Source organism: Rathayibacter sp. AY1D2 (genome assembly GCF_002932695.1).
Taxonomy (GTDB): Bacteria; Actinomycetota; Actinomycetes; order Actinomycetales; family Microbacteriaceae; genus Rathayibacter.
In genome coordinates, this window is sequence record NZ_PSVX01000037.1 from 1 (window position 1) to 41419 (window position 41419).

The window sequence follows — 41419 nt, forward strand, 5'->3', positions numbered from 1 at the left end:
CGCGCTCGGCGATCCCGACGGCGCCTCGGTGCGCGCACCGCCACCCCCGTCCGCCCCACCCGAGAGGAGGCGACCGCATGTACGAAGGCATCGTCCAGGAGCTGATCGACGAGCTCGGCCGGCTCCCCGGCATCGGCCCGAAGTCCGCCCAGCGCATCGCGTTCCACATCCTGCAGACCGAGACGTTCGACGTCACCCGGCTCGCCGAGATCCTGCTCGAGCTGCGCGGCCGTGTGCACTTCTGCGACATCTGCGGGAACGTGGCGGAGGAGGCGACCTGCGGGATCTGCCGCGATCCGCGCCGCAGCCGCGCCGTCATCTGCGTCGTGGAGGAGGCGAAGGACGTCCCGGCGATCGAGCGCACCCGCGAGTTCCGCGGGCTCTACCACGTGCTCGGCGGCGCGATCAGCCCGATCGACGGCATCGGCCCGGATCAGCTCCGCATCCGCCAGCTGCTGCAGCGGCTCGCGGACGGCGAGGTGCAGGAGGTCATCATCGCGACCGACCCGAACCTCGAGGGCGAGGCGACGGCGACCTATCTCTCGCGCATGCTCAGCACCCTCGGCATCCGCATCACCCGTCTGGCCTCCGGGCTGCCCGTCGGCGGAGACCTCGAGTACGCCGACGAGATCACCCTCGGCCGCGCCTTCGAGGGCCGCCGGCTCGTCGAGAACTGACGCGGCCGCCGGAGTCGCATGACCGCTCCGGCATGCGGTCGACCGGTAGACTCGCCCGTCGGGTCGCGACGGCGGTCCAGCCACCGACACGGGAGCAGCACGTGAGCCTGATCGTCCAGAAGTTCGGCGGGTCCTCCGTCGCAGACGCGGAGAGCATCAAGCGGGTCGCGAAGCGGATCGTCGCCACCAAGCAGGCGGGCAACGACGTGGTCGTCGCCGTCTCGGCCATGGGCGACACCACCGACGACCTGCTCGAGCTCGCCCACCAGGTCACGCCCATCCCCGCCCCCCGCGAGCTCGACATGCTGCTCTCCTCGGGCGAGCGCATCTCGATGGCGCTGCTGGCGATGGCGATCAAGAGCATGGGCTTCGAGGCCCGCTCCTTCACCGGCAGCCAGGCCGGCATGATCACGGACGCGCAGCACGGCGCCGCCCGCATCGTCGACATCACCCCGGTCCGCCTCCGCGAGGCGCTCGACGAGAACGCCGTCGTCATCGTCGCGGGCTTCCAGGGCTTCAACCGCGACACGAAGGACATCACCACCCTCGGCCGCGGCGGCTCGGACACCACCGCCGTCGCGCTCGCCGCGGGACTCGGCGCCGACACCTGCGAGATCTACACCGACGTCGACGGCGTCTTCACCGCCGACCCGCGGGTCGTCAAGAAGGCCCGCAAGCTCGATCGCATCACCAGCGAGGAGATGCTCGAGCTGGCCGCCGCGGGAGCGAAGGTGCTGCACATCCGCGCCGTCGAGTTCGCCCGCCGCCACGGAGTCACGCTCCACGTGCGCTCCTCCTTCAGCCCCAATGAGGGCACCATCGTCTACAACGCCGAGACCGCCGGCGCCGAGCAGAACGGACAAGCCGTGGAAGAGCCCATCATCGCCGGAGTCGCCGCCGACCTGAACGAGGCGAAGATCACCGTCGTCGGAGTCCCCGACATCCCGGGCAAGGCCGCGCAGATCTTCACGATCGTGGCCAAGACCGGCTCCAACATCGACATGATCGTGCAGAACGTGTCGGCTGCGGCCACCGCCCGCACCGACATCTCGTTCACCCTGCCCAAGGCCGACGGCCAGACGGTCCTCATGGCTCTCAACGCCGAGAAGGACGAGGTCGGCTTCGAGTCCCTGCAGTACGACGACCAGATCGCCAAGCTCGCGCTCGTGGGCGCCGGGATGCGCACCAACGCCGGCGTCTCCGCGAAGCTGTTCCGCTCCCTCTACGAGGCCGGGATCAACATCGAGATGATCTCCACGAGCGAGATCCGCATCTCGGTCGTCACCCGCGCCGACACCGTGAACGAGGCTCTGCGCGTCGTGCACACCGCCTTCGGGCTCGACGCCGAGGACGAGGCCGTCGTCTACGCCGGCACCGGCCGCTGACGGCCGGACACCCTCGCGATCCGGCCGTTCCTCCCGAGCGGCCGGAGCGACCGGTACCCTCTCCCTCGATCCCCCCGCCACGAGCGGCCCGCGCGCCGCACGGACGAAAGAGCACAGCATGAGCAGCACCCCCCTCCACGTGGGCGTCGTCGGCGCGACCGGCCAGGTCGGGAAGGTGATGCGCCGCCTCCTCGAGGAGCGCGACTTCCCGATCGCGTCCATCCGCTTCTTCGCCACCGCCCGCTCGGCGGGCACGACGCTGCCGTTCCGTGGCGGGGACGTCGTGGTCGAGGACGTGGAGACCGCCGATCCGTCGGGGCTCGACATCGCCCTGTTCTCGGCCGGAGCCACGGGATCGCGCGCGCAGGCGCCCCGCTTCGCCGCGGCCGGCGTCACCGTGATCGACAACTCCAGCGCCTGGCGGATGGACCCCGAGGTCCCGCTGGTCGTCAGCGAGGTGAACCCCCACGCCATCGACCAGGCGGTCAAGGGCATCATCGCCAACCCCAACTGCACCACGATGGCCGCGATGCCGATCCTCAAGGTCCTCGACCGCGAGGCGGGGCTCACGCGCCTGATCGTCAGCACCTACCAGGCCGTGTCCGGCAGCGGACTGGCCGGAGCGAACGAGCTGGCCGGCCAGGTCCGCGCCGCCGTCGCCGACGAGCACCTGCTCGACCTGGTGCACGACGGCTCGGCGGTCGACTTCCCCGCGCCGGACAAGTACGTCGCCCCGATCGCCTTCGACGTCATCCCCTTCGCGGGGAGCCTGGTCGAGGACGGCTCGAACGAGACAGACGAGGAGAAGAAGCTCCGCAACGAGAGCCGCCGCATCCTCGAGCTCCCGGAGCTGCTGGTCTCGGGCACCTGCGTGCGCGTCCCCGTGTTCACCGGCCACTCGCTCTCCGTCAACGCAGAGTTCGCCTCCGCCCTCAGCCCCGAGCGTGCTCGCGAGCTGCTGGCCGACGCGCCCGGCGTCGTGCTGCGCGAGGTGCCGACTCCGCTGGAGGCCGCGGGCAAGGACCCGAGCTTCGTCGGCCGCATCCGCGCCGACGAGGGTGCTCCGGAGGGACGCGGCCTCGCGCTCTTCATCAGCAACGACAACCTCCGCAAGGGCGCGGCCCTGAACGCCGTGCAGATCGCCGAGCTCATCGCGGCGAAGCAGCCCGTGTCCTGACCGGCGTGGACGGGGCCGGCGCCGAGCGCTCCGGCCCCTTCCGGGTGGAAAAGCCGCGAATTTGATGGGGGAGCGGGGCCCCTCCCCGCCGCGGCGTGCTCGGGCGAGCGTAAACTCGACTCTCGTGAACTCCTCGGAACCGGTCGACGTCGCCCTCATCGGTGGGGGCATCATGAGCGCCACGCTCGGCGCCCTCATCACCCAGCTGCAGCCCGACTGGACGATCGCCGCCTACGAGCGCCTCGGCGACGTGGCGCAGGAGTCGTCGAACCCGTGGAACAACGCGGGCACCGGTCACGCGGCCCTCTGCGAGCTGAACTACATGCCCGAGGCGGCCGACGGCTCCGTCGACCCGGCCAAGGCGATCCAGATCAACGAGCAGTTCCAGATCTCGCGCCAGTTCTGGTCGAGCCTGGTGGAGTCCGGCGACATCCGCGAGCCCTCCAGCTTCATCAACCCGGCGCCGCACATGACCTTCGTGCACGGCGAGGCCAACGTCGAGTACCTCCGGAAGCGCTACGAGGCCCTCAAGGACCAGCCGCTGTTCGCCGGCATCGAGTTCACCGAGAGCGTCAAGACCATCCACGAGTGGGCGCCCCTGCTGATGGAGCAGCGTCCCGCCGGCGGCGGCCCCTACGCGGCGACGCGCATGCCGGCCGGCACCGACGTCGACTTCGGCTCGCTGACCCACCAGCTGTTCGACCACGTCGTCGCCCACGGCGGCACGCTCGACACCGGCCGCGAGGTCACCGACATCACCCGGCAGAAGGACGGCACCTGGCGCCTCGACCTCAAGCAGGTCGTCGGAGGCACGCCCCAGTCGGTGACCGCCCGCTTCGTCTTCGTCGGCGCCGGCGGCGGTGCGCTGCACCTCCTGCAGAAGTCGGGCATCCCCGAGATCAAGGGCTTCGGAGGCTTCCCGATCTCGGGCCAGTTCCTCCGCACCGACAACCCCGAGCTGGTCGCCCGGCACAAGGCGAAGGTCTACGGCAAGGCCGCGGTCGGCGCGCCCCCGATGTCGGTGCCGCACCTCGATGCGCGCGTCGTCGACGGCGAGTCGTCCCTCCTCTTCGGCCCCTACGCGGGCTTCACGCCCAAGTTCCTGAAGCGGGGCTCGTGGCTCGACCTGCCCCTGTCGATCCGGCCGCACAACATCGGCCCGATGCTCGCGGTCGCCCGCGACAACCTCGACCTGATGAAATACCTGATCGGCGAGGTGCTCGCCGGCCGTGGCAAGAAGATGAAGGCCCTGCGCGAGTTCCTGCCCACCGCCCGCGACGAGGACTGGTACCTGATCACCGCCGGCCAGCGCGTCCAGGTGATGAAGAAGGACGAGAAGAAGGGCGGCGTGCTGCAGTTCGGCACCGAGGTCATCACCGGAGGGGACGGCACGATCGCCGGCCTGCTCGGCGCCTCGCCCGGAGCCTCGACCGCCGTGCCGATCATGCTCGACATCGTGCAGAAGTGCTTCCCCGACCGGATGAAGGCCTGGGAGCCGCGGATCCGCGCACTGGTGCCGAGCTACGGCTCGACGCTCAACGACGCGCCCGAGAAGGCCGAGCAGACGGTCACCGCGACCGCCGAGACGCTGGAGCTGTCCGCCTCGGTCTGACCGGGTGCGACCCGTTCGAACGTATGTTCTAATGGCTTCATGAGGTGGAGCGGGCAGTCGATCGGCACGGCCGACGAGGCCGCGCTGCCCGGGCTCGTCAAGCTCACCGACCTGGTGCGGACTGTGCGCACACCGGAGTTCGAGGGCATCACCTTCTACGAGGTGCTCGCGAAGTCGGCGCTCAACCGCGTGCACACCTCCTCGAAGATGCCGTTCGGCTGGAGCATCAACCCGATGCGCGGCTGCACCCACGCCTGCACCTACTGCTTCGCCCGGCCCACGCACGAGTACCTCGAGTTCGACGGCGGCAGCGACTTCGACTCGCAGATCGTCGTGAAGGTGAACGTCGCCGAGGTCCTCACCCGGGAGCTCGCGAAGCCGAGCTGGGAGCGGCACCCCGTGGCACTCGGCACCAACACCGATCCGTACCAGCGCGCCGAGGGCCGCTACCGGCTGATGCCGGGCATCATCGCCGCGCTCGCCGCCTCGGGCACCCCGATCTCGATCCTCACGAAGGGCTCGCTGCTGCGGCGAGACCTGCCGCTGCTCCGCGAGGCCGCCGAGCACGTCCCGGTCGACCTCGGAGTCTCGATCGCCGTCTACGACGAGGGCCTCCAGCGCTCCGTCGAGCCGGGTGCGCCGACCGCGGCGGCCAGGCTGGCGACGGTGACCGCGGCACGGGAGGCCGGCTTCGACTGCTCGGTGTTCCTCATGCCGATCCTGCCGTTCCTCACCGACACACGGGCGCACCTCGACGAGTCGCTCCGGGCCTGCCGCGAGGCGGGCGCCAGCACGATCATGTACTCGACCCTCTACCTCAAGCCCGGGGTGAAGGAGTGGTTCCTGCAGTGGCTCGGGCAGGAGCACCCCGAGCTGGTCGACAAGTACCGAGCGCTCTACCCGGGCCGCGACGCCTACGCGCCTCTCGAGTACCGGCGCTGGCTCTCCGCGCGCGTCCGCCCGCTGATGCGCGCGCACGGGCTCGAGCGCGGCGAGGAGGACCCGGCCACCGGCTCCGTCAAGTCCTCCGCCCTGAATTCGCTGGGGACGCTGCGGACCCTCGGCGGCGAGCGGCGCTCCCTCCAGCACGACGGGCTGCTGGTCGGGGAGCTCGGGCCGGAGCGCGCCGCGATCCTGCCCGGCGTCGGGCAGCCGACGCTGTTCTGAGCCGGGGGCGGGCCCGGCCGCGGCTAGGATCGTCCGCATGGTCACCCGCTCCGGTGAGCCCTCGGGCTCCTCCGCCCGGAGTGCCCGCGACGCGGCACCCCGTGCGGTCCGGCTCGGCCTGCTCGACCCGCGCGAGGACCTGCTCGCGGCGACGAGCGCGTGGATCCGCACCCACGCCCTGGACTTCGAGGTCGTCGTGGCCGCCTCCACCTGGCACGACCTGGTGACGAGCGATGTCTTCCCCACCCAGGTGGTCGTGATGGACGTCGAGCTGCGCGAGCCGATCTCGATCGAGGCGCGGATCCGGACCTGCCGGGCGGCGGGAGCCGCGGTCGTGGCGCTCTCCGCGAGCGAGGACGACGAGGTCCGCGAGCGCGCCCTGAAGGCCGGAGCCGTGCGGCACCTGGCGAAGTCGCGCTCGCTCGCCGAGGTGATGGAGCAGACCCGCGCCGCTCTCGAGATGCGCTCGGCCGACATCTCGTCCGCGCAGTGGCGGCCCCTGCCGTCCGGAGTCGCGGCGCAGCAGCGCCCGCGGCTCAGCACCGGCGAGCTGGAGGCGCTGCGCCTCTACGCATCCGGATCGAGCACCCCCGAGGTCGCCGCCAAGATGAACGTGCAGTTCGAGACAGCGAAGACCTACCTGCAGCGCGTGCGCCGCAAGTACGTCGCCGTCGGCAGGCCCGCGAGCCGCCGGGCCGACCTGATCCGCCGCGCCGGCGAGGACGGGTTCCTCCCGTGACCGGCCCCTGCTCACCCCGGGGGCCCCGCCTCCGGACCCGCCCCGAGGAGACCTGATGGCCAAGCTGTACTTCCGCTACGGAGCGATGAACAGCGGGAAGAGCACGTCGCTCCTGCAGGCCGCGCACAACTACGAGGAGCGCGGGCACCGGGTGCTGCTGGCCAAGCCGGCCGTCGACACGAAGGGCGAGGAGCTGATCGTGTCGCGGCTCGGCGTGACCCGTCCGGTGGACATCCTGTTCGAGCCCGACGGGGACCCGGTGGCCGTCTTCACCGCCGCCCGGGCCCGCGTGCTGGCCGAGTCGAAGCGCGACGTGAGTGCTCTGCTCGTCGACGAGGCGCAGTTCCTGCCGGAGTCGCACGTCGACGATCTGCTCCGGATCGCCATCCTCGAGAACGTGCCCGTCCTGGCGTACGGCATCCGCACGGACTTCCGCACCGCCGCGTTCCCGGGCAGCAGGCGACTCCTGGAGATCGCCCACAGCCTCGAGGAGCTGAAGACGATCTGCCGGTGCGGGCGCAAAGCGATCTTCAACGGGCGCGTCGTGGACGGCCGCTTCGTCTTCGACGGCGATCAGGTCGCGATCGACGGAACGGCGGTCACCTACGAGTCGCTGTGCGGCGCGTGCTACCTCCAGGAGAGCCGCGGCCGGCTCCGCGGCTGACCGGTCGAGCGTTCCTCACCGGTGCGACACCCCTCCGAAACGAGGAAGTGGGTAGCCTGACGACGTGACAACACCGGAAACGGAATTACGCCTTTCGAAGCAGCAGGAAAGGTCGGGGGAAACGATGACGGCGCAAGGGGCACCGCTGAGGCGTCGGCCGTCGTGGGAGCAGGACTACCGGCGACGGCTGCTCATCACGGACGTCGTCGCGATCGTCCTCTCCGTCTTCGGCACGCAGCTCTTCTGGTTCGACCTGAACCTGAACTCGGATCTGGGGTTCAAGAACCCCGCCGACATCGCGGTCAGCTACACCTGGGTGTCCGTCGCCCTGTCGGTCGGCTGGCTCCTCGCCCTCCAGGTCTTCGACACGCGCGACCGCCGGATCGTCGGCACCGGCTACGTCGAGTACCGCCGCGTCGTCGACGCCTCCATCTGGCTCTTCGGCATCGTCGCGATCATCGCCTACCTGCTCCAGATCCTGCTCGCGCGCGGCTACATCATCACGGCGTTCCCCGCCGGGATCGTGCTGATCTGCGTCGGCCGCCTGGTCTGGCGCTCCTGGCTCACCCGGCAGCGCCGGGCGGGCCGCTTCTCGAGCCAGGTCGTGCTCCTCGGCTCCCGCGCGAGCGTCCTGCACACCGCGCGCGAGCTGCGCCGCGGCACCGAGGCCGGCTACAAGCTCGTCGGCGCCGTCTCGACCTCGGTCGGCGGTGCGGACGCGCTGCGGAGCGAGCAGGAGCTCTCGGGCCTCGCGGTCCACGGGTTCACCGGGATCGACGGCGTCCGCGCCGTGATGGACGCCACCGGTGCCGACACGGTGGTCGTCACGAGCTCCGACGAGCTGGCGCCGCAGCGGATCCGCGAGCTGAGCTGGACGCTCGAGCCCGGGCGCGAGCACCTCGTCGTGGCGCCGAGCCTCACCGACATCGGCGGTCCGCGCATCCACACCCGCCCCGTCGCGGGCCTTCCGCTGATCCACGTCGAGACCCCGCGCTTCGACGGCCGCCAGCGGTTCGCCAAGCGCCTCTTCGACATCCTGGCGTCGACCATGCTGATCATCCTCAGCGCGCCGGTGCTCGTCGTCGTCGCCGTGCTGGTCAAGGTCACCAGCCCCGGGCCCGTGCTCTTCCGGCAGGAGCGCATCGGCCTGAACGGCGCGACCTTCGAGATGCTGAAGTTCCGCTCTATGGTCGTCGACGCGGAGGCGCGACTGGCGGCTCTCGCGTCGCAGCAGCGTGCAGAGGGGAACTCGATCCTCTTCAAGATGGCGAAGGACCCGCGCGTCACCCGGGTGGGTGCGATCCTCCGGCGCTTCAGCCTCGACGAGCTGCCCCAGTTCCTGAACGTCTTCCGCGGCGACATGTCCCTGATCGGCCCCCGCCCGCCGCTGGCCCGCGAGGTCGAGCAGTACGAGGAGCACGTGCACCGCCGCTTCCTGATGAAGCCGGGCATCACCGGGCTCTGGCAGGTCAGCGGACGCTCGAACCTCTCGTGGGAGGACACCGTCCGCCTCGACCTGTACTACGTCGAGAACTGGTCGATGACCGGCGACATCGTCATCCTCTTCAAGACCGCGCGCGCCGTCCTCGCCCGCGACGGGGCGTACTGATCGCCGGGGGGAGGGGCGCCGAGCCCCGCACCCTGTCCGTCTCGGTCCTCGAGACCCCGTTCCGCGTGGTCTTCGGACGCGGCGTCGGCGACGAGGACGCGGCGCGGATCGCCGACAGCTGGGCCGCGTGCGCGTCCGAGCCCGACGCGGGAGCACGCGACGTCCTCGCCGAGGTGGGGCACGATCCCTCCGTCCCGGTCGACGGCTCGCCCCGGGTCTCGAGCGCCACGCTCGCGCAGCTCGAGGAGTCCCTGACCTCGACCCTGACCCTCGAGGCGATCGGCGCCCGGCGCGCCGACCTGCTGATGCTCCACGCCTGCGGGATCTCCGACGAGTCCGGCCGCGTGCTGGCCTTCGTCGCCGCCTCCGGGACCGGCAAGACCACCATCGCGCGGACGCTCGGGTCCCGCTTCGGCTACGTCACCGACGAGACGGTCGGCGTGACCCCGGAGGGGCGCGTCCTGCCTTATCCCAAGCCGCTGTCGGTGAAGCCGCTGACCGGATCGGCGCCGAAGGCGCAGCTGGCCCCCGGGTCGCTCGCCCTCCGACCGGTCCCGGAGGCGCCCCTGCGGCTGGCGGGAGTCCTCCTGCTCGAGCGCCGCGACGGCGTCGGGACGCCCTTCCTCGAGCACGTCGACCCGGTCGACGCGATCGAGGACCTGGTGCCGCAGACCTCCTACCTCTCGGCCCGCCCGCGGCCGATCGCCGATCTCGTCCGCACCCTCTCGGCGCTGGGCGGCGTCCGGCGACTGGTCTACTCCGAGGCCGCGAGCGTGGTGCACCTGGTCGAGGAGGTCTTCGCGTCCCTCGGCGCCGAGGCCCCGTCCGCCTGGTCCGAGGTGGTCTCCGTGCAGCTCGACCCTGTGGGCGAGGCCCTGCCCGGCACCGTCCTGCGCACCCCTGCGGACGACGCTGTGGAGCTCGCCGACGGCCAGCTGCTCGTGTTCTGCGGCGGCACCCTCGTGCGCCTGTCCGGCATCGGCCCGACGATCTGGCGCCACGCCGGCCGGGGCTCCGATCTGCCCGGTCTCGTCGCCGCGGTGCTCGAGGAGGCGGGCCCGCCGCCCGCCGGCGTCGATGCGGAGGCGGTCGTCGAGTCGGCGGTCGTCGAGCTCGAGGGCCTCGGAGTGATCACGAGAGGGACTCCGCCGGAGCCCACCCCCGACGGGTGGCACGGTTGACGCGCCTGGCGCCGAGGGCGCGGAAGCGCTGTGTCAGAATTCGGAAGAACCCGTCTCCGGCGCCCGCCGCGTGATCCGTACCAGCGAAGGAAATCTGACTCTGTGGAACTTCGAGACGTCCTCCGGCTCCTGCGCGACCACTGGATCCCGATCGTCGCGGCGATCCTCCTCGGCACTCTCGTCGCCTTCGGCTGGTCGCTGACGCAGAAGCCGCGGTACGTCGCCGACTCGCAGGGCCTCGTCTCCGTCGCCACCACCGGTGCCGACGACAGCCAGGCGATCTACACGCAGCAGATCGCGCAGTCCGTCGCCAAGTCGAGCCTCGCCACGTACGTCCCGATCGCCACCTCGCGCGACGTGGCGCAGATCGCGATCGACAGCCTCGGCCTCGACGTCTCGCCCGCCACGCTGATCTCGGCGATCGCGGTGCAGGCCGACACGGTCGCCCCGGTGATGAAGGTCAGCGCTACCGCCTCCACCCCCGAGGGCGCGCAGAAGCTCGCCGATGCCTGGGTCGCGGCCATCGCCACCAAGGTGCAGCAGGTCAACCAGGAGACGGGCGTCGGCGACACGGTCTCCCTCACCGTCCTGCAGACCGCGGCGCTCCCGTCCTCGCCGGCGTTCCCGAACCTGCGCCTCGTCCTCGCGGTCGGCGCGCTCGCGGGCCTCGTCCTCGGTCTCGTCTACGCGTTCGTCCGCAACACGCTGGACCGGCGCATCCGCACCGCCGAGATGGTCGAGCGCCTGTTCGACCTCCCCGTGGTCGGCACCCTCCCCGTCGACAAGCGCCTCAGCGAGACCAACCGCATCGTCCCCGAGGCCGACACGACCGACTACATCAAGGCCGACGGCAAGCACGCACTCGCCGAGGCGCTGCGCGAGCTCCGCACGAACCTGCAGTTCATGAACATCGACAGCCCGCCGCGCATCATCGTCGTGACGAGCCCGCTGCCCTCGGACGGCAAGTCGACGGTGACCGCGAACCTCGCGGTGACGCTCGCCGCCTCCGGCCAGCGCACCGTCGTCGTCGACGGCGACCTCCGCAAGCCGACGGTCGCCAAGTCGTTCGGCCTCGTGCCCGGCGTCGGCCTGACCGACCTGCTGATCGGCAAGGCGGAGCTGCAGGACGTCCTGCAGCCGTGGGGCCCGTCCGGCAACCTCTGGGTGCTCGGAGCCGGGTCGATCCCGCCGAACCCGTCCGAGCTGCTCGGCTCCAACGGCATGGACATCCTCCTGCACGAGATCGCCCGCGAGGCCATCGTGATCGTCGATGCGCCGCCGCTCCTGCCCGTCACGGACGGCGCCATCCTCACCGCCCGCACCGACGGCGCGCTCGTGGTCATCTCCGCGGGCAGGACGACGACCGACGAGCTGGGCAAGGCGATCCAGAACCTCGAGCGGGTCAGCGGCCACACCCTCGGCGTGATCCTCAACCGCGTGCCCGCGCGCGGCCAGGTCGGCCGGGGCTACGGCTACTACTACACGAGCTACTACGGCTCCGAGCGATCGGGTGCCCGCCCGGACACGGCCGTCGAGCCCGAGCCCGCGTCGACCTCGGCCTGAGCGCCCCGCGATGATCTTCCCGGGAGACGACTCCGCCCGCCCCGCCCGCCGGAGCTGGCGACCGGACGAACCGGTCGCCGCCTCCGCCGCCCCCGTCTTCACCGTGCTCTCGGTCTGCACCGGCAACATCTGCCGGTCGCCGATGGCGGAGCAGCTGCTGCGCGCCGCACTCGCCGACGCGACATCACCCGCGGGAGGTCCGCTCTTCGCGTTCACGAGCGCCGGAGTGAGGACGCGCGACGGACTGCCGATGGACCCGGTCTCGGCCCGCTTCTCGGCTCAGCACGGGGGAGACCCGGCCGCGCACACGAGCGCGGTGCTCGGCGACGCGATCGTCGGCGACGCCGACCTCCTGCTCACGATGACGCGCGACCACCTGGTCGACGCCTCCCGGCGCTTTCCGTCGCTCCTCCTCCGCGGCTTCACGCTGCTCGAGTTCGCCCGCGTGCTGCCGTTCGTGCTGCGGGAGGTGCCGCTGCCGACGGTCGAGGACCCCGCCGCGCGGCTCCGCGCCGTCGTGCGGCTCGCCGCCGCCCACCGCGGGCGCGCCCCGCGGGGCGAGGGCGGCGACGACATCGAGGACCCGATCGGCCGCAGCGAGGCCGTGCACGAGCGCGTGGCGGCGCAGATCGCGGCGGCTGTCGCCGACGTCTCCCGTGATCTGAGAGCATTGGCGCGGCGGTAGTCGCGCGTCCGCGGGCGCGCTGACGCGTCGCCGCATCGCATCGCTCCTCCTCACCGTCGCGACCGCGACACGAACCCGCCACGATTCGGAGAACCCCTGTGAAGCTTTCTGTCATCGGCTGCGGCTACCTCGGTGCCGTCCACGCTGCCGCCATGGCCGAGCTCGGCCACGACGTCATCGGCATCGACGTCGACCAGAAGAAGATCGACGCCCTGGCCGCCGGCACCGCGCCGTTCTTCGAGCCCGGCCTCCCGGAGCTGCTGTCCTCCGGCGTTGCCTCCGGGCGCCTGCGCTTCTCGACCGACATGGCCGACGCCGCCGGTGCGGCCGTGCACTTCGTCGCCGTCGGCACCCCGCAGAAGCCGGGCGAGAACGCCGCGGACATGACCTACGTCGACTCGGCGATCGACGGTCTCCTGCCCTACCTCGAGGCGGACTCCCTCGTCGTCGGCAAGTCGACCGTCCCCGTCGGCACCGCCGCCCGCCTGGCCGACCGCATCGCCTCCTCCGGTGCGACCCTCGCCTGGAACCCAGAGTTCCTCCGCGAGGGCTTCGCCGTGAAGGACACGATCAGCCCCGACCGCCTCGTCTACGGCGTGCCCGCAGGTGAGGCCGGAGCAGCGGCGAAGGCGACCCTCGACGAGGTCTACGCGACGGCGCTCGCGGCCGAGACCCCGCTCGTGGTCACCGACTACGCCACCGCCGAGCTGGTGAAGGTCTCGGCCAACGCCTTCCTCGCGACCAAGATCTCGTTCATCAACGCGATCGCCGAGATCGCGGAGGTCACCGGCGCGGACGTCACGCAGCTCGCCGACGCGATCGGCTACGACGTGCGGATCGGCCGCCGCTTCCTGAACGCGGGCATCGGCTTCGGAGGCGGCTGCCTCCCGAAGGACATCCGCGCCTTCTCGGCCCGCGCCGACGAGCTCGGCGTCGGCGAGTCCGTCGCCTTCCTCAAGGAGGTCGACGCGATCAATCTGCGTCGCCGTCAGCGCGTCGTCGACCTCGTCACCGAGGGCCTGGGCGGCTCCGTCGAGGGCCGCCGCATCGCGGTGCTCGGTCTGGCGTTCAAGCCGGAGTCGGACGACATCCGCGACTCGCCGTCGCTCGACGTCGCCGCTCGCCTGCACGACCTCGGTGCGACCGTGGTCGCGACCGACCCCGAGGCGATCGAGAACTCGCGCCGCCGCTACCCCGAGATCACCTACACGACCGACGTCGACGAGGCGCTGGCCGGTGCCGACGCCGTGGTCGTCGTGACGGAGTGGAAGCAGTTCCGCGCCCTCGACCCCGCGGCCACGGCGGCGAAGGTGGCCAACACCTTCCTCGTCGACGGTCGCAACTGCCTCGACCCCGCCGCCTGGCGTGCGGCCGGCTGGGAGTACCGCGGCCTCGGCCGCTGACGCGGCGGAGCCGTCGTCTCAGCGGACGCGGCTCGGCTGGTCCGCCACGACGCCGGAGGTGCCGCGGAGGGGGATGTGCGCGAAGGCGTCGTCCCACTCCGCCGCCCTCCGGCGTCGTCGTGCGCGGACGACCATCCGGAGCAGGACGCCGGCGACCGCGCCGAGGAGGGCGCCGGAGGTGTTCATCACGACGTCGTCGACGGTGGCGAAGCGCGCCGAGAGGAAGAGCAGCTGGCCCGCCTCGATGAGCGAGCTCACGACGGCGCCGACGGCGACGGCGACCCACGCCCTCCGGAGCCGCAGGTTGAGGGCCAGGAGCAGCCCCAGGGGCACGAACAGGGCGATGTTGGCGGTCGACTCGATGAACGCGTAGTCGACCATCGGGAGGCCGTGCCGGGCGAACCAGGAGGTCACCCGGCCGAGATCCCCCCGCACTCCCGCATCGACGGGCGTCGGCCAGAAGGCGATCGCTGCGAGCGCGACCACGTAGGGCACGCCGATGGCGAGGGTGAGGCGGGTGAGCGACCGGGTCACGGTGCTCCTCTCGTCGGTCGTCGGGCGGGGGCGGCGACGACGGCGGAAGAACAGTCTCGCTCCAGGCTGCTGGGATCGGGCCGGGAGGCGCGGGGGAGTGGGCTGGAGGCACGCCCGTGCGCAGGACGCTTGGGACGCCGACAGGGGTGCTCGAGCCGGAGAGCGCGGGGCGGTGATCGCGCCGGCTCCGTCGTCGACCAGGCTCCGGCCCGGGCGAGCATCCGCCTGCGGGCGAGCCCCGCCACAGCAGAATTCCGAGAACGCCCCGGGAACGACGAAGCCCGGCCGGATCATCGATCCTGGCCGGGCTTCTCACCGGTCGGGGTAGCGGGATTCGAACCCACGACCTCCTCGTCCCGAACGAGGCGCGCTACCAAGCTGCGCCACACCCCGGTGTGCTCATCACGGAGAACCGCTCACGAGCCTCGACAATAGTAGCCGATTTCCGGACCGCCGTCGGACACCCCTCGTCAGGCCGACGGAGTGAGCGTGACGAGGGTCACCTCGGGCCGGCAGGCGAAGCGCACCGGTGCGTAGATCGAGGTGCCGACTCCGGCGGACACGTTGAGGTACGAGCTGCGCAGTCCGTTGTCCCACGTCGTCGAGCCGGCGACCTTGTCGCGCGGGATGTCGCAGTTGGTGACGAGGGCGCCGAAGCCCGGGACGCAGACCTGCCCGCCGTGCGTGTGCCCGGCGAGGATCACCTCGGCGCCGCGGGCGACGAAGTCGTCGAGGATGCGCTGGTAGGGCGCGTGCGCCACGCCGATGCTGACCCCGGCCGGTCCGTCCTCCGCGCCGCGCAGCTCGTCCACGGCTCCGGCGACGAGGTCGATGCGGTCGAGGCCGATGTGCGGGTCGTCGACGCCGAAGAACTCGATGCGCGTCCCCTTCACCGTGATGCTCTCGGCGCGGTTGTTGAGGTCCACCCAGCCGAGCCCGTCCGAGAAGAAGCCGGTCAGCCCGTCGGTGTCGAGATCTGCCTCGTGCTGCTTGGGGTTCTTGGAGGGGCCGACGAAGTAGCGGAGCGGGTTCTTGATCCGAGGGCCGAAGTAGTCGTTGGATCCGTTGACGAAGGCGCCGGGGATCCCGGCGAAGGGCTCCAGGGCCCGGCGGATGCCGAGCACGCCGTCGCGGTGGCCGAGGTTGTCGCCGGTGTCGACCACGACGTCGGGCGCCAGGGCGAGGAGCGAGCGGATCCACTCCTGCTTCTTCGTCTGCCACGGGGCCATGTGCAGGTCCGACACGTGCAGGACGCGGATCGGCTCGGAACCGGCGGGCAGCACCGGGAACGACGTGCGCCGGACGGTGAACAACGTCCGCTCGACGCCGATGCCCCAGGCCGCGGCGACGGCTCCGGCCGCGGCGACGGTCGCGAGGGCGGTGGTGAGGGGGCGACGGGTGCGTCCGGTCATGGGTCCTTCTCTCGCACGTCGGCCGCGAGCGCGGCCGCGTTCATTCTGCCGGACGCTCCCTCGGGAGCAGCCGGGGGTGCGGGGCTCAGCCCGCGCGGGGCGGGGCGCCCGGTCCGGCGCTGATCTGCAGGGTGATCTCCGCGCCCCGGGAGACGCGCGACCCGGCGGGCGGGTTCGTCTGCGCGACCGTCCCTGCCGGGCGGTCGGAGGGGACCGGAGAAGTGTCGACGCGGACCGTGAAGCCGACGGAGCGCAGGCGTGAGGCCGCCGCAGAGGGGCTCTGGCCGGTGACCTGGGGCACGGCCTCCTGCGGAGCGTCGACGAGCGAGCGGACCGGAGCCGGGAACGCCGTCCCGCCGTACTTAGCGTCGGCGACGCGCATGATGCGCGGCCAGATCTGGTGGCGCACCTGACCGGCGTTCACCCGGTTGAGACTGAATCCGCGCATGGAGGTGAAGCCGGTCACGTTGCCGACCCAGGTGGCGGTGGCGACCTCGGTGCTCGCGCCGACCATCCACGTGTGCAGCGCGTCGTCCGTGGTGCCGGTCTTGCCGATGTGCGGCACCCCGGTGCGGGGGTTGGAGGGGGCGCCGGTGCCGCCCGTCACCACCTGCTGCAGGGCGTAGCCGGCGGTCGCGGCCACCTCCTCGGACATCCCCTGGCTGCACTCGGAGGCGGGCGGCGCGACGTCCGCGCCCGTGCGGTCGACGATCCGGTCGATCGCGATGGGCGTGCAGACGGTGCCCTTGTTCGCGAAGCCGGCGAAGGCCGTGGCCATCGTGAGCGGAGCGATCTCGTTGGTGCCGAGGATGGTCGGCGCGAGCTTCTGCAGCTCGGTCCCGTCGGCACGGTGCACGCCCATCGCCAGCGCCGTGTTGCGAATGCCGCAGAGGTCCAGCTGCTGGGCCATGGCGGCGAACGAGGTGTTGATCGAGCCGGTCGTCGCCTGCAGGGCCGTGGTCACTCCTCCGTTGCCGCCCTCGTCGTTCCCGGGGTTCCAGGACTCGCCGTAGTAGACGCCGTCGGGCTCGCAGCTGTCACGGAAGGTCGTGTAGGCGCGGCGGGTGCCGTCGACGCTCTCGCCGAGCGAGTGCCCCTCCTGCAGCCACTCCGCGAGGGTGAACACCTTGTAGGTCGAGCCGACCTGGAATCCCGAGGAGCCGCCGTACCCGAAGTCGGTGTTGTAGTTGACGCTCGTGTAGTTGGGGCCCGTCAGGTCCGGATCGTTGGAGTAGTCCTTGTTCTGGGTCATCGCGAGGATGCGGCCGGTGCCGACCTCGACCGAGACGCTCGCGCTGCCGATGTTCACGTTCGCCATCGACTTGGGCACCCAGTCGTCGGTGGCCGAGACGGCGGCCTGCTGCAGGTCGGAGTCGAGGGTCGTGTAGATCCGGTAGCCGCCGCGCTTGAAGGTGGCGTCGCGCTCGTCCTGGCTCGCACCGAACGCGTCGTCGTTCTTGATGACCCAGGTGACGTAGTCGCAGAAGAAGGCCGCGACTCCGGCCGTCTGGCAGCCGGTGCTCGGCTCGGTGATGTCCGGCGTCACGGGCTCGGCGACGGCCGCCTGCGCCTGCTCGGACGTCACCTTCGACTCGAGGTCCATGCGGATGACGATGTAGTCGCGCCGGTCCCGGGTCTGCGGGTAGCCCTCCGCGGCGGGGTTCGCCGGGTCGCCGGGCCGGTCGAAGCGGAACTTCTCGGGGTTGTTCACGATCGCGACGAGCGCGGCGGACTGCGCGAGCGAGAGGTCCTTCGCGCTCACTCCGAAGTAGTAGCGGGCGGCCGCCTCGACGCCGTAGACGGTGCCGCCGAACAGGGCGATGTTGAGGTAGCCCAGCAGGATGTCGTTCTTCGGGTACTCCTTCTCGAGCCCGATGGCGAGCCGCATCTCGGCGACCTTGCGCTCCGGAGTGGTCTCCGTGGCCTCGCGGTAGGCCGCGTCGCGCTCGATCGGATCGCTGAGCGCCTCCGCCTTCTGCACGAGCACGTTCTTGACGTACTGCTGCGTGATGGAGGAGCCGCCCTGGACGTCCCCGCCCATGGCCGTCGTCGCGGCCGCGCGGACGGTGCCGAGCAGATCGATGCCGCCGTGCTCGTAGAAGCGGGGGTCCTCGGAGGCGACCACGGCGTCCTTCACGAACGGCGAGATCTCGTCCCAGCCCACCTCGACGCGGTTCTGGGCGTAGAAGGAGGCGAGCAGCACGTCGCCGCCGGAGGAGTCCTTCGCGTACACGTCGCTCTTCTCGGCGAGCGTGCCGATCTCGAGGTACTCGGGGAGGTTGTCGAACATCTCCACCGTGTTGCCGGCGGCCATGCCGCTCAGCGCGATCGCCGGCGTCACCGAGGCGGCCACCAGGACTCCCGCGACGACGCTCATGGCGACGATGCCGATCAGACCGCCGACGGCGCCCCCGATGGTCTTCACGACTCTGGTCCCGCCCTGCCCCGACATAGAATCAGCGTAGTCGCCGCGCTCGGACGAGCCGCGGCGCTCATCCCGCCGACGCGCGGCGCTCAGCAGTCGTCCCGCACCGGCCGCACCCGAGGAGAGCCATGTCCGTCCCGCGCTGGGAGTACATCACCACCCCGCTGATGATCCACAACACCACGGCGATCCTGAACACCTGGGGATCCGAGGGCTGGGAGCTGGTCCAGATCGTGACCGGTCCCGAGGGCGGCCTCGTCGCGTACCTCAAGCGCCCCGTCGCCGAGGCCGGCGCGTGATCGCCGAGCGCCTCGCGGAGCTCGGCGTCGAGCTGCCGGCGGTCGCGGTCCCCGCCGGCGCCTACGTCCCCGCCGTCGTGCACGGCGGCCTCGTCTACACGGCGGGGCAGATCCCCTTCGTCGACGGCGCTCTGCCGCTGGTCGGCAAGGTCGGCGACGAGGTGTCGCCCGAGCAGGCGAAGGAGCTGGCCCGCACCTGCGCCCTCAACGCGCTCGCGGCCGTCGCCGACGCGATCGGATCGCTCGACCGGGTGACGCGGATCGTGAAGCTCACCGGCTTCGTCGCGTCCGCCTCCGGCTTCACCGGGCAGCCCGGCGTGATCAACGGCGCCTCGGAGCTGCTCGGCGACGTGTTCGGCGAGCCCGGCCGTCACGCGCGCTCGGCCGTCGGGGTGGCGGAGCTGCCCCTCGGCGCTCCCGTCGAGGTCGAGCTGATCGTCGCCTTCGACTGACGCACCGCCCCCTCCGGCCCACGCGGCGGGAGGGGGCGGCGCCCGGTCAGTCCGCGGCGATCGCGGAGGAGATCACCGCCATCACCTGCGTGTCCGCGAGCGTCGTCGTGTCGCCCACGGCACGTCCCTCCGCCACGTCGCGCAGCAGCCGGCGCATGATCTTCCCCGAGCGGGTCTTGGGCAGCTCCTGCACCACGAAGATCCGCTTCGGGCGGGCGATCGCGCCGATGTGCTCGGCGACGTGCGCCTTCAGGGTGGCCTCGAGCTCGTCGTGTCCGTGGGCCAGCGCCTCGGCCTGGCTCGCCTTCGCGATCACGAACGCGACCACGGCCTGGCCGGTGGTCTCGTCCGCGGCTCCCACGACGGCCGCCTCGGCGACGACCGGGTGCGAGACGAGGGCCGACTCGATCTCGGCCGTCGAGAGGCGATGGCCGGAGACGTTCATCACGTCGTCCACTCTCCCCAGGAGCCAGAGGTCGCCGTCCTGGTCGCGACGCGCTCCGTCACCCGCGAAGTAGCGGTCGCCGAACTTCGACCAGTAGGTCTCGACGTAGCGCTCCGGGTCGCCCCAGATGCCGCGCAGCATCGCCGGCCAGGGCTCGGTGATCACGAGCAGTCCGCCCTCGTCGGCGCCGACCGGCGTCCCGGAGTCGTCGACCACGTCGATCGAGACCCCCGGCAGAGCTACCTGCGCGGACCCGGGCTTGAGAGTCGTCACCCCGGGCAGGGGGGACACCATCATCGCGCCGGTCTCGGTCTGCCACCACGTGTCGACGATGGGGGTGCGGCCGCCGCCGATGACGTCGCGGTACCAGACCCACGCCTCCGGGTTGATCGGCTCGCCGACCGATCCGAGCAGGCGCAGGCTCGAGAGGTCGAAGCGCTGCGGGATCTGCCGGCCGAGCTTCATGAAGGAGCGGATCGCCGTGGGCGCCGCGTAGAGGATCGTCACGCCGTGCTTCTCGACGATCTCCCACCAGCGGCCGGGATGCGGGCTGTCCGGAGTGCCCTCGTACATCACCTGGGTGGCGCCGTTGGCGAGCGGGCCGTAGACGACGTAGCTGTGCCCGGTGATCCAGCCCACGTCCGCGGTCGACCAGTAGACGTCCGACTCGGGGTGCAGGTCGAAGACCGCGCGGTGCGTGAAGGCGACCTGGGTGAGGTACCCGCCGCTGGTGTGCAGGATGCCCTTGGGCTTCCCGGTCGTGCCGCTGGTGTAGAGGATGAAGAGGGGCTGCTCGGCGGGGAACGGCTTGGCGACGTGGTCGGCGTCGACCGCCACGATCTCCTCGTGCCACCAGAGGTCGCGCCCCTCGTGCCAGGCGACCTCGTTGCCTCCGCGGCGCACGACCAGGACGTGCTGGACGCTGGACTCGCCGCCGAGGGCGAGCGCGGCGTCGACCGCCGGCTTCAGGGGCGAGACGGCGCCCTTGCGCCAGCCGCCGTCGGCGGTGATGACGAGTGTCGCCTCCGCGTCGTCGATGCGCGCGCGGAGGCTCTCGGCGCTGAAGCCGCCGAAGACGACGGAGTGGACCGCCCCCAGCCGGGCGACGGCGAGCATCGCGATGACCGCCTCCGGGATCATGGGCAGGTAGATCGCGACGCGGTCGCCGGCGCGGACGCCGAGGCTCGTGAGCAGGTTCGCGGCGCGCTTCACCTCGGCGGTGAGCTCGGCGTAGGTGATCGAGCGGGAGTCGCCGGGCTCGCCCTCCCAGTGCAGGGCGACGCGGTCGCCGTGGCCGGCCAGAACGTGGCGGTCGAGGCAGTTGTAGGCCACGTTCAGCTCACCGTCGTCGAACCACTTCGCGAACGGGGGCTCGCTCCAGTCGAGGGTGCGCGTGAACGGTCGGTGCCAGTGCAGGAGCTCGCGGCTCCGGTCGGCCCAGAAGGCGAGGCGGTCGGCCGCGGCCTCGTCGTAGAGCGCGGCGGTCGCGACCGCTCCGGCGGCGAGATCGGCCGGCGGCGGGAACCGGCGGGTCTCGTGGAGGAGGTTGTCGATGGCGTTCCGGTCGGCGGCCGGGGCGTCGGGGGGAGTGGACATCTGCGATTCGCTCCTTCGCGAGTGAGACGTTCGCCGGCCCGCGCGGTCGGCGTCGCACCACCGTAGCGCCCGCCTCCAGCGCGGGTCGCCGAGCGCAGCAAGCTGGGTGCGGGGCGGGTGTCGGATAAGAGTCCGCAGAGAACAGGATCCGGGCTTGGCGAATCGCGATCCGTCCCCTACAGTTGCATACGGCCGAATGAACTTCGGCCCAGCGGCGCAAGTGATTCCCCCCAATCCAGCGCCGCCGAGGCGGCACCTGTTCCCCCCAATGGGTGCCGCCCCCTTCTTCCCGCCGGATCCGGCGGAGGGACGCCCCCGCTCGAGCCCTGCTCGCGGGGGCGTTTCCGCGTTGCCGGGACGTCTCCTCGACGACTGGGCTTCTCTGCGCCGTGGGGCCCCTCCTCGGAGCGGCTCCCTGCCGAGAGCCCCGGGCCGCCCCTGCGCGCGTCCGGCCCGGGTCGTTCCTCCACAGGCGCCGACGCGGGCGTCTCTCCTCCGATCGGGCAGGGAGCGCCCCGGCGCGCGGAACGGGCTCATAGCGTGCCGGGATGACCCGCGACTTCGTCCCCCTCGTCCCCGCCGAGCACCGCCGCGACCCGCTGCCGGTGCGGCCCGCCGCCGCCGGTCTCGGGCTGCTCGCGCCGCACGCCGCGGACCCCGCGGTGACCGACCTCTTCGTGAACGGCGGCGCGGGCCTCTGGATCGACCGGGGCGGTGGTGCGGAGCGGGTTCCGGAGTGGACGCTCGACGCCGCCGGAGCACGGCGGCTGGCCGTCGCGCTGGTCGCGGCCGGTGGACGGCACGTCGACGAGGCGAGCCCGTGCGTGGACGTCAGGCTCCGCCACGGGGTCCGCGTGCACGTCGTGCTGCCGCCGGTGGCGACCGGGGGAGCGCTCGTGTCGGTGCGGGTGCCGCGGTCGGACTCCTGGACGCTCGGGGAGCTGCAGGCGGCCGGGATGCTGGACGACGACGGAGTGCGGCTTCTGCGCCGGGCGGTCCGCGAGCGGTGGAACCTGCTGATCACGGGAGCGGGCGGATCGGGGAAGACCACCCTGCTCGGCGCCCTGCTCGGGTGCGCGGCGCCGACCGAGCGGATCGTGGCCATCGAGGACGTCGGCGAGCTCCGGCCCGCGCATCCGCACGTCGTCTCGCTCGAGGCGCGGCAGCCCAACCTCGAGGGCGCCGGTGCCGTGGGCCTGGACCGGCTCGTGCGGGAGGCGCTGCGGATGCGTCCGGACCGCCTGGTCCTCGGCGAGTGCCGCGGCGTCGAGCTGCGCGAGCTGCTGTCCGCGCTGAACACCGGGCACGACGGCGGTGCGGGGACCCTCCACGCGAACTCCCTCGAGGACGTGCCCGCGCGTCTCGAGGCGCTCGGGGTCCTCGCAGGGCTCGGGCCCGAGGCGATCGCCCGCCAGACGGTCAGCGCGATCGACCTGGTGCTCCACCTCGAGCGCCGCGCCGGGCGGCGGCGGCTGGCGGCATTCGGGACGTTCGCGCTCGACGCGGCCGGCCGCCTGCGGGTCGAGGACGGGTCGCTACCGAGCGCCTCGAGGTCGAGCGCGTGACGGGCCGCGACGGGCTGGACGAGGTCGCGGCCGTCGTGCACCGACTGGCCGTCCTCCTCGCGGCGGGAGTGGCTCCCGCGTCGGCCCTCGGGCATCTCGCGGGGGCGGAAGGGGCGGACAGCGGGGACGCGCGGCGGCGGCGACTGCTCCGGGCGGTGTCGGAGGAGGCCGGCCGCGGGGGCGACGTGACGGAGGCGCTGCTGCGCGGGACGCCGGTTTCGCGGCGGAGCTGCTCGGAGCGGAAGCGGCCGCGACGGCGAGCGCCGGACACCGGTGAGGCGACCGCGTGGGCGGCGCTGGCCGCCGCGTGGCGGGTGGCCGCCGACTCCGGCGCGCCGGTCGCCGCCGCTCTCGGCGAGCTGGCGGAGTCCCTGCGCGAGCTGGCGCGCGCCCGCCGGGACATCGAGGTGGCTCTGGCCGGTCCCTCCGCCACCGGGAGGGTCGTGAGCGCGCTGCCGCTGGCGGCGCTGGGTCTGGGGGCGCTGCTGGGCTTCGACGTGGTCGGCGTGCTCCTCGGAACGGTGCCCGGTGCGGTCTGCCTGGTCGGGGGAGCCGGGTTGATGGCGGCCGCGCACGCGTGGTCGCGGCGCCTCGTCCGAAGCGCGGCCCCGGCCGATCCGGCGCCCGGGCTCGCGCTCGACCTCCTCTCGGTGGCGCTGGCCGGTGGCGGCTCGATCGAGTCGTCGCGCGCCCGGGTCGTGGCGGCGCTCGCCGAGTGCGGGCTCGACTCGGGCGAGCGCGTGCTCTCCGACGCGGACCCGGTGCTCGCCCTCTCCGCGGCGGCGGGCGTGCCGGCCGGACGCCTGCTCCGGAGCGAGGCGGCTCTGGTCCGGGCACGGGCGTCCTCCGGGGCGCGGGAGCGAGCCGCTCGGCTCGGCGTGACCCTGATGCTGCCGCTCGGAGTCTGCGTGCTGCCGGCGTTCCTGCTGCTCGGAGTGGCTCCGATGGTCGTCTCGGTGCTGCTCTCGACGTTCTCGGTGGCGGCGTGATTCGGTCGACCGCTCCTCCACAGGGGCGGGATCGGGAGGCGTCTCCACGGATCCACCGGAGGGTCGATCGGTGGGATCGGGAGTCCGCGATCCTCGGAGGAGGGGCACGGAGCGGGGCGGAACGGAGCAGGACACATGAGCAGTGACACGGCGATCAGCGGCGGGGAAGTCTCCCGGAGTCGAGGACTCGGTAGGAGGAGGGATGCGGGAAGTGGTGTGGCCGGAACGAGCCGGGGCTCGAGGAGCGGCGGAGGTGCGGCGTCCGACGTCTCCGCGGGGCGCGTCGAGTGGCGCCGACCCGGGTGGGGAGGTCTCGGCGCTCTGGGCGACGAGGAGGGGTCGGCGACGGCGGAGTACGCGATCGCGACGATGGCCGCGGTCGGCTTCGCCGGGCTGCTCGTGGTCATCCTCAAGGGCGACGAGGTGCGGAGCATCCTGACCGACCTGGTGACCCGAGCGCTCACCGCGGCGGGATGAGAGGCCTTCCGCTGCTGCGCGGGCGGCTCGTCCAGGAGGAGGGCTCGGCCACTGCCGAGCTCGCGCTCGTGCTCCCGGCGGTGGTCGCAGTACTGGCGCTGTGCCTGGGGTCGGTGGCGGCCTCGGCGCAGTACGTCCGGCTCGTCGACGCGGCCGCCGACGCGGCCCGGTCCGCGGCCCGGGGCGACGACCCCCGCACGCCGCTCGCCCGGGTGGCGGGGGCGTCGCTCACGGCGGGGGAGCAGGACGGACTGGTCTGCGTCGACGTCGCGGCCCGGCTGCGCCCGCTCCCGGCGGTGTCGCTCCCGGTCTCGGTCCGGTCCTGCGCGCTGGGCGGAGGCGGATGATCCGCCGGCTCCCCGGGGCTGTCCGCGACCGGGAGGAGGGATCGGCCGCGGTCGTGGCGATCGGAGTCGTCGCGGGCACGATCCTGGTGACGGCCGCCGTGCTCGCCGGCTGCGCAGGAGTCGTCGGGCACCAGCGAGCGGTCGCCGCCGCGGACGCCTCGTCCCTGGCAGCGGCCGACGTCGCCTCCGGCCTGCTGGCCGGGGATCCGTGCGGACGTGCCGCCGCCGTGGCCCGCGCGAACGGCGCCGAGCTCGTCCTCTGCGACGTCGACGGGGGCGTCGCGAGAACGGAGGCGGCCGTCGCCGCGGGTCCGCTCTCCCTCACGGCGCGGTCGAGGGCCGGCCCGCCGCCCTGAGGGCGGAGGCAGCAGCGGGCGTCGTCCGGACCGAGGTCCGGACGACGCCGCGGGAGCGCGTCAGTCGGAGGAGAGTCGCTGGTACCGGTACGCGGCGGCGGTCGGCAGGGCGCCCGCGCCCTCGTCGTGCTCGAGGCCCCCGGCGAGGAGGTAGATGTAGCGGGAGCCCGCCCTCGCCCCGGGGATCTCGAGGCGTGCGGCGGGGGCCTGATCGTCGCCGTATCCCCGGCGGAGGGTCTTGCCCTCCAGCGGTCCGTCGAGGAGCTTGGCCGTGTAGGCGGAAGTCGTGGTGGTGTGCGTCGTTGCCATGCCTCATCATGCGCCGATCGGCGCCGCGCGTCACCCCCGCCGACGGCAGGCCGGGCAGGCGGCTCCGAGGCCGTGTCCAGCGTCCTCCCGAGGTCCCCGTGTCCTCGGGAGGGGGCAGGACGTCCGGGGTCAGTGTGTATGGTGTGCCTGTCGGGCGCCCCCGCCGACGGGGACGCGTCGCCGTTCCCCGCACCACGTCGCCGCGCACCGTCTCCCCGCAGCAGGGGACGTCGGACCACTGGTCGTCCGACCCGACAGCACCAATCGAGGAGAACTGTGTCCGGCACGAAGAAGCTGGTGATCGTCGAGTCGCCGGCGAAAGCCAAGACCATCGCCCAGTACCTGGGCGACGGCTACGAGGTGCTCGCCTCCGTCGGGCACATCCGCGACCTCATCGAGCCGAAGAACCTCCCCCCGGAGCTGAAGAAGGGCCCGCTGGGCAAGTTCTCCGTCGACGTCGACAACGGCTTCGAGCCCTACTACGTCGTCTCCGACCAGAAGAAGAAGACGGTCGCCGACCTCAAGCGCGCGCTGAAGAACGCCGACGAGCTCTACCTCGCCACTGATGAGGACCGCGAGGGCGAGGCCATCGCGTGGCACCTCCTCGAGGAGCTCAAGCCCAAGGTCCCCGTGCACCGCATGGTCTTCCACGAGATCACGAAGGACGCGATCCAGAAGGCGCGCGACAACACCCGGGACATCGACACCTCCCTGGTCGACGCCCAGGAGACCCGCCGCATCCTCGACCGCCTCTACGGCTACGAGATCTCGCCCGTGCTGTGGCGCAAGGTCGGCCCCGGGCTCTCGGCCGGTCGGGTGCAGTCGGCCGCGACCCGCCTGGTGGTCGACCGCGAGCGGGAGCGCCTGGCGTTCGTGTCGGCGAGCTACTGGGACCTCGCCACCGTGCTCGCACCCGAGTCGGACGCCGCGGCGGGCTTCGACGCCCGCCTGGCGCGGCTCGACGGCAAGCGGATCGGAAGCGGCCGCGACTTCGACGACCGCGGTCAGCTGAAGGGCGACGTCACCGTCCTCGACGAGTCCACCGCCGGTGCCCTCGCCGAGGCGCTGCGCGACCCCGCCACCACGGTCCGGGTCTCGAACCTCGAGTCCAAGCCGTACTCGCGCCGCCCCGCCGCCCCGTTCACCACGTCCACGCTCCAGCAGGAGGCGGCGCGCAAGCTCCGCTTCTCGGCGCGCCAGACGATGAGCGTCGCGCAGTCGCTCTACGAGAACGGCTTCATCACCTACATGAGGACCGACTCGCCCGGGCTCTCGCAGCAGGCGCTGAACGCCGCACGCACTCAGGCCGCGTCCCTCTACGGAGCCGAGACCGTCCCGGACAAGCCCCGCCTGTACTCCGGCAAGAACAAGAACGCGCAGGAGGCGCACGAGGCCATCCGGCCCGCGGGCGAGACCTTCCGCACCCCGGACCAGCTCTCGGGCACCCTCCGCGGCAACGACCTCCGCCTCTACGAGCTCATCTGGAAGCGCACCGTCGCCTCGCAGATGGCCGACGCCAAGGGCTCGACCGCCACCGTGACGCTGCTCGCCGAGCCGGCCGGCGACGTCGCGAAGACCGCCGAGTTCACCGCCTCCGGAACCGTCATCACCTTCCGCGGATTCCTGCTCGCCTACGAGGAGGGGCGCGACGAGGAGCGTCACGGCGCCCGCGACGAGAAGGACGCCAAGCTGCCGGTGCTCGAGGTCGGCCAGAGCCTGGTCGTCGCCGAGGTCGAGGCCAAGGGCCACGAGACCTCGCCGCCCCCGCGCTACACGGAGGCGAGCCTGGTCAAGGCGCTCGAGGAGCTCGGCATCGGCCGGCCCTCGACCTACGCGTCGATCATCTCCACCATCGTCGACCGCGGCTACGTCACTCCGCGCGGGACCGCCCTCGTGCCCAACTGGATCGCCTTCTCGGTGGTCCGGCTGCTCGAGGACTTCTTCTCCGACCTGGTGGAGTACGACTTCACCGCCGAGATGGAGGGCGACCTCGACCGCATCGCCGGCGGCGAGGAGGACCGCGTCGCCTGGCTCAACCGCTTCTACTTCGGCGGAGGCACGCACCCCGGGCTCCGACACGTCGTGGACAACCTCGGCGAGATCGATGCGAAGAGCATCAACTCCGTCCGGATCACGGACGACATCACCCTGCGCATCGGCAAGTACGGCCCCTACCTCGAGGTGGCCCAGGAGGAGGGGCAGGAGACGCCGCGTCGCGTCAACCTGCCGCTCGAGCTGGCTCCCGACGAGCTCACGCCCGCCAAGGCGCAGGAGCTCGTCGACGCCCCGGTGCAGACCGACCGCGTGCTGGGAAGCAACCCCGACTCGGGCAAGACCGTCGTCGTCAAGGACGGGCGCTTCGGCCCCTACGTGACCGAGGTCGATCCGGAGCCGGAGACCGCGGCGGATCCCGCCACCGGGGAAGTCGTCGAGCCCGCGCCCGCGAAGCGCGGCGCGAAGAAGCCCGCTGTCGTGAAGCCGCGCACCTCCTCCCTCTTCAAGTCCATGGACGTCGCGTCGATCGACCTGGCGACGGCGCTGCGCCTGCTCGACCTGCCGCGCACGGTCGGCGACGACCCCGAGAGCGGCGAGCCGATCACGGCTCAGAACGGCCGGTACGGCCCGTACATCAAGAAGGGCACCGACAGCCGGTCGCTCACCAGCGAGGACCAGATCTTCGAGGTCGACCTGCCGACGGCGCTCGAGATCTTCGCCCAGCCGAAGTACGGGGCGCGACGCGCGTCGAGCGCGCTGAAGGAGTTCGAGGCGGACCCCGTCAGCGGCAAGCCGATCCGGATCCGCGACGGACGCTTCGGCGCCTACGTGACCGACGGCGAGACCAACGTCACGATCTCCAAGGGCCTCACGATCGAGGAGATCGACTTCGAGCAGGCGGTCCAGATGCTCGCCGACAAGCGCGCGAAGGGCCCGGCCAAGAAGGCTCCGGCCAAGCGCGCGCCGGCCAAGAAGCCCGCGGCGAAGACCACGGCGGCCAAGACGACAGCGGCCAAGACGACGGCGGCTAAGACGACGGCGGCCAAGACGACCGCGGCCAAGACGGCCGCGGCCGCCAAGAAGACGACCGCAGCGAAGAAGCCCGCCGCGCCCCGCGCCACCTCCGCGAGCCGCGCGGCCGCGGCGGCCGCCGCCGAGACGTCGGACGCGACCGAGTCGTGACCGGGCTGTTCGTCACCCTCGAGGGCGGGGACGGCGCGGGCAAGACCACGCAGGCCCGGCTGCTCGAGGAGTGGCTGGGCACGCGGGGCGAGACCGTCGTCCGCACCCGCGAGCCCGGGGGCACCGAGGTGGGCCTGCAGATCCGCGAGATCGTCCTGCACCACCGCGGCGAGATCGATCCGCGGGCCGAGGCCCTGCTCTACGCGGCGGACCGCGCCCAGCACATCGGGACGCTCGTGCGACCGGCGCTCGAGCGGGGCGAGGTCGTCGTGCAGGACCGCTACATCGACTCCTCCGTCGCCTACCAGGGAGCCGGGCGGGTCCTCGACGCCGTCGAGGTCCGGCGGCTCTCGGAGTGGGCCACCCACGACCTGAGGCCAGACCTCACCGTCCTGCTCGACCTCGACCCCGCCGTCGCGCGGGGCCGGCTCGACGCGGCCCGCACCCGCTTCGACCGGCTGGAGGCCGAGAAGGCGGAGTTCCACGGGCGCGTGCGCGAGGCGTTTCTGGCGATCGCCGAGACGGACGCCGAGCGCTTCCTCGTCGTGGACGCCGCTCTCCCCGTCGAGGAGATCGCGGCCGCGGTGCGGGAGCGGGTCGCCGCGCTCCTCGACGGTGCGTCGGCTGTCGGTGCTCGCGGTTAGCCTGGTGGCATGACCGTCTGGAGCCAGCTCGTCGGGCAGGAGCACGCCATCGGCGCCCTGCAGGACGCCTCGACGCCCCGGGACGACCGTGGCCGGGAGTCGTCGTCGATGACGCACTCCTGGCTCATCACCGGCCCTCCCGGGTCCGGCCGCTCGAACCTCGCCTACGCGTTCGCCTCCGCACTGCTCTGCCGCCACGGCGGCTGCGGGGAGTGCCCCGACTGCCGCCAGGTCGCCGCCCGCTCCCATCCCGACCTCGCCGTGCTGACCACCGAGCGCGTGATCATCTCGATCGACGAGGTGCGGCGGCTGGTCAGCAGCTCGCAGTACTCGCCCTCGGTGTCGCGCTACCGCGTCATGGTCATCGAGGACGCCGACCGGATGAGCGAGCGCACGTCCAACGTGCTGCTGAAGGCGCTCGAAGAGCCGCCGGAGCGCACGGTCTGGATCCTGTGCGCCCCGAGCGAGGCCGATCTGCTCCCCACCATCCGCTCCCGCGTCCGCTCCGTGCGGCTCCGCGTGCCGAGCATCGAGGACGTCGCCGGTCTCCTCGAGCGCCGCGACGGGGTCGACCCCGAGACCGCCGAGCGCGCCGCCCGCCAGGCTCAGAGCCACATCGGGATGGCGCACCGCCTGGCGACCGACGCGAACGCGCGCGAGCGCCGCGAGGAGACGCTCCGCATCGCCCTGCGCCTCCGCGGCGTCTCGGACGCGGTGCTCGGCGCTGCGCGGATGATCGAGGTCGCGACCGAGGACGCCAAGGCGATCACCCTCGAGCGCGACGAGGCCGAGCGGCAGCAGGCGCTGCGCTCGCTCGGCGTCGAGCCCGGGGGCACCGTGCCCGCGCGGCTCCGCTCGCAGCTGCGGGCGCTCGAGGAGGATCAGAAGCGACGCGCGACGCGGAGCCTCCGCGACGGCCTCGACCGGATCCTCGTCGACCTGCTCTCCCTCTACCGCGACGTGGTGCGCCTCCAGCTCGGAGCGCCCGGCGGCGTCATCAACGAGGAGGTCCGGACCGAGATGACCGCGCTCGCCGACGCGACTCCGCCCGACCGCACGCTCGCCGTCCTCGACGCGATCGCGACCGCCCGGCAGCGGATCGACGCGAACGTCTCCCCGGTCCTCGCTCTCGAGGCGCTGCTCGTCGTTGCGGCGCGCCGCCCGGTGGCCGCGTGAGGCGGGGGCGCCGGTCGGCCGTCGTCGTCGCGCTCGCCGCGGCCGCGTCCCTCCTGACCGGCTGCTTCGCGCCCGGCCCGAGCGTCGACCGGACCTCCACCCCCTATCCGCAGACCGTCGACGACTCGCTGGAGCGCTACTACTCGCAGGTGCTGGTCTGGGACGACTGCGGCGACGGCGCTCTCTGCACCGACGCGACAGTCCCGCTCGACTGGGACGACCCCTCGGGGGAGACGGCGTCGATCGCCCTGGTGCGCCGACCCGCGACGAAGGGACCGGCGATCGGCTCCCTGCTCGTGAACCCGGGCGGACCGGGAGCGTCGGGCGTCGACTTCATCCGCGACAGCGCCGACTACGCGGTCGACTCCGCGCTCGCCGCCCGGTACGACGTCGTCGGCTTCGATCCGCGCGGAGTGGGCGCCTCCACCGCGGTCTCCTGTCTCGACGCCGCGGGCCTCGACTCCTACCTCTACGACATCACGCCGGGGGAGCGGGGCAGCGACGAGTGGATCCAGGCGCAGCGCACGACCGCTGCCGCGTTCGCCGCCGCCTGCCAGGAGCGCAGCGGGCCACTGCTGCCCGAGGTCGGCACCCCGAGCGCCGCCCGTGACCTCGACGTGCTGCGCGCGGCGCTCGGCGACGAGACGCTGCACTACCTCGGCTACTCCTACGGCACGTTCCTCGGAGCGACCTACGCCGGGCTGTTCCCGGACCGGGTCGGCCGCCTCGTCCTCGACGGCGCTATCGATCCGGCGGCCACCTCGTTCGACGTGGTGCGCGAGCAGGCGAAGGGGTTCGAGAGCGCACTGCGCGCCTACCTCGCCGACTGCCTCCGCTCGGACGACTGCCCGTTCACCGGCACCGTCGACGCGGGGATGGCCCAGCTGAAGCGCATGCTCGAGGACGTGGACGCCTCGCCGATCCGGGCCGCCGACGGCCGGGAGCTCGGCGCGAGCACGCTGTTCACCGCGATCGTCTACCCGCTCTACGACGCCACGGCGTGGGGAGCGCTGAGCGAGATGCTGGCCGGCGTCCGCCGGGGCGACCCCGCGGTCGCGTTCCAGTACGCGGACGCCTACAACGGGCGCGACGCGGACGGCCGGTACGCGGACAACACCACCGAGGCGTTCCTCGCGATCAACTGCGTCGACTACTCCTACGACGCCGACACCGCCTCGATGCGCGCCGACGAGGCCGCTCTCGAGCAGGCCGCGCCGACCATCGGCCGCTACATGGCCTACGGCGACATCCTCTGCAGCGAGTGGCCGGCGGCGTTCGAGGGCTCCCGCGAGCCGATCACCGCGGAGGGCTCGGCGCCCATCCTGGTCGTGGGCACCACGAACGATCCCGCGACGCCCTACGTATGGGCGCAGGCGCTCGCGGGCGAGCTCTCCGCCGGTCACCTGGTCACCTACGACGGCGAGGGCCACACGGCCTACAACAAGTCGACGTCCTGCGTGAACGACGCGGTCGACGCGTACCTGCTCGAGGGGACCGTCCCGGAGGTGGATCCGCAGTGCTGACCGAGCAGGAGCGGTCCCGCGAGCAGCAGCCCGGGCTTCGCGAGCGCAAGCGCCTGGCCACGCGGCGGGCGATCGAGATCGCCGTCCTCCGCCTCGCTAGCGAGCGCGGGCCGGAGCGCGTGACCATCGACGACGTCTCGCGCACCGCCGACGTCTCCACGCGCACCTTCTTCAACTACTTCGCCTCGAAGGAGGACGCGCTGGTCGGCGGGCTCCCGGTCATCGCCGACGAGACGGCGGCGGCGTTCGTCGCGGGCCGGGGCGCCGTGCTCGAGGACCTGCAGCGGGTCTTCGTCGCCGCGATGGAGGAGCCGCTCGAGGAGGACCGGGAGCTGCACGTCCTCCGCCGCGCGCTCTTCCGCGAGCACCCGCATCTGGTCGGTCTGAAGATCGCGGGCATGCGCGAGTTCGAGCTCGCGGTCGAGGGGCTCGTCGCCGAGCGTCTCGGCCAGGAGGACGACGACGCGGAGCGGGTGCGCAGCCGGGCGCGGATGCTGACGCTCCTCGGGCTCGCCGCCGTCCGCCACGCCTGGGCGGCCTGGGTCGATCACGACGGCCGGGAGGCCCTGCCCGGACGCATCGCCCGCTCCTTCGAGGAGCTCCGCGGCGCGCTCGCCTGAGCCGAGCGCGGCGGTCGCCGCCGCCGTCGCGGAGCCTCTGCTCGACCGCGCCGTCCTGATTCACGCCCGGGGGCGCGAGCAGGCTATGCTGTGTAATCGTGTCCGGGGCTCAGGCCCCGCGTGCACGCCGCCTTAGCTCAGTCGGCAGAGCGTCTCACTCGTAATGAGAAGGTCGTGGGTTCGATTCCCACAGGCGGCTCCCTCTCCCGTCATCCGCGACGTCCCGGCCGGATCCGCGAGTTCCCGGCCTCATCCGCGGCGTCCAGGTCGCGTCGAACTCGCGTCGCTACCCTGTTGCGGATGACCGACACGCCTCCTCCCCGCCGTCGCCGCACTCTCGTGGTCGCCGCGGTGCTCGTGGCCGCCGTGCTCGGTGGCGGCGCCTTCGGCGTGGGGACGGCCCTCGGCAGCGCCGCGGAGCCCGGGGCGCTGCCCGTCGTCTCGACCCCGACCGCCACCGCGACTCCCGCACCGACGCCGACGGCCACGGCGCGGCCCACCGCCGAAGCGGCGGCCGAGGCGCTCCGCACCTGCTCGGTGGCGGGGCTCGCCGCCGACCCGCGCCTGGGCTCGATGCAGGCGCGTGTGGTCGACGCCGCGACGGGCGAGGTCCTGTTCGACCGCGGGGGCGGGACCGCGTCCCGCACCGCCTCCGCCCTCAAGATCCTCACGGCCGCGTCGGCGCTCGCGGTCCTCGGCCCGGACACGCGCATCGCCACCACCGTGGTCCGCGGGAGCGAGCCCGGAAGCGTCGTCCTCGTCGGCGGGGGAGACCTCACCCTGACCCGGCTCCCGACCGGCCGGGAGTCGACCTACGCCGGAGCGGCCCACCTCGACGACCTCGCGGCGCAGGTCGAGAGCGCCTGGGAGGCGGACCCGTCCACCGCCGGGACGCCGATCACGTCGCTGGTGCTCGACTCCTCCCTCTACTCGGGCGAGACCTGGCAGCCGAGCTGGAACCGCAAGGAGCAGGTCGACGGCTACATGCCCGAGATCACGGCGCTCCAGGTGGACGGCGATCGCGAGGACCCCACGGCCTCGACCTCCGAGCGCGGAACGGATCCGGTCGGCCGGGCCGGAGAGGCGTTCGCCGACGAGCTGGACGGCTCGCCCGTGGTCTCCACCGGGACCGCTCCCGCGGGCGCCGCGGTTCTCGGCACGGTGGAGTCGGCTCCGGTCGGCACGCTCGTGCAGCAGATGCTGCTCGTCTCCGACAATGCGATCGCCGAGATGCTCGCGCGGCTCGTCGCGATCCGCACCGGCGCGGGCAGCGAATTCGCTGCCGAGCAGGCCGGTGTGCTGCAGGGGCTCGCCGGTTACGGCGTCGACACGTCCGGGATCGCGATCGTCGACGGCTCCGGCCTGAGCGACGACAACGCGGTCGCGCCGGCGTACTTCACCGAGCTGCTCCGGAAGGTGCAGGCCCGCGAGGGGCAGCTGGGGATCCTCCTGGACGGCCTGCCGGTGTCGGGCCGGACGGGCTCGCTCTCCTACTCCGACCGCTTCGCCGGCGACAACGCCGCGGCCGACGGCGCGGTGCGCGCGAAGACGGGCTGGATCGACACCGGCTACACACTGGCCGGCGTGGTCACCGCGGCGGACGGCACCGAGCTGACCTTCGCGGTCTACGCTCTCGGCGACGTCTCCGACTCGGCGAAGACCGCGATCGACACCCTCGTGACGGGCGTCTACCGCTGCGGATCCTCGCTCTCCGACTCCTGACCCGGACGGGTCGACCTCCCGCTCCTCCTCTCCACCTCCTCCCGGAAGGCCCACGATGACCACCGCACTCCTGATCGTCGACGTGCAGAACGACTTCACCGAGGGCGGCGCGCTCGCCGTCACAGGCGGCGCGGCCGTCGCCCAGGGCATCACCGCGCATCTGGCGGCGCACGCCGACCGGTACTCCGCGGTGCTGGCCTCCCGCGACTGGCACGAGGGCGACTCCGACAACGGCGGCCACTTCGCGGTGGAGCCGGACTTCGTCGACAGCTGGCCCGTCCACTGCGTCGCCGGCACGGACGGCGCGCGGTTCCACCCGGCCCTGGACACCGCTCGGATCGACGTGCAGATCCTCAAGGGGCAGGGCCGCCCCTCCTACTCGGCCTTCGAGGGCACGACGGAGGCGGGCGAGGAGCTCGGCGCCGTGCTCGCGGAGCGGGGCGTCACCGCGCTCGACGTCGTGGGACTCGCGACCGACCACTGCGTGCGCGCCTCGGCACTCGACGCGCGACGGGCGGGGCTCGAGGTCCGCGTGCTCGAGGACCTGATCGCGGGCGTCTCCGAGGAGGCGAGTGCCGCGGCGCTGCGCGAGCTCACGGAGGCGGGAATCCGCGTCGAGCGGTCCGTCTGAGGGCTCGTCCCTCCACAGGGCTCAGGGAGGCGCAGGTCCTCGAGGCTCCCGGCGACCCCGCCCCCGGAGCGATCGCCCGTCCTACACTGGGAGGACGAGAAGCTCCTCCTGGCGCGGTCTGCGCGCTCCGATCCGAAGAAGTGGTTCCCTCCTGTGACTGATTCCGTCGCGTCCCGCGCCGCCGAGACCGCTCTGCTCGCCCGCATCCCCACGCAGCTGCTGATCGGCGGTGAGTGGGTGGACGCCTCCGGCGGCGGCTCGATCGACGTCGAGGACCCGGCCACCGGAGCGGTCCTGGTCTCGATCGCCGACGCGACTCCGGAGGACGGGGTCCGGGCGCTCGACGCCGCCGTCGCCGCCGGTCCATCGTGGGCCGCGACGGCGCCGCGGAAGCGGGGCGAGATCCTCCGGCGGGCGTTCGACCTCCTGCAGGAGCGCACCGAGGAGTTCGCGCTCCTGATGGCGCTCGAGATGGGCAAGCCGGTCGCGGAGGCGAGGGGCGAGGTCGTGTACGGCGGCGAATTCCTCCGCTGGTTCGGCGAGGAGGCGGTGCGCATCAGCGGACGCTACGGAGTCTCGCCCGAGGGCAGCGGCCGGATGATCGTCTCGCAGCACCCGGTGGGCCCCTGCTACCTCATCACCCCCTGGAACTTCCCGCTCGCGATGGCGACGCGGAAGATCGCTCCGGCGCTGGCGGCGGGCTGCACCGTCGTCGTGAAGCCGGCCGAGCTCACTCCGCTCACCACGCTCGCCTTCGCGGCACTGCTCGCCGAGGCGGGGCTCCCCGACGGCGTGCTCAACGTGGTCACCACGTCCTCGGCGGGAGCCGTGTCGGCTCCGATCCTGTCGGATCCCCGCCTGCGGAAGGTGTCCTTCACCGGCTCCACGCCCGTCGGGCGCACGTTGCTGCAGCAGGCCTCCGAGAACGTGCTGCGGACCTCGATGGAGCTGGGCGGCAACGCGCCCTTCGTCGTGTTCGAGGACGCCGACCTCGACCGGGCGGTCGAGGGCGCGATGCTCGCGAAGTTCCGCAACATCGGCCAGGCCTGCACGGCCGCCAACCGCTTCTTCGTGCACGAGTCGATCGCCGAGGAGTTCGCCGCGCGGATCGTGGAGCGCGTGCGCGCTCTGCGCGTCGGCCGCGGCACCGAGGACGGAGTGACCATCGGCCCGCTGATCGACGAGCGCGCGGTCGAGAAGGCGTCCGCGCTGGTGGAGGACGCCGTCTCCCGCGGCGCGCGCCTGCTCACCGGCGGCGATCGGATCGAGGGGGCGGGCCACTTCTACCGGCCGACGGTGCTCGCGGGGGTCGACCGGGAGAGCGAGATCCTGCGCACCGAGATCTTCGGCCCGGTCCTCGCGATCGTGCCGTTCACCGACGAGGACGACGCCGTCGCGCTCGCCAACGACACCGAGTACGGACTGGTGTCCTACGTCTTCACGCGCGACCTCGCCCGCGGTCAGCGGATGATCGAGCGGCTCGCCACCGGGATGATGGGCCTCAACGTCGGCGTGGTGTCGAACGCGGCGGCGCCCTTCGGCGGGGTGAAGCAATCGGGCCTCGGTCGCGAGGGCGGACTCGAGGGGATCCACGAGTACCTCAGCACCAAGTACACGCTCACCCCCGACCCCTTCGCCTGATCCGGTGGAGCGGATCGAGGTCACCGCGCTCGACGACCCGAGGCTGCGCGACTACGCGCACGCGACCGACGTCGCGCTGAAGAACGCCCGCGGCCCGCACGGCCTGTACATCGCGGAGTCGGCGCTCGTGCTCGAGCGCGCGATCGCCGCCGGGCACCGGCCGCGCTCGGTGCTCGCCCTCGGCGGTTCGGCCGGCGAGGCCGAGCGCCTGGTCGGCCGCTTCGACGTGCCCGTCTTCACGGGCACGGGTGAGCTCCTGGCCGAGCTCACCGGGTACACCCTGCACCGCGGCCTGATCGCGGCGATGGACCGGCCCGTGCTGCCCGACCCGGCCGGCCTGCTCGCGGGAGCGCGCCGCGTCGTCGTGCTCGAGGACGTGGTCGACCCGACCAACGTCGGCGCGATCTTCCGCTCCGTCGGGGCCATCGGAGCCGATGCGGTGCTGGTGACGCCGCGCTGCTCCGATCCGTACTACCGCCGCGCCATCCGCGTGAGCATGGGAACGGTCCTCCAGGTGCCCTGGACGCGCGTCGGCGACTGGCCGTCGACGCAGCGGCTCCTGCACGGCGCGGGCTTCACGATCGCGGCGATGGCTCTGACCCCGGAGGCGGTGCCCCTGCGGGACTTCGCCGCCCGCGCTCCGGAGCGCGTCGCCCTCGTGCTCGGCACCGAGGGGCAGGGTCTCACCGCCGAAGCGCTCGCCGCCGCCGATGTCGCCGTCCAGATCCCGATGCGGCACGGGATCGACTCGCTCAACGTCGCTGCGGCGTCGGCGGTCGCGATGTGGGCGCTCGCCGAGCCCTCCTGAGAGGTGCGCCTGTGCCCCGTTGGGGGTGCCACTGAGACCTGAGAGCGCGCCCAGCGCTCGCCGGAAACATCGACTGCGCTACCGTGGCCGCACTCCTGCCCGCAGCCGTCACGAACGAGGTCGTCCATGCTCCTGCGCACGACGCTCCGCCCGCCCGTCGCGCTGCTCGTCGGAGTCGCGCTCGCACTGAGCCTCACCGCCTGCTCCGGTCCCGCCGCGGAGGTGCCGGACGGGACCGTCCGCGACTCCGGCTCCGTCGCGACCGCCGCCCCGGCGCCCACCGGCACAGCCGATCCCGAGAGCGGCGCGCGCATGACCCGCCTGATCAGCGACTGCCTCGCCCGCTACGGCCTGAGCGACCGGCCGCCGCTCGCGAGCCCGCTCGCGGAGGAGGAGGTCCGCCTGGCGGCGCAGCGCGCCCGGGACGCGTACGACGCCACCCTGACCGACTGCTCGGCGCAGGCGCTCGCGTCCGGGGAGCCGAGCAGCGATCCGACGGGAGAGCCCGGCGGCGAGCCGACCGACGAGCCCGACGCCGACTCCACCCCCGCTCCGGCGGGCTGACCGTGCGACTCGAGGGGACGTCCGCGCTGATCGCGGGGGGAGCGTCCGGACTGGGAGCCGCGACGGCGACGGCGCTCGACGCCGCAGGAGCGCACGTGGTCGTGCTCGATCTGCCGCACGCGGTGGAGGCCGCGCGCCTGCCCGCCTCCGTGCAGCTGATCGCCGGGGACGTCCTCGATCCGGACGCCGTCTCGCGCGCCGTGGAGGCGGCGGGGGAGCTGCGCGTCGCCGTGAGCTGTGCGGGCGTGGCCACACCCGGGCGGCTGCTCGGACGCGACGGGCCGCTGCCGCTCGAGCAGTTCGAGCGGGTGCTGCGGATCAACACGACCGGGACGCTCAACGTGCTGCGCCTCGCCGCGGCCTCGATCGCCGAGCGGGAGCCCATCGACGGGGAGCGGGGAGTCCTGGTGACGACCGCCTCCGTCGCCGCGTTCGAGGGGCAGATCGGACAGGCGGCCTACGCCGCGTCGAAGGGAGCCGTGGCGGCGATGACTCTGCCGCTCGCGCGCGAGCTCGCCGCCCGGCTCGTGCGCGTGGTGTCGATCGCACCGGGCACGTTCGACACGCCCCTGCTCGCCGGGCTGCCGGACAGGGCCCGCGAGGCGCTCGGCTCGGCGACGCCGCATCCGGCCCGCCTCGGACGCCCCGAGGAGTTCGCGGCCCTGGTGCGGCACATCGTCGAGAACCCCATGATCAACGGCGAGACCATCCGGCTCGACGGGGCTCTGCGGCTGCCGCCGCGCTGAGGGACGAGCGGGCGCAGGCTGCCGGTCGAGACGTGCGGGCGTCTCGACACGCCGCTGCGCGGCTGGTCGACCGGCATGAGGCAGCGGCGGTCGCGAGACGCCGCTGCGGCGTCCGTCAGACGAGCAGCTGGTGCTTGGCGAGGTCCCGGTAGAGCGGCGTCGACTCGACGAGCTCGGAGTGGGTGCCGACTCCCACGACCTCGCCCCTCTGCAGCACGACGATGCGGTCGGAATCGACCACCGTCGACAGGCGGTGCGCGATCACCAGCAGGGTCCGGTTCTCGGCGACCGCGTCGATCGCCAGGCGCAGGCGCTGCTCGTTGAGGCCGTCGAGGCTCGACGTGGACTCGTCCAGCAGCAGGATCGGCGGGGCCGCCAGGAGCGCGCGGCCGATCGCGAGGCGCTGACGCTCACCGCCCGAGAGCATCACTCCGCTCTCGCCCACCGGCGCGTGCAGGCCGAGCGGATTGCGCTCGAGCACGTCGGTCAGGTTCACCGCCTCGAGCACCCGGAGGCAGTCGGCGTCGTCGGCGTCGGGGCGGCCGAGGACGAGGTTCTCGCGGATGGTGCCGGCCAGGACGGGGGCGTCCTGCTCGACGTAGCCGATCTGCGCGCGGAGCGCGTCGCGGTCGATGGCCGTGATGTCGACGCCGCCGAGTCGGACGACGCCGGCCTCCGGGTCGTAGAACCGCTCGATGAGGGCGAGGATCGTGCTCTTGCCCGCTCCCGACGGTCCGACCAGGGCGGTGCGCTTGCCGCGCGGCACGGTGAAGGAGACGCCGCGCAGGACGGTGCGGTCGCGCTCGTCCGCCACGGCCGCCGCGTCGGGCACGGCGCCCTCCTCGTAGGAGAACACCACGTCCTCGAAGGAGATGGCCTCCTCCGCCACGCCGGCGCCGAGGCCGCCCGCGGAGGCGTCGCCGTCGCCCTCGATCGGCAGGTCGATGATCTCCTGGATGCGGCCGAGGGCGCCCAGCGCCGAGTTCACCGAGGTGATGGCGCCGATGAAGTTGCCGAGCGGCATCACCATCATGAAGAGGAAGAGGATGAACGAGACCAGCTGGGCGATGTCGATCGCGCCGGACGCGACGCGGTAACCGCCGACGCCGAGGACGGCGAGGAAGGCGACCTGCATGGCGATCCCCGCCACCGGCACCACGAGGGCCGAGACGTGCGCGACGCGGATCCCGAGGCGGTACGCCTCCGTCGCGTGCTGGTCGACGACCGCGATCTCACGGTCGGTGGCTCCGGCGGCACGGATCGTCCGGACGGCGCTGATGGCGCGCTCGACGGCCGCGGCCAGATCGCCGACCTTCTCCTGCGCCTTGCGGCTGGCGGTGCGGATGCCGCGGCCGAGGGTCAGCGCGAGCCCGAGGGCCACCGCCACCACCGCCACGATGATCAGCAGCAGCACCCAGTCGATGACGGCCATCGCGATGATCGCGCCGACGAAGACGAGGGAGCCCGCGATCGAGTCGACGAGCCCCTGGGTCAGCACCGCGCGCAGGAGCGTGGAGTCGGAGCCGACGCGCGAGACGAGGTCGCCGGTGCGGCGCGCGTCGAACTCCCGAATGGGGAGGCGCAGCAGCCGCGCGACGAGGCGGCGGCGGCTCGAGAGCACGATCCCCTCGCCGGTGCGCTGGAGCAGGTAGTGCGCGAAGCCCGAGATCAGCCCGGAGGCCACGACCAGGCCGACGAGGGCCCACACCAGCGGGCCGAGATCGAGACCGGACTGGACCCGGGTGATGACCTGGCCGACGAGCAGGGGCTGGCCGAGGCTCGCCGCCGCTCCGAACAGGCTGAGGACCACGACGACCGAGAGGATGCCGCGGTGCTCGAGCAGGTAGGGCACGAGCTGCGAGAAGGAGGCGCGGGGTCCGTCGTCGCGGGAGGGTCGTCGTCCGCCGCGCCGGGAGGTGGTGGTGCTCATCGCCGTCCATTCTGCCCCGTCGTCGCTGCGAGCAGGCCGCCAGAGGGCGGGCCCGGTGCTCAGGGAGGCGGCGGAGACGCGAACGGCCCGCCGGGGGATTCCGACGGGCCGTCCTCTGCAGGGAGTCCTACGACACGTTGTCGTGGTACGACGCGTTCTTCGTCTCCTTGGAGAGCAGGAGTGCGATCAGCGTCAGCACGGCCGCGGCGCTGAGGTAGAGGCCGACCAGCACGGTGCTGCCGCCCGCCGCCCTCCAGAGCGCGACCGCGATGATCGGCGCGAGGGCGGCTCCGAGGATCGACGCGAGGTTGTACGCCATCGCCGAACCGGTGTACCGGACGTTGGTCGGGAACAGCTCGGGGAGGACGGCGCCCATCGGGCCGAAGGTCAGGCCCATCAGCGTGAAGCCGAGGATCAGGACCGCCATGACGCCCGCGAAGCCGGCGCTGAACAGGGGCACGAAGAGCAGACCGAAGACGAGGATCGCCGCGGTCACCACGAGCAGCGTCCGCCGGCGGCCGAAGCGCTCCGCGAGCGGGCCGGAGACGAGCGTGAAGATCCCGAAGAACACGACGCCGACGATCAGCATGACGAGGAAGTCGTTGCGCGTGTAGCCGAGGCCCGGGACCGCGCCGTCGACGGGCGAGGTGCCGTAGGTCAGCGTGAACGTGGTCATGAGATAGAAGAGCACGTAGGTCGCCAGCATGATGAAGGTGCCCAGGATGAGCGGGCGCCAGCTGGTGACGAAGACGCGGGCGAGGGGCAGCTTGGCGACCTCGCCCTTCTCGACGACCTTCTGGAACGCGGGCGTCTCGACGAGCTTGAACCGCACGTAGAGCCCGATGATCACGAGCACGGCGCTCGCCAGGAACGGCACGCGCCAGCCCCAGGCCGCGAACGTCTCGTCGCTCATCGTGCTCGCGAGCACCAGGAACAGGACGTTGGCGACGATGAAGCCGATCGGCGCGCCCAGCTGCGGGAAGGTGCCGTAGATGGCGCGCTTGCCGGCCGGTGCGTTCTCGGTCGCGAGCAGCGCGGCTCCGGACCACTCGCCGCCGAGGCCGAGGCCCTGGCAGAAGCGCATCACCACGAGCAGGAACGGAGCGAGGAACTCCCAGCCGGGCGTGAGCGCGGTGGGCAGGCAGCCGATCAGGAAGGTCGCGACGCCC

General features: G+C 72.7%; 37 protein-coding genes and 2 tRNA genes. 31 read left to right on the forward strand and 8 right to left on the reverse strand.

Annotated elements, in window-relative coordinates:
* The first annotated feature begins 77 nt into the window (after positions 1–77).
* From recR to C5D04_RS11055, 12 genes are all read left to right on the forward strand, one after another.
* Entirely contained in the window at positions 78–677 is a 600-nt protein-coding gene (gene recR, locus C5D04_RS11000) for a recombination mediator RecR (protein ID WP_104222157.1), read from the forward strand.
* A gap of 101 nt (positions 678–778) precedes the next feature.
* Positions 779–2062 (forward strand): aspartate kinase, encoded by a 1284-nt coding sequence (locus C5D04_RS11005; protein ID WP_104222160.1) that lies wholly within the window; start codon positions 779–781, stop codon positions 2060–2062.
* Between the two features lie 118 nt (positions 2063–2180).
* The gene (locus C5D04_RS11010; RefSeq protein WP_104292264.1) at positions 2181–3239 is read left to right on the forward strand and encodes an aspartate-semialdehyde dehydrogenase; all 1059 of its coding nucleotides are present in this window, start codon (positions 2181–2183) and stop codon (positions 3237–3239) included.
* 64 nt (positions 3240–3303) lie between these two features.
* On the forward strand, positions 3304–4851 hold the full coding sequence (locus C5D04_RS11015; RefSeq protein WP_104233746.1) for a malate:quinone oxidoreductase: 1548 nt from the start codon (positions 3304–3306) through the stop codon (positions 4849–4851).
* A gap of 39 nt (positions 4852–4890) precedes the next feature.
* The gene (locus C5D04_RS11020) at positions 4891–6018 is read left to right on the forward strand and encodes an Rv2578c family radical SAM protein (protein WP_104347692.1); all 1128 of its coding nucleotides are present in this window, start codon (positions 4891–4893) and stop codon (positions 6016–6018) included.
* A 37-nt stretch (positions 6019–6055) separates the two neighbouring features.
* Positions 6056–6757 (forward strand): response regulator transcription factor, encoded by a 702-nt coding sequence (locus C5D04_RS11025; RefSeq protein ID WP_104295531.1) that lies wholly within the window; start codon positions 6056–6058, stop codon positions 6755–6757.
* A 55-nt stretch (positions 6758–6812) separates the two neighbouring features.
* Positions 6813–7421: a thymidine kinase gene (locus tag C5D04_RS11030; protein WP_104227256.1), complete on the forward strand. Its 609-nt coding sequence runs from the start codon at positions 6813–6815 to the stop codon at positions 7419–7421.
* 124 nt (positions 7422–7545) lie between these two features.
* Positions 7546–9030: a sugar transferase gene (locus tag C5D04_RS11035; protein WP_104222171.1), complete on the forward strand. Its 1485-nt coding sequence runs from the start codon at positions 7546–7548 to the stop codon at positions 9028–9030.
* A 65-nt stretch (positions 9031–9095) separates the two neighbouring features.
* Positions 9096–10211, forward strand: coding sequence for a hypothetical protein (locus C5D04_RS11040; protein ID WP_104292267.1), 1116 nt, complete (start codon positions 9096–9098; stop codon positions 10209–10211).
* A gap of 102 nt (positions 10212–10313) precedes the next feature.
* Positions 10314–11774, forward strand: coding sequence for a polysaccharide biosynthesis tyrosine autokinase (locus C5D04_RS11045; protein ID WP_159939611.1), 1461 nt, complete (start codon positions 10314–10316; stop codon positions 11772–11774).
* 10 nt (positions 11775–11784) lie between these two features.
* Positions 11785–12459, forward strand: coding sequence for a low molecular weight phosphatase family protein (locus C5D04_RS11050; RefSeq protein WP_104227254.1), 675 nt, complete (start codon positions 11785–11787; stop codon positions 12457–12459).
* A 98-nt stretch (positions 12460–12557) separates the two neighbouring features.
* The gene (locus C5D04_RS11055; RefSeq protein WP_104222179.1) at positions 12558–13862 is read left to right on the forward strand and encodes a UDP-glucose/GDP-mannose dehydrogenase family protein; all 1305 of its coding nucleotides are present in this window, start codon (positions 12558–12560) and stop codon (positions 13860–13862) included.
* Between the two features lie 18 nt (positions 13863–13880).
* Here C5D04_RS11055 and C5D04_RS18695 read toward each other — a convergent pair whose 3' ends face one another.
* From C5D04_RS18695 to C5D04_RS11075, 4 genes are all read right to left on the reverse strand, one after another.
* On the reverse strand, positions 13881–14396 hold the full coding sequence (locus tag C5D04_RS18695) for a VanZ family protein (protein ID WP_244229599.1): 516 nt from the start codon (positions 14394–14396) through the stop codon (positions 13881–13883).
* Between the two features lie 319 nt (positions 14397–14715).
* A tRNA-Pro gene (locus C5D04_RS11065) sits at positions 14716–14789 on the reverse strand.
* 77 nt (positions 14790–14866) lie between these two features.
* Positions 14867–15808, reverse strand: coding sequence for a metallophosphoesterase (locus C5D04_RS11070; RefSeq protein ID WP_104347694.1), 942 nt, complete (start codon positions 15806–15808; stop codon positions 14867–14869).
* Positions 15809–15893: 85 nt separating this feature from the next.
* On the reverse strand, positions 15894–18260 hold the full coding sequence (locus tag C5D04_RS11075) for a transglycosylase domain-containing protein (RefSeq protein WP_104347695.1): 2367 nt from the start codon (positions 18258–18260) through the stop codon (positions 15894–15896).
* A 101-nt stretch (positions 18261–18361) separates the two neighbouring features.
* Between C5D04_RS11075 and C5D04_RS18240 the strand changes: the two genes are divergently transcribed.
* Both C5D04_RS18240 and C5D04_RS11080 read left to right on the forward strand, forming a co-directional pair.
* Entirely contained in the window at positions 18362–18532 is a 171-nt protein-coding gene (locus C5D04_RS18240; RefSeq protein ID WP_164861113.1) for a hypothetical protein, read from the forward strand.
* The gene (locus C5D04_RS11080) at positions 18529–18984 is read left to right on the forward strand and encodes a RidA family protein (protein WP_219812178.1); all 456 of its coding nucleotides are present in this window, start codon (positions 18529–18531) and stop codon (positions 18982–18984) included. The genes C5D04_RS18240 and C5D04_RS11080 overlap by 4 nt, the downstream gene beginning before the upstream one ends.
* Before the next feature lie 46 nt (positions 18985–19030).
* Here C5D04_RS11080 and acs read toward each other — a convergent pair whose 3' ends face one another.
* Complete coding sequence (gene acs / locus C5D04_RS11085; RefSeq protein ID WP_104347696.1) at positions 19031–21025, reverse strand: acetate--CoA ligase; 1995 nt, start codon at positions 21023–21025, stop codon at positions 19031–19033.
* Positions 21026–21573: 548 nt separating this feature from the next.
* On the opposite strand from acs, the gene C5D04_RS11090 reads away from it, so the two are divergent.
* From C5D04_RS11090 to C5D04_RS11110, 5 genes are all read left to right on the forward strand, one after another.
* Positions 21574–22590 carry a TadA family conjugal transfer-associated ATPase gene (locus C5D04_RS11090; RefSeq protein WP_104237723.1) on the forward strand — a complete coding sequence of 339 codons (1017 nt, stop codon included), beginning with the start codon at positions 21574–21576 and terminating at the stop codon, positions 22588–22590.
* Positions 22587–23579, forward strand: coding sequence for a type II secretion system F family protein (locus C5D04_RS11095; protein ID WP_104347697.1), 993 nt, complete (start codon positions 22587–22589; stop codon positions 23577–23579). The genes C5D04_RS11090 and C5D04_RS11095 overlap by 4 nt, the downstream gene beginning before the upstream one ends.
* Positions 23580–23900: 321 nt before the next feature.
* Positions 23901–24056, forward strand: coding sequence for a DUF4244 domain-containing protein (locus C5D04_RS18700; protein WP_258068897.1), 156 nt, complete (start codon positions 23901–23903; stop codon positions 24054–24056).
* Positions 24053–24403 (forward strand): TadE family type IV pilus minor pilin, encoded by a 351-nt coding sequence (locus C5D04_RS11105; protein WP_104233733.1) that lies wholly within the window; start codon positions 24053–24055, stop codon positions 24401–24403. Before C5D04_RS18700 ends, C5D04_RS11105 begins: the two co-directional genes overlap by 4 nt.
* Positions 24400–24759 (forward strand): Rv3654c family TadE-like protein, encoded by a 360-nt coding sequence (locus C5D04_RS11110; protein WP_104222195.1) that lies wholly within the window; start codon positions 24400–24402, stop codon positions 24757–24759. The genes C5D04_RS11105 and C5D04_RS11110 overlap by 4 nt, the downstream gene beginning before the upstream one ends.
* Before the next feature lie 60 nt (positions 24760–24819).
* Here the strand turns inward: C5D04_RS11110 and C5D04_RS11115 are convergent, their stop codons facing one another.
* Positions 24820–25068 carry a hypothetical protein gene (locus C5D04_RS11115; protein WP_104222197.1) on the reverse strand — a complete coding sequence of 83 codons (249 nt, stop codon included), beginning with the start codon at positions 25066–25068 and terminating at the stop codon, positions 24820–24822.
* Between the two features lie 276 nt (positions 25069–25344).
* Here C5D04_RS11115 and topA point away from each other — a divergent pair, with 276 nt between their 5' ends.
* The 12 genes from topA to C5D04_RS11175 all read left to right on the forward strand — a co-directional run bounded on the left by topA (position 25345) and on the right by C5D04_RS11175 (position 38320).
* Positions 25345–28245: a type I DNA topoisomerase gene (gene topA / locus C5D04_RS11120; RefSeq protein WP_104233731.1), complete on the forward strand. Its 2901-nt coding sequence runs from the start codon at positions 25345–25347 to the stop codon at positions 28243–28245.
* Positions 28242–28889 carry a dTMP kinase gene (tmk, locus tag C5D04_RS11125; RefSeq protein ID WP_104233730.1) on the forward strand — a complete coding sequence of 216 codons (648 nt, stop codon included), beginning with the start codon at positions 28242–28244 and terminating at the stop codon, positions 28887–28889. Before topA ends, tmk begins: the two co-directional genes overlap by 4 nt.
* 9 nt (positions 28890–28898) lie before the next feature.
* Complete coding sequence (locus C5D04_RS11130) at positions 28899–30065, forward strand: DNA polymerase III subunit delta' (protein ID WP_104347699.1); 1167 nt, start codon at positions 28899–28901, stop codon at positions 30063–30065.
* Positions 30062–31588, forward strand: a complete 1527-nt coding sequence (locus C5D04_RS11135; RefSeq protein ID WP_104233728.1) for an alpha/beta hydrolase — start codon at positions 30062–30064, stop codon at positions 31586–31588. The genes C5D04_RS11130 and C5D04_RS11135 overlap by 4 nt, the downstream gene beginning before the upstream one ends.
* Positions 31582–32208 (forward strand): TetR/AcrR family transcriptional regulator, encoded by a 627-nt coding sequence (locus tag C5D04_RS18245; RefSeq protein ID WP_219815024.1) that lies wholly within the window; start codon positions 31582–31584, stop codon positions 32206–32208. Before C5D04_RS11135 ends, C5D04_RS18245 begins: the two co-directional genes overlap by 7 nt.
* Positions 32209–32334: 126 nt before the next feature.
* A tRNA-Thr gene (locus C5D04_RS11145) sits at positions 32335–32407 on the forward strand.
* 101 nt (positions 32408–32508) lie between these two features.
* On the forward strand, positions 32509–33930 hold the full coding sequence (gene dacB, locus C5D04_RS11150; protein WP_104295522.1) for a D-alanyl-D-alanine carboxypeptidase/D-alanyl-D-alanine-endopeptidase: 1422 nt from the start codon (positions 32509–32511) through the stop codon (positions 33928–33930).
* Between the two features lie 55 nt (positions 33931–33985).
* Entirely contained in the window at positions 33986–34561 is a 576-nt protein-coding gene (locus C5D04_RS11155) for a nicotinamidase (protein ID WP_104227241.1), read from the forward strand.
* Positions 34562–34714: 153 nt separating this feature from the next.
* Positions 34715–36202, forward strand: a complete 1488-nt coding sequence (locus C5D04_RS11160; protein WP_104295521.1) for an NAD-dependent succinate-semialdehyde dehydrogenase — start codon at positions 34715–34717, stop codon at positions 36200–36202.
* Between the two features lie 4 nt (positions 36203–36206).
* Positions 36207–37010 carry an RNA methyltransferase gene (locus C5D04_RS11165; RefSeq protein WP_104295520.1) on the forward strand — a complete coding sequence of 268 codons (804 nt, stop codon included), beginning with the start codon at positions 36207–36209 and terminating at the stop codon, positions 37008–37010.
* A gap of 126 nt (positions 37011–37136) precedes the next feature.
* Complete coding sequence (locus C5D04_RS11170) at positions 37137–37574, forward strand: hypothetical protein (RefSeq protein WP_104347700.1); 438 nt, start codon at positions 37137–37139, stop codon at positions 37572–37574.
* Between the two features lie 2 nt (positions 37575–37576).
* Entirely contained in the window at positions 37577–38320 is a 744-nt protein-coding gene (locus C5D04_RS11175) for an SDR family NAD(P)-dependent oxidoreductase (protein WP_104295519.1), read from the forward strand.
* Positions 38321–38435: 115 nt separating this feature from the next.
* Here the strand turns inward: C5D04_RS11175 and C5D04_RS11180 are convergent, their stop codons facing one another.
* Positions 38436–40250 carry an ABC transporter ATP-binding protein gene (locus tag C5D04_RS11180; RefSeq protein WP_104257639.1) on the reverse strand — a complete coding sequence of 605 codons (1815 nt, stop codon included), beginning with the start codon at positions 40248–40250 and terminating at the stop codon, positions 38436–38438.
* A 127-nt stretch (positions 40251–40377) separates the two neighbouring features.
* The coding region (locus tag C5D04_RS11185; RefSeq protein WP_104347701.1) for an MFS transporter at positions 40378–41419 on the reverse strand (1042 nt) is incomplete at its 5' end.

Excerpts from the sequence above, each read along its gene's own strand:
- recR (WP_104222157.1), top strand. The coding sequence starts at position 78 with ATGTACGAAGGCATCGTCCAGGAGCTGATCGACGAGCTCGGCCGGCTC.
- C5D04_RS11010 (WP_104292264.1), top strand. The coding sequence starts at position 2,181 with ATGAGCAGCACCCCCCTCCACGTGGGCGTCGTCGGCGCGACCGGCCAG.
- C5D04_RS11015 (WP_104233746.1), top strand. The coding sequence starts at position 3,304 with ATGGGGGAGCGGGGCCCCTCCCCGCCGCGGCGTGCTCGGGCGAGCGTA.
- C5D04_RS11020 (WP_104347692.1), top strand. The coding sequence starts at position 4,891 with ATGAGGTGGAGCGGGCAGTCGATCGGCACGGCCGACGAGGCCGCGCTG.
- C5D04_RS11025 (WP_104295531.1), top strand. The coding sequence starts at position 6,056 with ATGGTCACCCGCTCCGGTGAGCCCTCGGGCTCCTCCGCCCGGAGTGCC.
- C5D04_RS11030 (WP_104227256.1), top strand. The coding sequence starts at position 6,813 with ATGGCCAAGCTGTACTTCCGCTACGGAGCGATGAACAGCGGGAAGAGC.
- C5D04_RS11035 (WP_104222171.1), top strand. The coding sequence starts at position 7,546 with ATGACGGCGCAAGGGGCACCGCTGAGGCGTCGGCCGTCGTGGGAGCAG.
- C5D04_RS11050 (WP_104227254.1), top strand. The coding sequence starts at position 11,785 with ATGATCTTCCCGGGAGACGACTCCGCCCGCCCCGCCCGCCGGAGCTGG.
- C5D04_RS11070 (WP_104347694.1), bottom strand. The coding sequence starts at position 15,808 with ATGACCGGACGCACCCGTCGCCCCCTCACCACCGCCCTCGCGACCGTC.
- C5D04_RS11075 (WP_104347695.1), bottom strand. The coding sequence starts at position 18,260 with ATGTCGGGGCAGGGCGGGACCAGAGTCGTGAAGACCATCGGGGGCGCC.
- C5D04_RS18240 (WP_164861113.1), top strand. The coding sequence starts at position 18,362 with ATGTCCGTCCCGCGCTGGGAGTACATCACCACCCCGCTGATGATCCAC.
- acs (WP_104347696.1), bottom strand. The coding sequence starts at position 21,025 with ATGTCCACTCCCCCCGACGCCCCGGCCGCCGACCGGAACGCCATCGAC.
- C5D04_RS11090 (WP_104237723.1), top strand. The coding sequence starts at position 21,574 with ATGACCCGCGACTTCGTCCCCCTCGTCCCCGCCGAGCACCGCCGCGAC.
- C5D04_RS11105 (WP_104233733.1), top strand. The coding sequence starts at position 24,053 with ATGAGAGGCCTTCCGCTGCTGCGCGGGCGGCTCGTCCAGGAGGAGGGC.
- C5D04_RS11110 (WP_104222195.1), top strand. The coding sequence starts at position 24,400 with ATGATCCGCCGGCTCCCCGGGGCTGTCCGCGACCGGGAGGAGGGATCG.
- C5D04_RS11115 (WP_104222197.1), bottom strand. The coding sequence starts at position 25,068 with ATGGCAACGACGCACACCACCACGACTTCCGCCTACACGGCCAAGCTC.
- C5D04_RS11130 (WP_104347699.1), top strand. The coding sequence starts at position 28,899 with ATGACCGTCTGGAGCCAGCTCGTCGGGCAGGAGCACGCCATCGGCGCC.
- dacB (WP_104295522.1), top strand. The coding sequence starts at position 32,509 with ATGACCGACACGCCTCCTCCCCGCCGTCGCCGCACTCTCGTGGTCGCC.
- C5D04_RS11155 (WP_104227241.1), top strand. The coding sequence starts at position 33,986 with ATGACCACCGCACTCCTGATCGTCGACGTGCAGAACGACTTCACCGAG.
- C5D04_RS11170 (WP_104347700.1), top strand. The coding sequence starts at position 37,137 with ATGCTCCTGCGCACGACGCTCCGCCCGCCCGTCGCGCTGCTCGTCGGA.
- C5D04_RS11180 (WP_104257639.1), bottom strand. The coding sequence starts at position 40,250 with ATGAGCACCACCACCTCCCGGCGCGGCGGACGACGACCCTCCCGCGAC.